The sequence below is a fragment of the Ramlibacter paludis genome, from assembly GCF_022012305.1.
GTDB classification, from domain to species: domain Bacteria; phylum Pseudomonadota; class Gammaproteobacteria; order Burkholderiales; family Burkholderiaceae_C; genus Ramlibacter; species Ramlibacter paludis.
Genome location: NZ_JAKLTM010000005.1, coordinates 443,525 through 496,853 on the forward strand (window position 1 = coordinate 443,525; position 53,329 = coordinate 496,853).

Below are 53,329 nucleotides of genomic sequence, written 5' to 3' on the forward strand. Positions count from 1 at the left end.
GACCACCTTGGCCTGGTAGCCCGGCACCACCTTGCCGATCGCGCCGCGTTTCACGTCCGCACCGGCCGAGGAAATGAAGATGTGGAACATCTCCGTGGCGCCGATGCCATCGAGCATCTCGATGCCGGTGGCCTGCTTCCACAGCTGCCGCGTCGCATCGGGCAGGCCCTCGCCCGCGCTGACGGCGATGCGCAGCTTGCCGATGCCCAGCTCGCGCGCGAAGGCCGCGGCCTGGCGGTAGAAGGTGGGCGCGGTGTAGCAGATGGTCGCGCCGATCGCGTTGATGGTGCGCACCAGCGTCTCCGGCGTGTACGGCGCTTCGGGGAAGTACACCGAAGCCCCGGCGGCCATCGGGAACACCAGCAGGCCGCCCAGGCCGAAGGTGAAGGCGAGCGGCGGGCTGCCGACCACGATGTCGTCCGGCGTGGCCTTCAGCACGCTGCGCGGCCAGGCGGCGCAGGCGGCCAGCACGTCGCGGTGCGTGTGCACGGCGGCCTTGGGCTTGCCGGTGGTGCCGGAGGTGAAGGCCAGCAGCGCGATGTCGTCCGCTGCGGTGGGGCAGGCCGCGAAGTCGCCCTGCTTCTGCGCGGCGCGCACGGCCAGCGAGCCGGGCAGGTCGGGCGCGTTGAAAGGAACGATGGTCTTCAGCACCGGACGGTCGCGCTGCGCCAGCTCCAGTTCTTCCATCAGCTTCGCGTCGCACAGCGCCAGGGCCGGCTGCGACTTGTCGATGATGTCGCCCAGCTCGCGCGCGCGCAGCAGCGGCATGGTGGCCACGGCGATGCCGCCGGCCTTGACCACGGCCAGCCAGGCCAGCGCCATGCCGATCGAGTTGCCGCCGCGCAGCAGCACGCGGTTGCCCGGCACCATGCCGAGGTCTTCGACCAGCACCCGGCAGATGCGGTCGACGCGATGACGAACGTCGGCGTAAGTGAGGACGATCTTGGCGGAACGCAGCAGCGGGCGCTCACCCCAGCCCTTGGCCGCGGCGCGATCCAGCAGTTCTTCCACAAGGTTGGCCTGGTCCGGCAGCTGCAGCTCGGGCAGGTCGAAGCGCATGGCCGGCAGGGCCGAGGGCGCCGGCAGGCGCTCGTGCACGAAGCGGTCGGTCTGGGCGGACTTCATTCGGCGGTCTCCGGGCGCGCATTGGCATGGTCCTTCACCTTGCCCAGCAGCTTGTGCAGGGTGGCCATGTCCTTCTCGCTCAGGGCGGAGAAGGCTTCCACGATCCAGCTTTCGTGCTGGCGCGCCATGTCGTTGAACAGCTTGCGGCCCTTGGGGGTGAGGCGCACGCGGTAGGCGCGGCGGTCGCCTTCCACGTCGATGCGCTCCACCAGGCCTTCGGTCACGAGCTGGTCGGTGATGCCGGTGACGTTGCCCCCGGTCACCATCATCCGGCGCGACAGCTCGTTCATCTTCAGGCCATTGGGCGCGCGTTCCAGCTGCGCCATCAGGTCGAAGCGCGGCAAGGTCGTGTCGAAACGCTCGCGGAGGCGCCCGCGCACCTGTTTTTCGACGATCTGGGTGCAGGTCAGCAGCCGCAGCCACAGGCGCAAGGCCTCCGGGTGTTCGCTGTGGGCCCGGGCTTCCATGTCCATGCCGTGCTCTCTTTTGATTGCGTCTAAATAGTTTAGGCTTGAACTAATCGCCGCGCAACGGGGTTGCTGCGAAGGGACAGTCGGCGCCGTCCTACAGCACAGCGGTTGACGGCGTGCGCACTATTTCGCAAGATTTGCGTATGGAACCGCTAGTCCAGAAGTTAGAGGCGCAACTTTCCTCGCTGCCGGTTTCGGTGGGCCTGGCCCTGCCAGGGGGCCGCCGCGTCGGTCCACCCGACGCAAAGGTCAAGCTGGAATTCCGCGACTGGTCGAGCCTGGGCCGGCTGGCCGGGGGCCAGATCGGCAAGATCGCCGAGGACTACGTGGAGCAGCGCATCCGCATCGAAGGCCACATGCGCGACGTGATGGCGGCTGCGGCGCGCCTGTTGCCGGGCAGCCCGGTCGACAGCGACACCAGCTGGTGGACCCAGATCCTGCGGCGCGCGAAGTCCCTGGCGAACCACACCCCGGAGCGGGATGCGGAGCAGATCCGCTTCCATTACGACGTATCCGACGACTTCTACGCCCTGTGGCTCGATCCGCGCCGCGTCTATTCCTGCGCCTACTACCGCGAGGCCGACTACTCGCTGGCGCAGGCGCAGCAGGCCAAGCTGGACCACATCTGCCGCAAGCTGATGCTGCGCCCGGGCGAGCGCTTCCTCGACATCGGCGCCGGCTGGGGCGGCCTGCTGCTGTGGGCGGCCGAGAACTACGGCGTCGACGCCACCGGCATCACGCTGTCGAAGAACCAGCACGCGCACGTCAACAAGCTGATCGAGCAGAAGGGCCTGCAGGGGCGGGTGCGCATGCAGCTGCTGGACTACCGCGACCTGCCGGAGGGCGAAACCTTCGACAAGATCGCCTCGGTGGGCATGTTCGAGCACGTGGGCCAGGTCAACATGGCGGCCTACTTCGGCAAGATTTACCGGCTGCTCGAGCCGGGCGGCCTGGTCATGAACCACGGCATCACGGCGGGCCGGCTGGTGCCGGGCCAGCTCGGCGGCGGCATGGGCGACTTCATCGGCAAGTACATCTTCCCGGGCGGCGAGCTGCTGCATCCGAGCCTGGTGCTGCGCGAAATGGCGCTGGGCGGGCTGGAAATGGTCGATACCGAGAACCTGCGGCCGCACTATGCGCGTACCCTGTGGGCCTGGTCCGATGCGCTGGAAGCGCGGCTGGACGAGGCGCGCGCCATCCTGGAGCGCACCCACGGCGAGACCGGCGGCGGCATGGTGCTGCGCGCCTATCGCATGTACCTCTCGGGCTGCGCGATGAGCTTCGAGCAGGGCTGGGTGTCGCTGCACCAGATCCTGGCGACGCGCCCGGACGGCAACCTCAACAGCGGCAGCATGCGCGGGGCGCAATCGGCCTATCCTTTCAACCGCGACTACATCTACCGTTAGCGATAAGCGAGGCGCATGCTCTACAAGTTCAAATCCAAGGCCACCGGCGACCTGATCATGCTGGAGCCGAACGGCCGGCGCGTGCTGGAGATCATCGGCAAGGACGCCGGTCCCAAAGGCATCATCCTCCCCGACGAGATGCCCGGCGCGATCAGCGCGCTGGAAGCGGCGATCGCGAAGGAAGAGAAGGAACAGGAAGCCCTGGCCGCCGAGGCCAAGGCCAAGGGCGAGGTGGCGCGCGGCCTGGCCGACAACGTGTCGCTGCGCCAGCGCGCCGTGCCCTTCGTCGACATGCTCAAGCGCGCGAGCAGCGCGGGCAAAGAGGTCGTCTGGGGCGTCTAGCCCCTAGTCCACTTTCGCGCCGGACGCCTTCACCACCGGCGCCCACTTGCGGCTTTCCGCATCGATGAACTTGGCGAATTCCGCCGGCGTGTTGCCGCTCGGGATCGCGCCTTGCGCCAGCAGCCGCTCCTTCATCGCGGGAGTCGCCAATGCCTTGGCGGTCTCCTGCTGGACGCGGTTGACGATGTCCATCGGCGTGCCCGCGGGCGCCAGCAGGCCGAACCACGAGCTGGCTTCGAAGCCGTTCAGGCGGCCCGCTTCCGCGACGGTCGGCACGCCGGGCAGCGCCTGCGAAGTCTGCGAGCTGGTCACGGCCAGCGCCTTCAGCTTGCCCGACTTGATGTGCGGCATGGCGGAGGGCAGGTTGTCGAACATCACGTCCATGTCGCCCGACATCAGGCTCAGCAGCGCCGGGTTGGAGCCCTGGAAGGGAAAGTGCGTCATGTAGACGCCGGCCATCACCTTGAACAGCTCGCCCGCAAGGTGGATCGAGGTGCCGTTGCCGCTCGAAGCCATGTTCAGCTTGCCGGGGTTGGCCTTGGCGTAGCGGATGAAGTCCGCCACGTTGCGGATGTTGCGGGCCGCCGCCTTCTCGGTGTTGACCACCATCACGTTCGGCACGCCGGCCACCAGCGTGATCGGCTGGAAGTCCTTGGCCGCGTCGTAAGGCATCTTCGAGTACAGCGACTTGTTGATGGCCTGCGTGCCCACCGTTCCCATCAGCAGCGTGTAGCCGTCGGGCGCCGACTTGGCCACGATGTCGGCGCCGATGTTGCCGCCGGCCCCGGCCTTGTTCTCCACCACGAAGGACTGGCCGAAGGCCTGCGTCAGCTCCTGCGCCACGGCCCGCGCCAGGATGTCGGTGGTGCCGCCGGCGGCGAAGGGCACGACGATGCGCACCGGCTTGGTCGGCCAGCGGGCCTGGGCCGTCGCGGCGAAAGGCAGCACGGCCAGGCCGGCGACGAGGGCGCGGCGGTTCAGGGAAGGCTTCATTTTCGTTGTCTCCTTGTCTCAGGAAAAAAGCCGCCCGGTGGGCGGCTTCTTCATGCTTGCGCGGCGGTGCGGATCACTCCACGTAGACGTTGGCCGCCTTGATCAGCGGGCTCCACTTGTTGATCTCGGAAGCCACGAACTTCTTGTGCTCGGCCGGCTCGACGCGCTTGTCGGCCATGACCACGGCGCCCAGGCCTTCTTCACGCTTGATGAACTCGGGGTCCTTCAGCGCGGCCTTCAGGGCGTCGTTCAGGGTCTTCAGCACCGCGGGCGGCGTGCCCTTGGGCGCGTACAGGCCGTGGAAGATGCTGACGTTGAAGTCCTTCACGCCCATTTCCTGCAGCGTGGGCAGGTCCTTCAGCGCGGGGGTGCTCAGGCGCTTGGGCGAGGTGACGGCGAAGGCCTTGACCTTCTTGCCTTCGATCACCGACGTGGTGTTGGTGGTCTGGTCGCACATCAGGTCGATCTGGCCGCCCATCAGGTCGGTCATGGCGGGGCCGGTGCCCTTGTACGGCACGGCGGTCATGTCGACGCCCACGGCGTGCTGGAACAGCATGCCGCAAAGGTGCGAGGCGGAGCCGACGCCGGCGTTGCCCAGGTTGATCTTGCCCTTGTTGGCCTGGATCCAGGTGACCAGTTCCTTGTAGTTGTTGGCCGGCAGCGTGGGCTTGCCGATCAGCGTCATGGGCACGTCGTTGATCATGCCCAGGTACTCGAAGTCGCTCTCGACCTTGAAGGGGATGTTGCGCACCAGCGTGGGCATGGTGGCCATGCCGATGTGGTGGACCAGCAGCGTGTAGCCGTCCGGGTTTGCCTTGGCGACCTTGTTGGCGCCGATGGAGCCGCCGGCACCGGCGGCGTTGTCGACGATCACGGTCGCGCCGCCCAGGGGCTTGCGCAGCGCTTCGGCCAGGTCGCGCGCTACCTTGTCGGTGGGGCCGCCGGCGGCGAAGGGGACGATGATGGTGATGGGCTTGCCGCCCGGGAAGCTCTGGGCGCCGGCCGAGAAGGCGGCGGCGACGGCGGCCACGGCCACGAGCGACTTGAACACGTTCTTCATTGGGATTCCTTGGGATGACACGGGCAGGATCATAGGCAATCGCGGAAGACCGGGGGCCCCGGCTTCTACTTAGCGGGATAACGCGCAGGGGGCAGCCATGGTTGGCGGGCCAGCTCGACGTTTACCGGTCCTTGACGTTGCTACTTGTAGCTGCGCGCGTCCTCGATCACCTTGCCGTCGTTGGGCAGGCTGCCCGGCTGCACGAGCTGCACGTCGCCGCGCAGCTTGGTCACGTCGCGCACGGCATCGGCGATGCGGGCATCCAGTCCCGGCGGCGCGTCCGCGGCTTCGGCCTTGAAGGTCATGACGTCGTTGGCCATCTCGCCGCTGACGACGATGCGGGCCTTGACGATCTCGGGGAAGCGCCGCGCGATGTCGGCCACCTGCCCCGGGTGCACGAACATGCCGCGGATCTTGGTGGTCTGGTCGGCGCGGCCGAGCCAGCCGCGGATGCGGGTGTTGGTGCGGCCGGTGCGATCCTGGCCGGGCAGGATCGCCGACAGGTCGCCGGTGCCGAAGCGGATCAGCGGATAGCCGGTGTTGAGCGTGGTCACCACCACCTCGCCGACCTCGCCTTCGGCCACCAGGTCGCCGGTGCCGGGCCGCACGATTTCCACCAGCACGCCCTCGTCGACCACCAGGCCTTCGCGCGCGGTCGTCTCGTAGGCGATCAGGCCCAGGTCCGCCGTCGCGTAGCTCTGGTAGACGTCCAGGCCGCGTTCGCCGAACCAGTCGCGCAGGCTGGGCGGCAGCGCCTCGCCGCCGACCAGGCCTTTCTTCAGGCTGGCGATGTCGCTGCCGGCTTCGGCGGCCTTCTCCACCAGGATGCGCAGGAAGCTGGGCGTGCCCAGGTAGGCCACCGGGCGCAGTTCGGCGATCGCCTGCAGCTGCTGCTCGGTCTGGCCGGTGCCGGCCGGAAACACGGTGCAGCCGACGGCATGCGCACCGGATTCCATGATGAAGGCGCCGGGCGTCATGTGGTAGCTGAAGCTGTTGTGCACCAGCTCGCCGCTGCGGAAGCCGGCGGCATACAAGGCGCGGCCGACGCGCCAGTAGTCGCGCGTGCTGCCGTCGGGCTCGTAGATCGGTCCCGGCGACGCGAAGACGTGCGGCATCGCAGGCCCGCGCACCAGCGCGGAGAAGCCGCCGAAGGCATCGCTGGCGCGCTGCGCGCGCTGGCGCTCCAGCAGTTCGTGCTTGCGCGTGACGGGCAGCTGCGCCAGTGCGGCGCGCGAGGTGATCCGGCCGGCGTCGACGCCGGCGAGGATTTCGCCGTAGGCCCGCGTGCTGGCCTGCGCATGCGCCACCTGCGCGGGCAGCGCGGCCAGCAGCTGCGCCTCGCGCTGGGCGGGCGCGCGCGTCTCGAGGTGGTCGTAGTGGTCGTCGTTCATGCCAGCCAGCGCTTGCGGCGCTTGTAGCTCTTGACGGCGCGGAAGCTCTTGCGCTCGCCGCCGCCGACGCCGAGGTAGAACTCCTTGACGTCTTCGTTGTTGGCGAGCTCGGCGGCCGGGCCGTCCATCACGATGCGGCCGCTTTCCATGATGTAGCCATAGTCGCTGAACTTCAGCGCCATGTTGGTGTTCTGTTCCGCCAGCAGGAAGGTGACGCGCTCCTTGGCGTTCAGGTCCTTCACGATGGCGAACACTTCCTCGACGATCTGCGGCGCGAGGCCCATCGAGGGCTCGTCGAGCAGCACGATGCTCGGATTGGCCATGAGCGCGCGGCCGATGGCGCACATCTGCTGTTCGCCGCCCGAGGTGTAGGCCGCCTGGGAAGTGCGGCGCTGCTTCAGGCGCGGGAAATAGGCGTAGACCTTCTCCAGGTTGGCCGCCACCTCCGTCTTGCTGCCGCGGGTGTAGGACCCGGTCAGCAGGTTCTCCTCGATGGTGAGGTGGGCGAAGCAGTGCCGGCCCTCCATCACCTGCACCACGCCGCGCTTGACCAGTTCGGCCGGCGTGAGGTTCTCGATGCGGTCACCGCGCAGCTCGATCGAGCCCTTGGTGACCGCGCCGCGTTCGCCTTGCAGCAGGTTGGAGATGGCCCGCAGCGTGGTCGTCTTGCCCGCCCCATTGCCCCCGAGCAGCGCCACGATGCCGCCTTCGGGCACCTGCAGCGACACGCCCTTGAGCACCAGGATCACGTGGTTGTAGATGACCTCGATGCCGTTGACGTTGAGGACGATGTTGCCGGCTTCCATGGTGCTTGCCTTAAGACTGGCAGTCGGCAGCGTCGCGCCGCGTCATCTTCTTGTCCGCGAGATACTTCTCCGCGCCGGCCTTGACCATCGGCTTGATGATCTGCTCGTCGGCCTGGTACCAGTCGCTGGAGAAGTTCCACTTGCTGCCGTCCCAGGTGTGGATGCGCGCCCAGGTGGAGCCCATGTGGTCGCTGCAGCTGGTGGAGATGGGGCGCAGCACGCCGCCGAAGCCCATCGCATCCAGCTTCTTCTGGTCCAGCGCCAGGTTCTCCAGGCCCCAGCGGACCTGTTCGCCCGTCATGACCTTGCCCTTGCCGAAGCGCTCCTGCGCGCGCCGCACCGCTTCCACGCCCAGCATCTGGATGATGACGCCGCGGGTGTAGAGCACCGAGCCCACTTCGTCCTTCGGTCCCGTGCCCTGGCCCTTGGCGTGCACGTACTTCAGGATGTCCTGCATCACCTTGGGCTGCTGGCCCGAGGTGTTGAGCGCCAGCGCGTGGTAGCCCTTGGCGCCTTCGCCCACGTCCTTCACGTCCGGCTCGGCGCCGGCCCACCACACGCCGTACATCTTGTCGCGCGGATAGCCCGTGGCCTGCGCTTCCTTCAGCGCGGTGGAGTTCATCACGCCCCAGCCCCACAGCATCACGTAGTCGGGACGCATCTGGCGCACCTGCAACCAGGCGGCCTTCTGCTCCACGCCGGGCGCCGTCACGGGGATCAGCTCCAGGTTGAAGCCGTGCATCTTGGCGCGCTCCTGCAGCAACGGGATCGGCTCCTTGCCGAAGGGCGAGTCGTGGTAGACCAGGGCGATCTTCTTGCCCTTGAGCTTGTCGAAGCCGCCTTCCTTCTTGGCGATGTGCTGCACCAGGATGTCGGCGCCGGTCCAGTAGCTGCCCATGATCGGGAAGTTCCACTTGAAGGCCGTGCCGTCCTGCGCCACCGACAGGCCGTAGCCCAGGGTGATCAGCGGGATCTTGTCGGTGGGCACCTTCTCGGTGAGCGCGAAGGTGATGCCGGTGGCCTGCGGGTCGAACAGCGCGACGCCCGGGCGGCTCTTCAGGCGCTCGTAGCACTCCACGCCGCGGTCGGTGGCGTAGCCGGTCTCGCATTCCTCGAACGTGAGCTTCACGCCGTTGATGCCGCCGTCGCGCGCGTTGATCATCTTCAGGTAGTCCTGCTTGCCGTTCGCCCAGGGCGTGCCGTTGGGCGCGTAGGGGCCTGTGCGGTAGGAGAGCAGCGGGAAGAACTGCTCCTTGGCCTGGGCAAAGGCGCCCGCGGCGGCTGCGCCCAGCAGCGCAGCGAGGAATACGGAACGAAGTCGCATGGTTTGTCTCCTTCTTGGTTGAAATTCAGTGCGGGAACGGCCAGAGGCGCAGCTTCTGCTTGCCGGTCGCCCACAGGCGCGCCAGCCCGTGCGGCTCGACGATCAGGAACCAGACGATCAGCGCGCCGAAGATCATGGCTTCGGCATGCGACAGGCCGGCGGTGGAGATGTTGATGCCCACCACGCCCAGCAGGGACGGCAGCACCTGGTTGAGGAAGATCGGCAGCACCACGATGAAGGCCGCGCCGAAGAAGGCGCCCGAGATCGAGCCCAGGCCGCCGATGATCACCATGAACAGCAGGCGGAACGAGAGCTCCACCGAGAAGGCCGCCGGTTCCCAGGCGCCGAGGTAGACGAAGGCCCACAGGGCGCCGGCGACGCCGACGATGAAGGAGCTGACCGCGAAGGCCGTGAGCTTGGCGTACATGGGGCGGATGCCGATCACCGCCGCGGCGACGTCCATGTCGCGGATGGCCATCCACTCGCGGCCGATCGCGCTGCGCACCAGGTTCTTGGCCAGCAGCGCCATGACCACAAGGATGGCGAGGCAGAACCAGTACTTGGAGGTGGCGCTCTCGATCGGCATCCCGAACACCTGCAGCGTGTTGACGGACACCGAGCCCGAAGGCGAGTCGTTCACGAACCACTTGATGCGCAGGAACATCCAGTCGGAGAAGAACTGCGCCGCCAGCGTGGCCACCGCGAGGTAGAGGCCCTTCACGCGCAGGGAGGGCAGGCCGAACAGGATGCCGAAGACCGTCGCGCACAGTCCGCCGAGGATCAGCGCCGGGATCAGCGGCATGCCGGGAATGCGGACGAAGAAGTTGTACGCGCCATAGGCGCCGACCGCCATGAACGCGCCCGAGCCCAGCGAGATCTGGCCGCAGTAGCCGACCAGGATGTTCACGCCCAGCGCCGCCAGCGCCATGATCAGGAAGGGGATCAGGATGGCGCGGAACATGTAGTCGCTGGCGAGCATCGGCACCAGGATGAAGGCGGCGAGGACCAGCGCGGTGATCGCCCAGCGGTCCTGCAGGATCGGGAAGATCTGCAGGTCGCTGCGGTAGGTGGTCTTGAACTGGCCGTTTTCGCGGTAGAGCATGGTTCAGACCCGATCGATGATTTTTTCGCCAAAGAGGCCTTGCGGCCTGATCAGGAGGAAGCCGAGAGCCAGGACATACGCGAACCAGATCTCGATGCCCCCACCCACCATCGGCCCGATGTAGACCTCCGACAGCTTCTCGCCCACGCCGATGATCAGGCCGCCGATGATGGCGCCGGGCACCGAGGTGAGGCCGCCGAGGATCACGACCGGCAACGCGCGCAGTGCCACGGTTGCCAGCGAGAACTGCACGCCCAGCTTGCTGCCCCAGATCATTCCGGCCACCAGCGCCACGATGCCGGCGACGCACCACACGATGACCCAGATGCGGTTGAGGGGAATGCCGACCGACTGCGCCGCCTGGTGGTCGTCGGCCACGGCCCGCAGCGCGCGCCCGGTCGACGTCTTCTGGAAGAACAGGCTCAGCACCGCGACCAGGGCGGCGGAGATCAGGGCCGCGATCAGGTCTTCCTTGTTGATCAGGATGCCGCCCTGGAAGGTGGACTCCAGCGCGATCACCGGGTCCTTCGGCATGCCGACGTCGATCTTGTAGATGCTGTTGCCGAACAGCGTCTGGCCCAGGCCTTCGAGGAAGTAGGTGATGCCCAGCGTGGCCATCAGCAGCGTCGCGCCTTCCTGGTTCACCAGGTGGCGCAGCACCAGGAACTCGATCACCCAGGCCACCACGAACATGATCACGCCGGCGACCAGGAAGGCCGCGACGTTGGCGAATACAGGGCTGGCGATGCCGGTCCACTGCGGGATCCACTCGGCGAAGCGCGCCATGGCCAGCGCCGCGAACAGCACCATCGCGCCCTGCGCGAAGTTGAAGACGCCGGAGGCCTTGAAGATCAGCACGAAGCCGAGCGCCACCAGCGAATAGAGCATGCCGGCCATCAGGCCGCCCAGGAGGGTTTCGAGGAAGAATCCCATGTCAGTGGCTCGTTCCGAGGTAAGCCCGGATCACCTCCGGGTTGGCGCGCACTTCGTCCGGCGCGCCGTCGCCGATCTTCTTGCCGTAGTCCAGCACCACCACGCGGTCGCTGATGTCCATCACCACGCCCATGTCGTGCTCGATCAGGACCACCGTGGTGCCGAACTCGTCGTTCACGTCCAGGATGAAGCGGCACATGTCCTGCTTCTCCTCCAGGTTCATGCCGGCCATCGGTTCGTCGAGCAGCAGCACCTGCGGCTCCATCGCCAGCGCGCGGCCGAGGTCGACGCGCTTCTGCAGGCCGTAGGGCAGCTGGCCGACGGGCGTCTTGCGGAAAGCCTGGATCTCCAGGAAGTCGATGATCCGCTCCACGTACTCGCGGTGCCGGATCTCCTCGCGCTCGGCCGGTCCGATGCGCAGCGCCTGCAGCAGCAGGTTGCTGCGGATGCGCAGGTTGCGCCCGGTCATGATGTTGTCCAGCACGCTCATGCCCTTGAACAGGGCCAGGTTCTGGAAGGTGCGGGCAAAGCCCATCTCCGCCACCTGCCGGCTCTTCATGTGGTGGAAGGTCTTGCCGCGGAAGGTGATGCTGCCCTGCTGCGGCTGGTAGACGCCGTTGATGCAATTGAGCATCGAGCTCTTGCCGGCGCCGTTGGGGCCGATGATGGCGCGGATCTCGTGCTCGCGCACGTCGAACGAGATGTCGGTCAGCGCCTTCACGCCGCCGAAGGCGAGCGAGATGTTCTTCACGTCGAGGATCACCTCGCCGAACCGGCGTCCGGTGGCGGAAGGGGTGGCCACGCCGGGGTCGTCCACGATCTTCATGCTGCAGCTTTCAGGGCCGGGAAGGTGCGGGCGTCCATGATCTTCAGCGTCGCGCTCACGCTGCCGCTGCGGCCGTCCTCGAACTTCACCTGGGTTTCGATGTACTGCTCGTTCCTGCCGCCGTACAGGGCGTCGACCAGCACGCCGTACTTGTCGGCGATGAAGCCGCGGCGGACCTTGTTGGTGCGCGTGAGCTCGCCGTCGTCGGCATCCAGTTCCTTGTGCAGCACCAGGAAGCGGTGCACCTGGCTGCCGGCAAGGCGCTCGTCGCCGGCGAGGTCGGCATTGACCTTCTCGAGGCAGTCCTGGATGAGCGCGTAGACCTCGGGCTTCTGCGCCAGGTCGGTGTAGCCCGCATAAGGCAGGTTGCGCCGCTCGGCCCAGTTGCCGACCGCGTCGAAGTCGATGTTGACCATGGCGCAGACCATGTCGCGCTGGTCGCCCATGGCCACCGCTTCCTTGATGTACGGGAAGAACTTCAGCTTGTTCTCGATGTACTTGGGCGCGAACATGCTGCCGTCGGCCAGCCGGCCCACGTCCTTGGCGCGGTCGATGATCTTCAGGTGGCCGTGCGCGTCGAGGAAGCCGGCGTCGCCCGTGTGGTACCAGCCGTCGGCCGTCTTCACTTCCGCGGTCGCCTCCGGGTTCTTGTAGTACTCCTTGAGCAGGCCGGGCGAGCGCACCAGGATCTCGCCGTTGCCCGCCACCTGGATCTCGACGTCGCGGCAGGGAATGCCCACCGTGTCGGCGCGCACCTGGTTGTCCGGCTGCATGCAGACGAACACGGCCGTTTCGGTGGAGCCGTACAGCTGCTTCAGGTTGACGCCGATGGCGCGGTAGAAGGCGAACAGGTCGGGGCCGATCGCCTCGCCCGCGGTGTAGGCCACGCGCACGCGCGAGAAGCCGAGGTTGTTGCGCAGCGGTCCGTAGACCAGCAGGTTGCCCAGCGCGTAGAGCGCGCGGTCCAAGGCACCGATCCGCTGGCCGTCCCGCAGGGCCGGTCCGACGCGCCGCGCGAGATCCATGAAGCGCCCGAACAACGCGCGCTTGAGGGCTCCGGCGTCTTCCATGCGGATCATCACGCTGGTGAGCAGGCCCTCGAAGATCCGCGGCGGGGCGAAGTAGTAGGTCGGCCCGATCTCCTTCAGGTCGATCATCACGGTGCTGGACGACTCCGGGCAGTTCACGACGAAGCCGCAGGCCAGCCACTGCGCGTAGCTGAAGATGTTCTGTCCCACCCAGGCCGGGGGCATGTAGGCCAGCACTTCCTCGGCTTCGGTGAGCTTGTCGAACTCTGCGCCCGCACGCGCCCGATCGAGCAGGGTGCGGTGCGTGTGGACGACGCCCTTCGGCTGCCCGGTGGTGCCCGAGGTGAAGAACATCGCGGCGACGTCGTCGGGCTGGGCGCGGTCGACCTCGGCCTGGAAGAAGCCGGGGTTCGCGGCCGCGAACTTCGCGCCGGCCGCCAGCAGCGCGTCGAGCGCCGACAGGCCCGGCTCGCTGTAGTTGCGCAAGCCGCGCGGGTCGTCGTAGTAGATCGCCGCCAGCTGCGGGCATTGCGGCCGGATCTCCAGCAGCTTGTCGACCTGCTCCTGGTCCTCGGCGAAGGCGAAGCGCACTTCGGCGTTGTTGATCGGGAAGACGCATTCGGCCGCGACGGCGTCCTGGTACAGAGGCACGGGAATGGCGCCCAGCGCCTGCGCGGCCAACATCGTGGCGTACAGGCGCGGACGGTTGGCGCCGACCACCACCATGTGCTCGCCGCGCTTCAGGCCCGCCTCGTGCAGGCCGCAGGCGAGCTGCTCCACCATCTGCGCGAGCTCGGCCCAGGTGAGCGCCTGCCAGATGCCGTACTCCTTCTCGCGCATGGCGGCCGCGGCGGGCCGTCGGGCCGCGTGCTGCAGCAACAGGCGGGGAAAGGTCGTCTCCATGGCGCGGTTCCTTGAGGCGTGAGCTCGCAATGTAGGCAGGGGTTTGACGCCAAGCTGTCTTTGCGCCGACATTCCAAGGGATAATCCTGATAGGGCGAGCCCGCATGCCGCCCGCCACCTCGCCATGGCCACGGAAACCACACTGCACCAGCGCCGCCGCGATCCCACGCCCTCCGAACTGGCGGGGGTGCCCTGGCTGGCGGCGCTGCAGCCCGAGGAACGCGCGATGGCGGTATCGCACATCAAGGTGGGCGACGCGCTGCCGGGCGACTACGTCTGCCGCGTGGGCCGCCCGGTGACCTACTGGTTCGGCGTGATCGAAGGCCTGCTCAAGATGAGCAGCGACAACGCACAGGGCCAGACCATCACCTTCAGCGGCCTGCCGCCCGGCGGCTGGTTCGGCGAGGGCACGGTGCTCAAGCGCGAGGCCTACCGCTACAACATCCAGGCGCTGCGGCGCAGCGTGGTGGCCGGCCTGCCGGTCGACAGCTTCCACTGGCTGCTCGATCACTCGATCGGCTTCAACCGCTTCGTGATGAACCAGTTGAACGAGCGCCTCGCGCAATTCATCGCCGCCCGCGAGATCGACCGCATGGCCAATCCCGACGTGCGGGTGGCCCGCAACCTGGCGGCGCTGTTCAACCCCGTGCTGTTCCCCGGCGTCGGCGAGATGCTGCGCATCACGCAGCAGGAACTGGCCTACCTGGTCGGCTTGTCGCGCCAGCGGGTCAACGAGGCGCTGGCGGCCTTGCAGGAGCAAGGCATCATCCGGGTGGAATACGGCGGCCTGCGCATCCTCGACCTGCAGGCGCTGCGAACCAGTGTGATCTCCTCCCGCGCCAATGCCTGAACAGAACGAAAACGCTCCGTCCCCCACGTCCCGCCTGAACAAGCGCATGGCCGAACTCGGCCTGTGCTCCCGCCGCGAGGCCGACGACTGGATCGCCAAGGGCTGGGTCAAGGTCGACGGCGCGGTCGCGCCGATGGGTCTGCAGGTGGGCCCCAACGCGCGCATCGAGGTCGACCCCAAGGCGCGCGGCCAGCAGCGCGAGCAGGTCACCATCCTGCTGCACAAGCCCATGGGCTACGTGAGCGGGCAGGCCGAGGACGGCTACGAGCCGGCCGTCGTGCTGGTGCAGGCGCGCAACCGCTGGCGCGAGGACCGCGCGCCGCATCGCTTCGCGCCCACGCAGCTGCGCGGCCTGGCGCCGGCGGGCCGTCTCGACATCGATTCCACCGGCCTGCTGGTGCTGACGCAGGACGGCCGCGTGGCGCGCCAGTTGATCGGCGAGGACTCCGGCGTCGAGAAGGAATACCTGGTCCGCGTCTCCTACGGGGACGCCACCGCGAACGTGCAGCAGGCGTTTCCGCCCGGGCAGCTCGCGCGCCTGCGCCATGGCTTGAGCCTGGACGGCCAGCCGCTCAAGCCCGCCAAGGTCGATTGGCAGAATCCCGAGCAGCTGCGCTTCGTGCTGACCGAAGGCAAGAAGCGCCAGATCCGCCGCATGTGCGAAGCGGTGGGTTTGCGGGTGGTGGGGCTCAAGCGCGTGCGCATCGGCCGCATCGCGCTGGGCAACCTGCCGGCGGGGCAATGGCGCTACCTGGCGCCGCACGAACGGTTCTGATCCACGAAGGAGATGCGATGAAGTTGCGCGTGATGCTGGCTGCGGCCCTGTTTGGTGTGACGGGCGCGCAGGCCCAGGGGGTCGTGAATGCGATCTGCAGCACGGACCAGGCCTGGTGCGAACTCGCGGCGCAGGACTTCACGCGCGCCACCGGCATCAAGGTGCTGCAGACGCGCAAGCCCACGGGCGAGGCGCTGGCGCAGATCCGCGCCGAGGCCGCCAACCCGAAGACCGACCTGTGGTGGGGCGGCACCGGCGACCCCTACTACCAGGCCGCCGAAGCGGGCCTGCTCGATCCCTATCGCCCCGCGTACCTGAACGACCTGCACGGCTGGGCCGTGCGGCAGTACGCGATGACGCAGAACTACGTCGGCGGCTTCTACACCAGCGCCATCGGCTTCGGCTGGAACGAGGAAGTGCTGAAGAAGAAGAACCTGCCGGCGCCGAAGTGCTGGAAGGACCTGCTGGACCCGCGCTACAAGGGTGAGATCGAGACCTCGCATCCCGGCTCCAGCGGCACCGGCTACACCATCGTCGCCGGCCTCGTGCAGCTGATGGGCGAGGACGCCGCCTTCGACTACCTGAAGAAGCTGCACCGCAACGTCACGCAGTACACCCGCAGCGGCACCGCGCAGGCGCGCAGCGTGGCCAAGGGCGAGGTGGGCATCGGCATCAGCTTCATCTTCGGCTTCGACAACGAGCGCCTCACCAACAAGTTCCCGGTCTATGCCGCAGCGCCTTGCGAGGGCACCAGCTACGAGATCGGCGGCATCGCCCTCATCAAGGGTTCGCGCAACCGCGCCGAAGCGCAGCGTTACTACGACTGGCTGATGTCGCCGCAGGGGCAGCAGGTGGGCGCGCGCGCCAACAGCCTGCAGGTGCCGGCCAACAAGACCTTCAAGCCCGACCCGCGCATCCCCGCGCTCGACAACGTGCGCCTGATCAAGTACGACTTCGAGAAGTTCGGCAAGGCGACGGAGCGCAAGCGGCTGGTGGATCGGTGGGTGAAGGAGGTCGAGGCGCTGCCGCGCTGACCGGCCCGGTTAGTACGTCACGGTGAGGGTGCGCGTCACGGTGGCGGTGCACGATGCACCCGAGCAAGTTCCCGACTGGCCGGCCGCGATGCCGGCATTGATGGCGTACGCCTGCGCCAAGCCCGAGCCCGTCCCGCTGGCCGCGCTCAGGCCCAGCGTGTAATTCAGTCCCAGCATCGTGCCGCTGGTGCCGCTCAACGCCAGCCCGTAGGTGGTCGTGTTGGTGCAGCGCAATTGCAGATTGCTGGTGGCCGTTGCCGCGGTGGTAGTGAACGACGTGTAGTTCAACGTCATGTTGGTGGGCGGCGAGGTGAAGCTGCAGGCGGCTGTGATGGTCGTGCTGAACGTGATCGTGCCGCTTCCCCAGATGGCGCCGGTGTTGTCTGCGACGCCGATGGTGACGGTGTCCGTGTAGGTGCCCGGCGGGGCCGCGTTCTGCCCTGCATCGATGCGGAAACAGTAGCTGGTGCCGGAAGTCAGGGGATTCGGGATCGTCGTGGTGTCGTTCCCGCCGGTGCCGCTGTTGGCGAGGCTGACCGCGGTGGCGAGCGTTGCGCCCCATGCTTGCGAGCAACCGCTGTAGTTCCGGTACAGGCTGTAGGTCAGGTAGTTGCCCGACGCACCGAGGCGCAACTGGCGGGTGGTGCCTGAATAGTTGCCGCCATTGTCGACACCGACATAGAAGGTAGCGGGAAACTTGTTCTGCCCGCCCTTTGGCCGGGTGCAGCTGACCGAAAAGACGCCGGCCGTGTCGTTCGTGGTGAGCAAGAAGGGGTTGTAGCCGGAGCCGCTTGCCAGGTTGTTCGCGGTGATCGAGCACGACTGCGCCCACCCGGAAGACCCGGCGGCGGCCAGTAGCAAGGCGAAGCAGAACCGGAGAATCGATCGTGACATGGTCTACCTCTTGATGCCGCTGCAGCGCACGGGCCCGACGCGGGCGATGTCGTCCGGCGTGCCCGGCGGCAGGGTGACGGTGAAGCTGCAGGTGGCGCCCTGCCAGCGCAGCTTGAGTTCATTGCGGTCCTGCAGCCCGGTCACGAAGGCTTCCCCCCTGCGGGCCACGAAGAATTCTTCCTTGTCGCCGGCCACTTCGACCTGCGCGCCGGCGGGCGCCGGCTGGCCGTCGTCGAATTCGATCTTCACCAGCGCGCCGCGCCCGCTGCGAACCGGAAAGACGATCTTGACCGCACTGCGCGCAGCCGGAACGGCCTGCTGTTCGATGCTGTCGATTTCCGCGGCGATCGGGAGCTCGGTAGGATCGAGCCGAATGTCGTTCACCTGGTACGGCAGCAGGCGCCACACGAGGGCTCGCCCGCGCGCGTCGGTGCGCGCGACCACGCTGCCGTACGCGCTGATGCCGACGTCCGGGTAGCCGGGGACCTCCACGACGGCAAAGCTGTCCGAGACCCGCCGGGTGGCGAACAACTCGCCGTCGGCAAACACCAATCCCCCTTGAATGCCCAGCCGCACGGTCTGGCGCGTCCGCGACTGGCTGATGTCCACGCTAGACAAGGACCGCGTGCTTTGGAGATAAAGGCCACCTTCCACGAACGGCTCCTGCTCGCGGTAACCGGCGAGCGCGCGCCAGCTGGTGCCCGTGTCTCCGGTGAGGCCCTTGCTGGCACTGACGTAGCCCTCGGTCAATCCGTCCTTGTGGTTGACGTTGCTCGAAGTCACGATGCCATCGCTCAGGGGGAGCAGCAGGCTGACGCCGAAGGACGTGCCGCCGCCGGTCGCTTGCGGATCGCGCACGCGCACGAAGTTCGCGGTCAGCACGGCGCCGCCTCCGAGCTGGATGGAGTAATTGGCGTTGTAGGTGGTGATGGAGCGGCCGAGGGCGGTCTCGACTTGCGCCAGGCCGGCACCGAGCGCGCCCCAGCGCCGCGTCTGGAGGTTGTAGCTGGCGGCTATCTGCCGCCGGTACGGAATGCTCAGGATCTCGTCCTGGCCCACCTGGCGGTAGCCCGGGCTGTTGCCTTGCACGTTGAGCGTGAAGCTATGCACGGGACCGGTCCGCGCGAGCGAGGACTGCCACGTGAACCCGCTGCCTGCGTTGATGTTGTCGCTGGCGGCCACGGCGGCCTGGCCAAGCAGTTGCAGCGGGAGCGCGGCCACGAGCCCGGCGCCGACTCCACGCGTGCGGGTGCCGGCTTCCGCATGGGTTTCCACCGTCAGCGTCTTGCTCAGGCCGAGCCGGTACAGGCCCGCGCCGAAGCCCTGGCTGTAGTCGGCGCTTTTCAAGCCGAGGTTCTTGCGGACGACACCCAGCTCCGCGCTCCAGTCCGAGAGGCCTTCTTCCAGCAGGCTGCTGTGGCTGAAGAAGTCCTGCACGATCACCGTTTCGCGTCCGAGTACATCGCGCACGACCAGGCGGGCCTGGCCGCTGCCGGTGAGCAGAGGAAAGTTGTCGATCGCGAAAGGTCCTGCCGGCACCTTGGAGGTCTGGCGCAGCGAGTCGTTGATGTAGAGGTCCACCGAGCTCGGGGCGGTCGACACCCCCGCAAGCACCGGCAGGGGCTGCGTGATGAACCCCGGCCGCAGACCGAAGTTGCGGGCCAGCTGGATGCCGCCGTAGTACACCGCCTGCCCCCACATGCCCGGACGCGTCGCGGTGTCCCCGATGCGCAGCGTGAGATCGCGGCCCGGGAAGTCCCGCGAGTACGTGGTCTCGAGGCGCCGCACCATGCGGGGAGTGCCGGCTTCAGCGGAACCGGTGAGGTTGCGGCCCACCATCGAATTGGTCAGCACGCCCCAGTTGCCGGACGTTCCCAGCTCCACTACGGCGCCCAGGTCCTCCGATGCCTTCGTGCCGCGCGTCGCCGAGCGCGTGTAGCTCAGGTCATAGTTGGTGAATGCCGAAGGGATCGATGCGGTCAGCGCCGGACGATCGGACTTTTCCTGCACCAGCCGGGTCGCCGCAAACGCCAGCGGGGCGAAGTTGATGCGGGCCGTTTGCTCGACGGAGTTCAGCTGCACGGTAAACCCGGGGATGGCCGCCAATGGGTACCAGGCCTGTCCGCGATACTGCAGCGCGGCCGCGGGTCGATTGCTGATGCGCCATTCGTCCAGCGCCTCCGCGGTCGCATGCAACACGCCATTGCGATCGAGCAGCACCCAGTTGCCGGCCGGCCCGCCATTGAGTTGCACGTCCACCGGCCGCAACTGGATGACCACCGGTTCATCGAGCGACCCCTGCTGCGCCGGCGCGCCCACCGCCACACCGGCCAGCAGCGCTGCTGCGGCAAGTCGGCGGAAACGGGAGGACGACGTCGATTTCATGCAAAGGACGGACACGGGGCAGCCTCGGCGCCCCTTCCTGCGAACTGGGGAACGGATCAGGGAACGGTGACGTTGAAGACCTGGGTCTTCCCATCGTCGAAGCCGACCTCGATCTGGGCGGAGCCGGCGGCAAGCGCTTGCTGCCGTTGCAGGGAAATGGTCTTGCGCGCGCCCGGCAGGATGTAGACCCCGCCTTCCATCTTGCCGACGATCTGGTTCGATTGCCGCAACTCCATGGCCCGCACCTGCGCATAGGCCTTGCCCGTGTTGGCGCAGGAGACCTGGAACTCCGCGCCGGTCGACGGCTGGCACGTGATTTCGCGGGCGGCCGCCGGCGGCGTGATGAAGACTGGCAGCGACAGGGCCAGGGCGATCGGGATCTGCAGCGTCTGGTCTTTCGGCGGGGTCGCTTCCGGCACCTCGCGAATCAGCAGGCGGTAGGTCAGTTGCTGGGAGGCGTCGGCCGGTGCGAGCCGCGCGAGCCGCACAACCTGGTGGCCCTTGGGCGCGAGCTTCAGGATGGGCGGCGAAAGAATCAGGTCTTCCGACGGAAGCTGTTCGTCGGTGCCGTCCGGCTTCTGCCGCCACGTGCTCACCTCCGCCTGCAACACCATGGGGGAATCCCCCTCGTTGGTGACGGTGATGGCGACCGCACGGTCGCGTGGCGTCATGTAGATACGGACCGGCACCACGGAGAAGACGCCGGCGTGCGCCGTCGACGCCAGCACCGCGGAAACGATCGCCCCCAGCACGAAGGCTTTGCTGCTCCTGCGGGTCCGGAAGGCCGTGGGAAGAAGAGGGAGGGCGTTCATTCGCGCAGCTTAGCAGTGGATGGCCAGGCTAGAAACTGACAAGCATCTCGAGCGGCCCGTCGCTTCCATTCACGTTGTAGATACGCAAAGCCGTGATGGTCCCGCCGCCGACGTAGGCATCGCCAGGGGTGAGGAGGCTGCCGCCGAAGTTCGCCGCCATGGGGAGACGGTAGCGGTAGGCGCTGCCGTGCGTGCCGGTGAACTGCTTTCCGGCCGCCGGCTCGATGTCGACGAACTGTCCCGTGCTGCACACCACCCGGACTTCCGCCTGGGTGTGCTCGCTCAGCGAAAGGCTGATGCAACGCTGGTCCTGCGGGCCGTTGAGGGTGATCGATACCCGCAAGGGCGCGCTTTCGCCCAGCGCCAGGGCGTTGCCTGCCACCATGAAGCCAAGCGACACCCATAGCGCATCCAGCAGCCGGTGCCGGCTGGCGGCCATAGGGAATGTCCGATCAGTAGGTGATGGTCAGCGTGTGGGCGCCGCTGGCGCTGGTGGCCGTGCAGGCGGTGCCGACGGCGGAGCCGGTGTTGGCGCCGCTCGTGGCCGCGACCTGCGTGCCGGCGGTGCCGGAGTTGTCGACGGCGCAATTGCCGCCTTGACCGCCGGCCACGGTGCCGCGCACCGCCCAGCTCTGGGTGCCGCCGTTACCGGTGCCGCCGGTGGCGGCGGCTGCGCCAAGACGCGTCTCGAGCGCGTAGGTCAGGCCGGCGAGCGTGCCACCGGAGCCGGCAGTGCCGCCGAAGGACAGCGAATACGGCAGGGTGTTGGTGCAACGCAGCGAGAACGCCATGTCGTTGACACTGTCGGTGGTCTGGAAGGAGACGTAGTGCAGTGCCAGGGCGCTCGGGGCGGTGACGAACTCGCACTTCGGGTAGAGGTTCACGGTCACGTCGAATGCACCGGATGCGGTCAGCGCATGCGACGGCATGGAGATGAGTGCTGCAAGGCCGAGCAGCGCGGGGAGAATCAGCTTTTTCATGGTCGTGGCTCCTTGTAGGGGCAACCCTCTGCCGGGTTAGGTGGAATTCTTACTTGCGGCGAACTTTAGATGAGCGAGTAACGGAATGCAATGAAAAACTCCCTGCCAAATCAATGGGTTAGCCATGAATTGGGCAAAAACAACAAATCGGTCACAGCCGAGCAGATGTAACTAGTTGATTCACAAAGCGGCCGGTATTTCCGCCCCGACGAACGGACTGCTTGCCTTTGGCCTAATGACGGCCTAAGAGACTTTTCTTAAGCTCGGTGGGCCGAAGCCGCCCCCTGGAGATGCCCGAATGCGAGTCCTGCTGGTCGAAGACGACGAAATGATCGGCCCCGCGCTGCGTGAAGCGCTGGGGGCGCAAGGCTGGTCCGTCGACTGGGTCAAGGACGGCCTGCTGGCGCAAAGCGCCCTGGCCGATGGCGACTACGCCTGCGTGCTGCTGGACCTGGGCCTGCCCAAGGTCGATGGCGTCGAGGTGCTGCGCAAGGCGCGCGCCGGCGGCGACCGCACGCCGGTGCTGGTGCTCACCGCACGCGACGGCCTGGACGACCGCGTGGCCGGCCTCGATCTCGGCGCCGACGATTACCTGCTGAAGCCCTACGAGATGCGCGAGCTGCTGGCGCGCATGCGCGCGGTGATTCGGCGTCGCGACGGCGCGGCGCACTCGGTGATCGGCACGCAGGGCGTGCAACTGGACCTGACCACGCGCGAGGTGGTGGTGCAAGGCGAACGCTCGCAACTGTCGGCGCGCGAATTCTCGCTGCTGCACGCGCTGCTGGAGCGGCCGGGCGCGATCCTCTCGCGCGAGCAGCTGGAAAACCGCATCTACGGCTGGGGCGAAGAGGTGAGCAGCAATGCGGTCGACGTCCTGATCCACGGCATGCGGCGCAAGCTGGGCGCCGAGACCATCCGCAACGTGCGCGGGCTCGGCTGGCGCGTGAGCGCCAATGCTTCGGGCGCTGCTTCCCCGGGAGCCGTGCAATGAAGTTCCACGTCTTTCCCAAGGGGCCGATGTGCTCCATCCGGCGCGCGCTGCTGCTGTGGCTGGTGCCGGTGTTCCTGGCGGTGGGCGCGACTGCCGCCGCGGTCTCGTACTACACCTATTGCGAGATGGTCAGCGGCTTCATGGACGACCAGATGCAGCAGATCGGCAGCGCCGTCGCGGCGACCGACTCGGTGCGCACGACCCGCCAGAACGCCGAGCGCGTCTTCCATTGGGGCGGCTACGTGGTGCAGACCTTCGGCCCCGACGGCCGCCTGCTCGCCAATTCCTATCCGGAGCTCTCCCTGCCGCTGCAATCGGGCTCGGGCTTCCGCGATCTCGAACACGAAGGCCGTTCGTGGCGGGCCTATGTGCTGCCGGCCGACCATCCGGGTGGCCGCTCGGTGCAGGTGCTGCAAAGCGGCGCCTTCCGCACCACGCTGGCGGCGGAGCGGGCCGGCACCGCGGTGGCGCCCGTGCTGGTGCTGCTGCCGCTGTCGCTCATCATCCTGTGGGGCGTGGCGCGCGCCATGTCGTCTGCGCTGCAGGACATCGGCCGGCAGGCGGCCGAACTGGACGAGCACAACATCGCCGAACTGCCGCTGGCGCGCGTGCCCTCCGAAGTCGTGCCGCTGGTGAATTCCTTCAACAGCCTGCTGCGACGCCTGGGCGAAGCGTTCGCGACGCAGCGGCGCTTCGTGCAGGACGCCGCGCATGAACTGCGCACGCCGATCACGGCCATCGGCCTGCAGCTGGAAAACCTGCGTACCGACATGACCTGCGAAGCGGCACAAGGCCGCTACGTGCAGCTCGAACTGGGCGTGAAGCGCGCGCAGCGCCTGGTCGACCAGCTGCTGCGGCTGTCGCGCCAGGAAGCCGCCGGCGCGGACGGCCCGGCCATGGTGGACCTGCAGGCACAGCTGCGCGAGAGCATCAATACGCTGATCACGCTGGCGGACCAGCGCCACATCGACCTGGGCCTGGTCGATGCGGGATCGCCCGCAGGCTCGCCCCCGACGCTGCGTTGCGCCCCCGGCGACCTGCGCAGCGTGCTGGACAACCTGATCGAGAACGCCTTGCGCTACACGCCCGAAGGCGGCGTGGTGGACGTGCGCCTGGTGCAGGACCAGGGCCGCGTGGCCCTCGAAGTGGTGGACACGGGCCCCGGCATTCCGCAGGAGATGCTGCCGCGCGTCTTCGACCGCTTCTTCCGCGTTCCCGGCAACGGCGTCAACGGCAGCGGCCTCGGCCTGGCGATCGCGCAGGCGGCGGCGCAGCGCTGCGGCCTGTCGCTCACCCTGCGCAACCGGCAGGACCGCAGCGGCCTGATCGCGCGGGTCGAAAGCGCGGCTTAGGCCGCGAGGCCGGGGACGGCCGGCAACTGCAGCGCGCGCGCCAGCTTCGCCCATTCATTGGCTGCCAGGTGCGGCCGCACCGTATCCAGGATCGCCTGGAACGCAGGCGCTGGCGCCTTGGCCCGGATGTCGGCCAGCAGCCCGACGCGTTCGGCCGGATTCATGAAAGGCACCAGCCAGCGCGCGGTGACCATCATCTCCTGCGGCGGGATCGAGGCGACCAGCGCGTCGTGGATGGCGACCAGTTCGGCATCGGTGTAGCGCGCCCACAGCACGGCGTTGTGCGCGGTCTCTTCCACGTGCATGTGCTGGAAGTTGTCGGCGACGAAGAGCGCCAGCTCGCGGTAGAGGCGGCTGGCCGCCGCCGGGCGGGCTTCGTCGGCGCAGCCCCGCAGCACCGCCACGGCGTCGGCCAGCTGCGCGATGTGCTTCACGTGCTCGTCGTGCTCGTGGCCGATCTGGGCGCTGGCGCCCGGCGCGCGCGCCTCGATCGCCGCGTGCACGAATTCGTTCTCGTGCTGCAGGTGGCCGGCGCAGAACTGCAGCAGTTCCAGCACGCGCTCGGTGACCTGGGCGCGCTCGAGGCCGTCGTCGGCGTCCATGCGGCCGACGGCCAGCAGCGTGTCGGCCATCAGCGCGCGCAGCGCCTTGTGGATGCCCGAGTACATGTCGAAGCGGGGCGCCGCGGCGGCGGCGACGGAGGCGAGTTCCTTGGAATCGAGGTTCATGGTCTTCTTTCGTTTTGGGAGGAAAGAAGTCTAGGAACGCCGCCTCCTTCGCGTTCTGAAGAAACGCTTAAGAAAACCTTCCAGGAACCTTAAGCAGCGACCGCTTCGCGCGGCGCGTGAACTGCTTCACGCGAGGAGCTGGCGCCGGCGCGCACCAGGTCCGCCGCCTTCTCGGCAATCATGATCACCGGCGCATTGGTGTTGCCGCCGACGATGCTGGGCATGATCGAAGCGTCGACTACGCGCAGTCCTTGGATGCCGTGCACGCGCAGCTGGTCGTCCACCACGTCCAGCGAGCCGCTGCCCATGCGGCAGGTGCCGACCGGGTGGTAGATGGTGTCGGCGTGGTTGCGGATGAATTCCGCGATCGCCTCGTCGCTGGTCGCCTGCGCGGACGCCGCGAGTTCGCGCCCGCGGTGGCCGGCCAGCGCCGGCTGCGCCAGGATCTCCCGCATCACGCGGAAGCCGCGCACCAGGCGGCGCAGGTCGTCGGGGTCGCCCAGGAAGTTGGGGTCGATGCGCGGCGCGGCCAGCGGATCCGCGCTGGCCAGCGTCAGGCTGCCGCGGCTCCTGGGGCGCAGCAGGCAGACGTGGCAGGAATAGCCGTGCCCGAACACCGTCTTGCGGCCGTGGTCCACCAGCTTGCCGATCACGAAGTGGAGCTGCAGGTCGGGCAAGGGCTCGGACGGGTCGCTCTTGATGAAGCCGCCGGCCTCGGCGAAGTTGGTGGTGAGCAGGCCGCTGCGTTGCTTGCGCCACTCGAAGATCGCCCGGATGGCGTTGACGATGCCGCGCGGCGACAGGCCGAACAGGTCCTGCAGGTGCGGGGCGTCCACCACCTGCACCACGTCGACGTGGTCGTGCAGGTTGCGGCCCACGCCGGGCAGGTCGTGCAGCACGGGAATGCCGTGTTCGCGCAGGTGCTCGGCCGGCCCGACGCCCGAGAGCATCAGCAGTTGCGGTGACAGCAGCGCGCCGGCGCTGAGCAGCACTTCGCGCTTCGCCCGCACCACCCTGGTTTCGGCGCCTTGCCGGTACTCGACGCCGACGGCGCGCTTGCCCTCGAACAGGATGCGCGTCGCGTGCGCGCCGGTCATGACCTGCAGGTTAGTCCTAGCGCGGTTCGGCGCGAGATAGGCCTTGGCGGCGCTGTAGCGCTCGCCGTTCTTGTGGGTCACCTGGTAGAGCCCCACGCCTTCCTGCTCGGCGCCGTTGAAGTCGCGGTTCTCGCGGTAGCCCGCCTGCTTGCCGGCTTCCACGAAGATCGGGCCGAAGCGGTGCGGGCTGCGCAGGTCCATCACGTTGAGCGGGCCGCCGGTTCCGTGCCAGGCGTCGCCGCCGCGTTCGTTGTGCTCGGCCTTGCGGAAGTAAGGCAGCACCTCGTTCCAGCTCCAGCCGGCGTTGCCTTCCGCGGCCCAGGCGTCGTAGTCGGCGTGGTGGCCGCGCGCGTAGATCATCGCGTTGACGGAGCTCGAGCCGCCCAGCACCTTGCCGCGCGGCTGGTAGCCACGGCGTCCGTTCAGCCCCGCTTGCGGCACGGTCTGGAAGGCCCAGTTGGCCTGGCCGTTCTTGGCCAGCAGGGCCAGGCCCGCGGGACAGTGGATGAGGACGCTGGTATCGGGCGGCCCGGCCTCGAGCAGCGTCACCCGCACGTCCGGGTCCTCCGACAGCCGCGCTGCCAGCACGCAGCCGGCGGAGCCGCCGCCCACGATGACGTAATCCACGTTGTTGTCGTCCATGCCCGTCTCCTCGTCTGCTGGCGCCAGCATAGGCACAAAGCTTCCGCGCTTTCGGAGTCCTTGCTCTAATGCGGCATGGACACCAACGCAGCGCCCGCGGAGGGCACCATCACCACGGAGCGGCGCGGGGCGCTGCTCCTGGTCGGCATCAACCGGCCGGCCAAGCGCAACGGCTTCACGCCGCGCATGTTCCGCGAACTGGGCGAAGCCTACACCTTGCTGGATGACGACCCGCAGCTGCGCGTCGGCGTGCTGCTGCCTTCGGCGCCCACTTCACCGCCGGCCTCGACCTGCCGTCCATTGCGCCCTTCATGAAGCGCGGCGAGCGCCTGGTGCCCGAGGGCATGGTGGAACCCCTCAACCTGGGCAGCCCGGGCTACCGCCGGCGCAGCAAGCCGGTGATCGCGGCGGTGCAAGGCATTACCTACACCCTCGGCATCGAGCTGATGCTGGCCGCGGACATCGTCGTCGCGGCGGACGACTGCCGCTTCTCGCAGCTCGAAGTGAAGCGCGGAATCATGGCCACCGGTGGCGCCACCCTGCGGATGGCCGAACGCGCCGGCCTCGGCAACGCCTTGCTGCACCTGCTGACGGGCGACGAGTTCGGCAGCGCCGAGGCGTTGCGGCTGAACTTCGTGCAGAAGCTGGTGCCGGCTGGGACCCAGCTGGAGGAGGCCGTGCGGATCGCCGAGGCCGTCGCCGCGCAGGCGCCGCTGGCCGTGATGGCCACGCGGCTCAACGCGCTGAAGGCGGTGGAGCAAGGACCGCTCGAAGCGATGCGCGAATTCGTCGCCGTCCAGCAGAAGCTCGCCGCGAGCGAGGACTTCCAGGAGGGCGTGCAGTCCTTCGTCGAGAAGCGGGCCGGCCGTTTCCAGGGCCGGTAGCAAATTCAATTGCACGCAATTGAATTTGGAGCTACAATTCATCCCATGCCGTCGCGATCCCTGTCCCCCGAACAAGCGCTGCAGCTGGACAACCAGCTCTGCTTCGCGCTGTATTCGGCCTCGCTCGCGATGACCAAGCTCTACAAGCCGCTGCTCGAGGAACTGGGCCTCACCTATCCACAGTACCTCGTGATGCTGGTGCTGTGGGAGGGCGACGGCCTGATGGTGTCCGAGCTCGGCCAGCGCCTGTCGCTGGACTCCGGCACCTTGACGCCGCTGCTCAAGCGGCTGGAAACGGCCGGGCTGATCAGCCGCCTGCGCGACGTGCAGGACGAACGCCGCGTCCACATCCACCTCACGGCCGCCGGCCGCAAGCTCAAGGCCCGCGCCGCCAAGGTGCCCGCCTGCGTGCTGCAGGCGAGCCAGTGCTCCATTCCCGAACTGGTCCAGCTGACCCGGCAGGTGCGCGAACTGCGCGACCGCCTGGCGGCCTGACCCGCATCTGCCTCCTCCCACCCACCGCAAGGAAGAAACCATGCCCACCGCCCTCGACAAAGTCCTCTACACCGCCAAGGCCCACACCACCGGCGGCCGTGACGGCAACTCGCGCACCGACGACGGCCGCCTCGAAGTGAAGCTGTCCTCCCCCGGCACGCCCGGCCAGGGCACCAACCCGGAGCAGCTGTTCGCCGCCGGTTATGCCGCCTGCTTCATCGGCGCCATCAAGGCCGTCGCCGGCAAGATGAAGGTCACCGTGCCGCAGGACACCGCGATCGACTCCGAAGTCGACCTCGGCCCGACCTCGCTGGGCTACGGCATCGCCGTGCGCCTGAACATCAGCCTGCCCGGCATGGAGCGCGCCGCGGCGCAGCAGCTGGTGGATGCCGCGCACCAGGTCTGCCCGTACTCGAACGCCACGCGCAACAACATCGACGTCAAGATCAACCTGGTCTGATCGCGCGCGCTGCGGCCATGGGCACCACCACGCTGCTGGTCCGCAAGGACCGGCTTTCCGAAGCGCGGCTCGCGGCCGCCCAAGACGCGCCCCTCGCGCCCGGCCAGGTGCGGGTGCGCGTCGACGCTTTCGCCCTCACCGCCAACAACGTCACCTACGCCGCCTTCGGCGAGGCCATGCACTACTGGCAGTTCTTCCCGGCGCCGGAAGAAGGCTGGGGCATCGTGCCGGTGTGGGGCTTCGGCACGGTGGTGCAGTCCCTGCATCCGGGCGTGGCGGTCGGTGAGCGCCTCTATGGCTACTGGCCGATGGCGTCCAGCGCCATCCTGCAGCCGCAGCGGCTCACCGAGCGAGGCTTCCGCGACGGCGCGCCGCACCGCGCGGAGCTGCATGGCATCTACAACGCCTACCTGCGCACCAACCGCGACCCGTACTACACGCCCGACAGCGAGGAAGCGCAGGCGCTGCTGCGGCCGCTCTTCACCACCTCCTGGCTGATCGACGACTTCCTCGCGGACAACCAGTTCTTCGGCGCCGACACGGTGCTGCTCTCCAGCGCTTCGAGCAAGACGGCCTACGGCACCGCTTTCCAGCTGCAGCAGCGTCCGGGCATCCGCCGCATCGGTTTGACCTCGGCCGCCAACAAGGCCTTCTGCGAAAGCCTGGGCTGCTACGACCGCGTCCTCGCCTACGAGGAGCTGGACCAGCTCGATGCCGGCACGTCCTGCGTCTACGTCGACTTTGCCGGCAATGCCGCCTTCCGCGCGGCCGTGCACCAGCGCTTCGCCAACCTGCGTTACAGCTGCGCCGTCGGCGGCACGCACGTGACGCAGCTGGGGGGCGCAGGGCATTTGCCCGGTCCGCGGCCCACGCTGTTCTTCGCGCCGGCACAGGCGAAGAGGCGCAGCCAGGACTGGGGCGCCGCGGAGCTGGACCAGCGGCTGGTGGACGCCTGGCACGCCTTCCGCACGCACGTGGCGGACCCGGCGCGTCCCTGGTTGCGCGTGGAGCGCCACCCAAACGCCGACGCGGCCTTGCAGACCTACCAGCGGCTGGCTGCCGGCGACACGCAACCGGCCAGCGGCCACATCCTCAGCGTGCGTTAAGGCGGCGCGGCGACAATGCCGCATGTCCGACGCACGCCACCCTTACGAAGTCCTCACCCCCGACGTGGTGCTGGACGCCCTGGCTTCGGTCGGCCTCTACGGGGACGGGCGCCTCATGGCGCTGAGCTCCTACGAAAACCGCGTGTACCAGGTGCACCTGGAGGATCCGTTCGAAGGCGCGCCCATCGTGGTCGCCAAGTTCTACCGGCCGGGACGCTGGAGCGAGGCGCAGATCGCCGAGGAACACGCCTTCGCGGCCGAACTCGCGCAGGCCGAAGTGCCGGTGGTCGCGCCGCTGGCGCCGCAAGGCAGCACGCTGCACCACCATGCCGGTTTCATCTTCAGCGTGAGCCCGCGCCGCGGCGGCCGCGGGCCCGAACTGGACGACGGCGAGGTGCTCGAGTGGATAGGCCGCTATCTCGCGCGGCTGCACACCGTGGGTGCAAGGCGGCCGTTCGAACACCGGCCTGCGCTCGATGTGGCGAGCTTCGGCGAGGAGCCGCGCGACTGGCTGCTGGCCCACGACGGCATTCCGCTGGACGTGCAAGGCGAGTGGCAGCGCCTGTGCGAGACGGCGCTGGCGCGCATCCGCACCGCGTTTGCCGAGGCGCGGGTGGCCGGCGTGCGCGACATCCGCCTGCACGGCGACTGCCATCCCGGCAACATCCTGTGGACGCCTGATGCCGGCCCGCACTTCGTCGACCTTGACGACGCCCGCAGCGGCCCGGCGGTGCAGGACCTGTGGATGCTGGTCTCGGGAGAGCGCGCGCAGCGGCAACGCCAGCTGGGCGCGTTGGTGGACGGCTACGAACAGATGCGCGAGTTCGATCGCGCGGAACTGGCTCTCATCGAGCCCTTGCGCACGCTGCGCCTGATCCATTACAGCGCCTGGCTGGCGCGGCGCTGGGACGATCCGGCCTTCCCGCACGCCTTTCCGTGGTTCGGCAGCTCCGACTACTGGCGCGGCCAGGTGCAGATGCTCGAAGAGCAGCTCGAAGCGATGGACGAGCCGCCCGTCGTCGCCTGATCAACGCACCGGGTTCTCGATGAACCCGATGCCGTCGATCTCCACCCGCACCACGTCGCCCGCCTTCAGGTACTTGGGCGGCTTGAAGCCGATGCCCACGCCCACCGGCGTGCCGGTGGCGATGATGTCGCCCGGATAGAGCGTGATGCCGGCGGACAACGTCTCGATCAGCTTCGGGATGCCGAAGATGAAGTCCTTGGTGCTGGCGTTCTGGCGCTCCTCGCCGTTGACGAAGCACTTCACCTGCGTGGCCTGACCGTCGACCTCGTCGGCGCTCACCAGCCAGGGGCCCATGGGGCAGAAGGTGTCGAAGGACTTGCCCAGCAGCCATTGCTGGTGGCGGCCCTGCCAGTCGCGGGCGGTCACGTCGTTGATGATCGTGTAGCCCCAGACGTGCTGCATCGCGTCGGCGGCGCTGATGCCCTTGCCGCCCTTGCCGATGATGATGGTGAGCTCCGCCTCGTAGTCGATGGCGGTCGACACCTCCGGCATGCGGATGGCGTCGGTGGGGCCGACGACGCACTCGGGCACCTTGGAGAAGATGATCGGGTCGGCCGGGATGTCGCCGCCGGACTTGGCGCTGGAGTCGAAGCCGCTGCCGGCGAACTCGCGGGCATGGGCGTGGTAGTTCTTGCCGACGCAGAAGATGTTGCGGCGCGGGCGCGGGATGGGCGCGGTGAGCTGCACCTGGTCGAGCGCGATGGCGGCGCCGACGGCGGGCAGCGGGCGACCGGCCACCAGGCTTTCGACGACCGGCAGGGCGCCCAGCGCGCACTCGGCTTCGGACAACTGGAACGGCTCGATGCTGCGGCCGTCGGCGGAAACGCGGCCGACGCCGGCCTTGCCCTGGTACTGGTAGGCAGCGAGTTTCATGCGGATACCTTCATGGGGGAAAACTCTCTTTCTCGCCGCTTCCGGCGCAACGTAGCATGCTAACAAACCCCCCCAGAAAAACCCTCAGGAGAGTCCCCATGTTGCGCCGAACGCTGTTCGCCGTGGGCCTGCTGGCGGCAGCCGGCCTGGCTGCTGCGCAGGCTGCTTACCCCAGCAAGCCCATCACGATGATCGTGCCCTTCCCGCCCGGCGGCCTGGCCGACGTGGTGGGCCGGCCGGTGGCCGAGGCCATGGGCCGCGAGCTCGGCCAGAGCGTCATCATCGAGAACAAGCCGGGAGCCGGCGGCGGCATCGGCATGGCCGCCGCCTCCAAGGCCGCGCCGGACGGTTACACGATCCTGATGTCGCTGTCCTCGTTCACGGTGATCCCGGAGGCGGACGTGGTGATCGGCCGCTCGCCGATGTATTCGCTCAATTCGCTCAAGCCCATCGCCCGCTTCACGGCCGACCCGACCGTGCTGGCGGTGCGCGCCGACGCGCCCTGGAAGACGGTCAAGGACTTCGTGGAGGACGCGAAGAAGCGCCCCGGCGCGATCAACTACGGTTCGTCCGGCAACTACGGCACCATGCATGTGCCGATGGAAATCCTGGCGCAGAACACCGGCATCAAGCTGACGCACGTGCCCTACACCGGCGCCGGCCCGGCCGTGGTCGCGCTGCTGGGCGGGCAGATCGACGCCGTCTCTTCCGGTCCGGCCACCGTGCTGCAGCAGGTCAAGGCCGGCAAGCTGCGCGTGCTGGCCCACTGGGGCAATGCCCGCCTGCAGACGATGCCGGACGTGCCATCGCTCAAGGAGTCGGGCTACGAGGCCGAGTACGCCCAGTGGTCGGGCCTGTTCGTCCCGGCCGGCACCCCGGACGCGGTGGTGCAGAAGCTGCGCGCTGCCGCCCGCGCCGCCGCCAACGACCCCAAGGTCAAGGACGTGATCCTCAACGCCGGCAGCCCCATCCTCTACCAGGACACGCCGGACTTCGAGAAGTACGTTCAGGCCGATGCGCGCCGCATGGCCGACGTGGTCAAGAAGATCGGCAAGGTCGAGTAAGCCGCCCGCCAAGGAGAGTCCCATGCAACGCACTTCGTTCCTGCGCTGGCTGGCCGCCGGCGCCTGCGCCGCGGCCCTGCTGCCGCTGCCCGCCGCCGCCCAGGGTTACCCCACGCGGCCGGTCAAGATCGTGGTGCCGTTCGCCGTGGGCGGCCCGGCCGACGTGTTCGCGCGGGTGCTCGCGCAGCGCCTGCCGGATTTGCTGGGTCAGGCCTTCGTGGTCGAGAACCGCCCCGGGGCCGGCGCCGTGATCGGCACCGACCTGGTGGCCAAGGCGCCGGCGGACGGCTACACGCTGCTGCTGATGTCGAACGCGCACACGGTCAACGAGACGCTGGTGCCGAACAAGCCGTACCACCTGACCAAGGACTTCGTGGGCGTGGCGCCCATCAACTCGTCCGACCTCGTGCTGGTGGCGCATCCGTCCGTGAAGGCGTCCAACGTGCGTGAGCTGCTGGTGCTGGCCAAGGCGCGCCCCGGCAAGCTGAACTACGCTTCCTCCGGAACCGGCACGCCGTACCACATGGCCGGCGAACTGTTCAAGAGCATGTCGGGTGCCTTCCTCGTGCACATCCCGTACAAGGGCAGCTCGGGCGCGCGCACCGACGTCATCGGCGGGCAGGTCGACCTGATGTTCGACGCCGTCACGACCATGACGGAACAGGTGCGTGCCGGCAAGGTGAAGGCGCTGGCCACCACCGGCAAGCAGCGCTCCGCCGTGATGCCCGACGTGCCCACGGTCGACGAGTCCGGCGTGCCGGGCTACGAGGCGACGATCTGGCTGGGGCTGATGGCGCCCAAGGGCACGCCGGCGGCCGTCGTGCAGCGCCTGAACGAGGCGGTGACCAAGATCGTGAGCGACAAGGAACTGCAGCAGGCCTGGGCCAAGCAGGGTGCGGCGCCGCTGGTGATGAACCCGCAGGCCTTCGACAAGTACGTGCAGGATGACATCGCCAAGTGGGCGAAGGTGATCCAGACCGCCCACATCAAGGCCGACTGATGCGCACGCTCTATTTCCTCAGCGGCGGTGCGGCGCAAGGCCTGGTGCGCGAACTGCAGCCCGCTTTCGAGGCCGCGCACGGTTGCCGGCTCGAAGGCACTTTCGGCGCCGTGGGTGCGATGAAGGACAAGCTGCTGGGCGGTGCGCCCTGCGACCTGCTGATCCTCACGCATGCGCTGATCGCCGAACTCGCCAGCCAGGGCCACGCCGAAGGCGCCAGCGCCCGGCCGCTCGGCCTGGTGAAGACCGGCGTGGCCGTGAAGCAGGGCGCGGCGGCGCCCGACGTCGGCTCGCCCGACGCTTTGCGGAAGGTACTGGAGCAGGCGGGTGCGGTGTACTTTCCCGACCCCGCCAAGGCGACGGCCGGGATTCACTTCATGAAGGTGCTGACGGGATTGGGCGTCGCCGATGGCCTGGCCCCGCGCCTGCGCACCTTCCCCAACGGCGCCACGGCGATGGCCGCGCTGGCGCAGGCGCCGGAAGCCAACGCGGTCGGTTGCACGCAGGTGACCGAGATCCTGATCACCAAGGGCGTGCAGCTGGTCGGCCTGCTGCCCCCGCCTTACGAGCTGGCGACCACTTACACGGCCGCCGTCGCGACGCGCGCAGCGGAGCCGGCGCTGGCGGCGGAACTGATCGCGGCGCTCACCGCGGCGGAAGCCGCGGCGAAGCGCAAGGAGTGCGGGTTCGAATGAGCGACCGCACCCTCCCGCATCAGGCCAGCAGCGCGTTCACCCGTTTCACGTAAGCCGCCGGATCCTCCGGCAGCCCGCCTTCGGCCAGCAGCGCCTGGTCGAACAGGATGTGTGCCAGGTCGTGGAAGTTGGGCGAGCCGTCCAGCTTCTGCACCAGCGGGTGCGAGGCATTCACCTCCAGCACCGGCTTGCTGTCCGGCGCCTTCTGTCCGGCCTGCTTGAGCAGGCGTTGCAGCTGCAGGCTCACGCCGCCTTCGGTGACGACCAGGCAGGCCGGCGAGTCGACCAGGCGCGTCGTGACGCGCACGTCCGACGCCTTGTCCTTCAATGCTTCCTTCAGCTTCGCCAGCACCGGCTTGAAGGTCTCCGCCGCTTCCTCGGCCGCCTTCTTCTCCGCCTCGTCCTGCAGCGCACCCAGGTCGACCTGGCCCTTGGCCACCGACTGCAGCGGCGTGCCGTCGAACTCCGGCAGGTGGCCCAGCGCCCATTCGTCGACGCGGTCGGTCATGAACAGCACCTCGAGGCCCTTCTTGCGGAAGATCTCCAGCTGCGGGCTGTTGGCGGCGGCGGCCTGCGTGTCGGCGGTGACGTAGTAGATGGCCTCCTGGCCTTCCTTCATGCGCGCCTTGTAGTCGGCGAGCGAGACCGTCGGCGTGTCACTCGTGGTGGAAGCAAAGCGCATCAGCTTGGCGATGCGCTCGCGGTTGCCGAAGTCCTCGCCCAGGCCTTCCTTCAGCACGGCGCCGAACTCGCTCCAGAAGGTGGCGTACTTGCCCTTGTCCTCTTCCGAGGCGCTTTCGTCGGTGGCGGCCTTGGCCAGGTCCTCCAGCATCGACAGCACGCGGCGGGTGTTGCCTTCGCGGATCGCCTTCACGTCGCGGCTTTCCTGCAGCAGTTCGCGGCTCACGTTCAGCGGCAGGTCGGCCGAGTCGATCACGCCCTTGACGAAGCGCAGGTAGGACGGCAGCAGCGCCTCGGCCTCGTCCATGATGAAGACGCGCTTCACGTACAGCTTCATGCCCGCGGCCTTCTCGCGGTTCCACAGGTCGAAGGGCGCGCGCGCGGGGATGTACAGCAGCTGCGTGTATTCGGTGCTGCCTTCCACGCGGTTGTGCGTCCAGGCGAGCGGGTCCTCGAAGTCGTGGCTGATCGCCTTGTAGAACTCCTTGTACTGCTCCGGCGTGATGTCCTTCTTGGGCCGGCTCCACAGCGCGGTGGCCTGGTTGACGGTCTCCCACTCTTCCGTCAGCACGTGCTCGCCGCCCTTGCCTTCCTCGCCTTCCTTCCACTCCTCCTTGCGCATGCGGATCGGCAGCGAGATGTGGTTGGAGTACTTGTTGACGATGGACTTGAGCTTCCAGCTGGAGAGGTAGTCCAGCGCGTCGTCGCGCAGGTGCAGGGTGACGCTGGTGCCGCGCTCGGCCCGCGTGATCTGCTCCACCTCGAAGTCGCCGGCGCCGCCGCTCACCCAGCGCACGCCTTCGTCCGCCGGCAGGCCGGCGCGGCGCGATTCCACCGTGATGCGGTCGGCGACGATGAAGCCGGAGTAGAAGCCCACGCCGAACTGGCCGATCAGCTGGGCGTCGGCCTTCTGGTCGCCCGAGAGGCGATGCATGAACTCGCGCGTGCCGCTCTTGGCGATGGTGCCCAGGTTGTCGATGGCTTCCTGCTGCGACAGGCCGATGCCCGTGTCGGCGATGGTCAGCGTACGCGCGTCCTTGTCGAAGCTCACGCGCACCTCCAGCTCGGGCTGGCCTTCGTAGAGTTCGGGCTTGTCGAGCGCCTCGAAGCGCAGCTTGTCGCACGCGTCCGATGCGTTGGACACCAGCTCGCGCAGGAAGATCTCCTTGTTGGAGTACAGCGAGTGGGTGACGAGGTGCAGCAGCTGCGCCACCTCGGCCTGGAAGGAGAGGGTCTGTTTCTGGCTCATGGTTCTAGGGGGAAATGGGGCGTCCCGCAGTTAGGAGCGTTGCGGGAATATTTCAAGGCGATGGATGCTAGCGCACCTCGACGTGAACTTTTCGATGTTTCCTGCCCCGGCGGGGCCAGCTCATCCGTCTACCCCCTCTCACCAGTGGTTACAGTCCCTTCATGCGCATCGAGCTGCCTTCCCCGTCCTGGGCCGACGTCCACCGCGCCCAGGATGACGCCCACACGCTGACGCTGCCCCAGCAGCGCCCGCTGTCGCTGCTGCCTGGCCAACTGCTGGCCGAAGGCGCACGGGCCGAAACCCTGCGCACCCGCATCGCCCCGGTCGATGCGCGCGAGCTGACCCTCACCCTCTGATTCGCCCGCCCGAAACGGCGGACGCAAAAAAAGGGCCCCGCAGGGCCCTGAAGGAACCCCTTGCGGGCTCCTGGGAGGTTCATGAAACGAATTCGTGGCTTACAGGCCGATCTCGCCCGAGGAGATCTTGCCCAGGCGCAGCGCTTGCGCGGCTTCGGCACGCACGGTGGCCGTCTGCAGCGAGGACTTGACGGGTTCGGCAACGCGCGAACCGGCCGGCTCGGTGCTGCGCGTGGCTGGGACGCGGGCCGCTTCGGCCTGCACTTCGGCGCGGGTGCGGGCGCCTTCGATCTGGATGGCGTACTGGGAAGCGTCGGCCTCGTCGGCGCTGGCGATGCCCGAGAAAGCGGCGGCGGAAGCGGCGACGATGGCGAGCAGGTGCTTGGAATAGGAAGTCATGATGCGTTGTCCTTTCAGTGAGTGGCCGGTTGACGTCTTCGCCAACCGTGATGTCACTGTAGGAGGGGCTCTTTAGATGGCCCTTAGCGCTGACTTAGCTGGCCGTTAGCCTCAGAAGTCTTCCGCGAATTCGTGCGGCGGCACCAGGTTGGCCAGCGCGCGGAACGCGCCGAACGCCAGCAGCAACTGCGCCACCACCAGCACCGGCTGCGGATGGAGCAGCGCGACCAACTCCGGCACGCGCGCCCACGCCGCGCCCAACTCGCCGGCCAGCAGGCCGGCGCCGCGCGCGAGCAGGCCCGTCGCCACGGCCACGCCCAGCGCATAGCAGGCGATGCCCGCGGCCAGCAGCCATTGGCCGCGCCGTGGATGGAGCAGCCGCCGCTTGAGGCTGCCGGTGTAGACGAAGAGGCCGGCGACCAGGGCGGCCAGCACCAGCTCCGGCAACCAGGGCTGCGAGCCGGCGCCGGCGGAGAGTGCGCGCATCCAGGACAGGTGCTCCAGCGCGGACAGGAAGGACAGCAACAGCAGCGAGAGGGCGATGTAGAGGGCGTGGATCATGGCTTCCTCCGCTTGGCCGGCAGGGGCGCCGGCAGCTCGTCCTGCGGCGCCGCGTCGAGCCGCAACAGCACGCCGACCAGCGCCGCCAGCACGCCCAGCCGCGACGCGAACTCGAGGCCTGCGACGATGCGATGCGGTGTGATGGCGCGCGGCAGGTCGGCGGCCGCTGCGGCCTCGCGCGCATAGCCGGTCACGAGCTCCAGCGACCAGCTCACGTGCAGCAGCAGGAAGACCAGCGAGCAGGTGGCCAGCAAGGCGACCCAGGCGCTCCAGCGCGGAATGCGATGCGCCAGCTGCGCATCGCGAAACAGCAGCAGCGCCGGCAGCACCGCCGCCAGCGCGCACACGCTGGCGAGGTCCACCACCTGCAGGTGCAAGGCCAGCGGATCGACACCGCCTGCCTGCAGCAAGGACTTCAAGGGAAACAACAGGGACAGCAGCACGGCCAGTCCCAGCAAGACAGACGCATTACGCAGCATGTGCGCACCCCCCCACTCATCGTTTGCCGCGTTATAGCGGCGCGCCACGGGCGAGGGGTGGCCGTCCGCCGCGTGGTCGATTCGCGGGGACGAGCGTCAGGCAGGCGCGACCGGACGTACGGCCGCGTGAGGAAATGTCACACGGCCTGGAGCGCCAGGCGATGCTGGCGCAATGCTTCCACCGTGGTGCACAGCAGGCCGTGGCGCTCGGCGAAGGCGGCGATCTGCGCGCCCTTGGCCATGCTGCCGTCGGGATTCATCAGCTCGCACAGCACGCCCGCGGGCGAACAACCCGCCAGCTCCGCGAGATCGGCCGCCGCCTCGGTGTGGCCTTGCCGCTCGATCACGCCGCCCGCGCGCGCGATCAGCGGGAACACGTGGCCCGGGCTCACGATCTCGCTGTGCTCCAGCGTGGAGCGCAGCGCGCACTGGATGGTCTGCACGCGGTCGGCCGCGGACACGCCGGTGCTGATGCCGTGCGCCGCCTCGATCGACTGCGTGAAGGCCGTCGCATAGCGCGAGCGGTTCACCTCCACCATCGGCCGCAGCTTGAGCGCGCTGGCCCGGTCGGGCCGGATGCACAGGCAGACGATGCCGCTGCCCTCGCGAATCAGCATGGCCATGGTGTCGGCACGAACGAGGTCGGCGGCGACGATCAGGTCGGCCTCGTCCTCGCGGCCGGCGTCGTCGAGCACCAGCACGGGCCGGCCGGCACGCACCTGCGCGATGACGTCGGGGATGGGACTCAGCGTGACGGCCGCGTCCTGGGTGGGAAGGGAAAGGGAAGTCATTTGAAACGCTCCTGTTGGTTGGACAAAAACGCTTCAAGGCGGCAAGAACGCCCACGCCTGCCGGTGAAGGCGAGCGCAGGCACATCGCGGCCACGCGAGTGGACGCGAATCTTCTTTCATCCGGACTGTGACCGTCGGCTCCAGCATTGGACTGGATCTGCTGACCCCGCTGCCTTGCGGCTGCGGGCGCTCGCGGGCTCGCGGCTTGCGCCGCCTACCGCCGGTGGGGAATTTCACCCCGCCCTGAAGACCTGGGCATCTTAGGAGAAGAGGCAAGACCTTGCTGGCCGCGAAGTCGCCTGCGTGCCAGCACGCTTCGTGTGCGTTTGTTCGCGCGACTGGCGCCAAGAGTTCGCTCGGCACCTGCGCGCATGCGGCGCAAACTTTCCCGAAACGCCTCCAGGGAGTTCCAGTGACCAGCGGTCTTGCCTTGAAGTTGACGTCCGACCTGTTCTGGACGGGCCTGCTCGTTTCCTTGCCGGTGCTCGGCCTGACACTCCTGGTGGGCCTGGCCATCAGCGTCCTGCAGGTTCTCACGCAGGTGCAGGAAATGTCATTGACGGTGGTGCCCAAGCTGGTGGCCGCCGGCGTGGCCATCGTCGTCTTCGGTCCCTGGATGCTCGGCAGGCTGTGCCAGTTCGCCGTTCAACTTTGGTCGCAGATTCCGGGTCTCGTCTGAGAGCGCGGGCATGAGCGAACTGTTCTCCGCTTCCGCCATGCCCTGGATCACGAACGTGCTGCTCGTGTCCACGCGCTTGTCGGCCTTGCTGCTGATGACGCCCGTGCTGCACGCCGTGCCGCTGCCGCCCACGGTGCGGCTGCTGATGGTGCTGGCGCTCTCCGCGGCCCTGGCCATGCCGCTGGCCGGCAGCGCGGCGACCGTGCACGACGTTCCGCAATTGTTCGAGGCGTTCCTGCGCGAGCTGGCGATCGGCGCGACGCTGGGGCTGGGCGTCCTGATGGCTTTCTCGGGCTTTGCCTTGGCCGGACGCGTGATCGACGTGCAGTTGGGCTTCGGCATCGGGCAGGTGTTCGACCCGCTCACGCGAACGCAGGTGCCCGTGATCACGTCCGCACTCGGCCTTGCAGGCGTGGTGATCTTCTTCCTGGTGAACGGCCACCATGCGCTGCTGCGCGGTGTGGCCTACAGCCTGGGCCGGTTTCCGGCCGGTCAATCCTGGTCGTTGCAGGACGCGGCGGGGCCTGTGCTGCAGCAGGTGGCCGGCCTGTTCACGCTGGGCTTCGCGCTGGCCGCGCCCATCGTGCTGTGCCTGTTGCTCGTGGAGTTCGCGCTCGGCGTGCTGGCGCGCAACCTGCCGCAGGCCAACATCCTGCTGTTGGGGATGCCGGTGAAGGTGGTGGCGGGGCTCCTGGTGCTGTCGTTCTGGGCGGGTGGAATGGGCGAGATCACCTCGCGCGTCTACGGAAACCTGTATGCCACCTGGAATCGGCTGTTCGAATTGCCGCCGGCACCTGCGGGAGGGAGCCGCTGATGGCCGACCAGGACGTTGACCGCAGCGAAGCGGCCACCCCGTTCAAGCTGAAAAAGGCGCGTGAGCGCGGGCAGACCGGTCGCAGCACGGACGCCGTGAGCGCCGCAGTGTTTACCGCTGCGGTGATCTTCCTGGCCTGGCAAGGCATGGCGTCGGCAACCGCGTTGCTGGCAATGGCCCGGAGTGCGCTGCTGCAGGTCCAGAACCACGACCTGGCGCAGGCCGCGCTCTGGGTGTTGCTGACGCAGCTGGCCAGCGGCGCGGCAGCCGTCGTCCTGCCTTTCATGGGCCTTCTCATGGCAACGGCCATGGCGGCCACCTGGCTGCAATCCGGCTTCGTGCTGTCTTCCGAGCCTCTGAAGTTCGATCCGCAGAGGATCAGTCCGGCCGCCGGCCTGCAGCGCCTGCTTTCTGCGCGCACCCTGTTCGAGGGACTGCGCGCGTGCGTCAAGCTGGTGGTCCTGACGCTGGCTGCTTGGCTCGCGCTCAAGGCTCTGATGCCGCAATTCCTGGCAGTCGCCAGCCTCTCGCCCGTCGCCTTCCTGCGCCTGCTCGCGGACGACCTTGCCGCCCTCGGTTGGAAGATCGCGCTGGCGCTGATACTGATTGCCGTCCTGGACATCGCCTTCACCCGGCGCGAGTTCGGCCGCAAGATGCGCATGAGCCGGCGCGAGCTGAAGGACGAATTCAAGGAGCGCGAGGGCGATCCGCGGATCCGCGCGCGGCTGCGGGAACTGCGCAACGAAATGCGCAAGCGCAGCCGCGCATTGAGCAACACCCGCACGGCCGACGTCGTCGTGACCAATCCGACGCACTATGCCGTGGCGCTGCGCTACGTCCATGGCGAGATGCCCGCGCCGCAACTGGTCGCCAAGGGCGCCGGCCAGCTCGCAGCGGCCATGCGCGAGATTGCGTGGCGCCACCGCGTTCCCATCGTGCAGAACCCGCCCTTGGCGCGCCGCTTGTTCCGCGAGATGGCGATCGACGAGCACGTCCCCAGCGACTTCCACGCGGAGGTGGCACGCATCATCGTGTGGGTGTTCGCGCTGCGCGAGCGGCGGGGAGCGGCGGCATGAACGCCGTGGGACGCCTCCTGGTCCGGCAGTCCGATGCCGTCCTCGTGCTCGCGGTGCTCGGCGTGCTGCTGGTGCTGTTCGTCCCGGTGGCCCGCCCGCTGCTGGACTTCCTGATCCTCGCGAATTTCGCCTTCGCGCTGTTGATCCTGCTGCTGACCTTCTTTGTCGCGCGGCCGGCCGAGTTTTCCACTCTCCCCTCGCTCCTCCTGGTCGCGACCTTGTTCCGGCTGGCGCTCAACGTCGCCGCCACGCGGCTGATCCTGGCGGACGCCGACGCGGGGCGCGTGATCGCCGCCATCGGCGCTTTCGTCGTTGATGGAAACGTCGTCGTCGGGCTCGTGGTGTTCCTCATTTTGGTCGTGGTGCAGTTCGTGGTGGTGACCAATGGCGCACAACGCGTGTCCGAGGTGGCCGCGCGCTTCACGCTGGACAGCATGCCCGGCCAGCAAATGAGCATCGATGCCGACCTGAACATGGGATTCATCAACCAGGCCGAGGCGCAGCTGCGACGCCGTACCCTGGAACGCGAAGCCGCCTTCCACGGGTCGATGGATGGCGCGTCGAAATTCGTCAAGGGCGATGCCATCGCCGGGATCACGATTTTGGCCATCAACATCGTGGGTGGCCTGGTGATCGGGATCGTGCAGCACCACATGCCGTGGGGACAAGCGCTGCAAACCTACACGCTGCTCACGGTGGGCGACGGCATCGTCACGCAAGTGCCTGCGCTGATCATTGCCCTGGGGACCGGGATCATCGTGACCCGGTCGGCCTCCGACGGCAACTTGAGCCGCGAAGCGCTGCGCCAGATCACGGCCTTTCCGAAGACCCTGCTGATCGTGGCGGCCGCGATGGGCGCGCTGCTGCTGCTGCCTGGGATTCCGGCGTGGCCCGCGGCCACGCTGCTGATGCTGGCGCTCGCCATTGCCTGGCTCGCCCGACGCTTCGGGCCGGAGCCGACCGCAGTGCTCGCGCCAAGCACCGGCGACCAAGCCAAGGAAGACGCGCCGGACATCACGCCGGTGGAGCCAGTCGAAGTGCTGGTGGGCCAGCGCTGGGAAGGCCAGGTCCAGGAAGCCAGCCTGTTCATGGAGCGCATCGGCGCCCTGCGCAAGCAGCATGCGCAGGAGTTCGGCGTCATGCTTCCGCGCATCCGCTTCCGTCGTGGGCCGCGTCTCGCAGCGGATGCCTACGAAATCCATATCGACGGCGCCCTGGTGGCGAAGGGAGAGGTGTCCGGAGATCGCTTGCTGGCGATCCATCCGGCCGGCGACGTGCGGTCCGTAGCGGGGACGCCCACCCGCGACCCGACTTACGGGCTGCCTGCACTGTGGGTCGACCTGGACCAGCGCGAGGCCGCAGCGGCGGCGCGTTACACGCTCGTAGATGCGCCCACCGTTTTCCTCACGCACCTGGCCGAGGTGCTGCGGCGCGAATGCGCGAGCCTGCTGACGCGCGCCGAGACCGACCGGCTTCTTTCCAGGGTGCGGCAGTCGCAACCCGCGCTCGTCGAGGAGGTCATTCCCGCGCTGCTGTCCGTGGGAGACCTGCAGAAAGTGCTGCAGAACCTGTTGCGCGAGAAGGTTTCGATCCGCCACATCGACGCGATTCTCGAAACGCTGGCCGATGCCGGGCGCAGCAGCAAGGATGCCGCGAGCTTGACGGAGGCAGTCCGCCAGCGGCTGGGGCACGCGATCTGCCAGGGCCTTGCGCGTGAAGGCGGGTCGCTCCAGGTTCTCACGCTCGACCCGGCGATCGAGGGGCACCTCTTGCAGAACCTGCGCGCCGCGCAACAGGACGGGCGGGCGCCGTCCTTTGCCCTGGAGCCCAAGCTGCTGGAACGCTTCATCCCGCACCTGGCGCAGCAGGCCGAACGCATGATGAAGAGCGACTTGCTGCCGGTGCTGCTCTGCGCGCCCGAATTGCGGCGGCACTTGCGTGCGCTTTCCGAGCGCGGCCTGCCGCACCTGCGCGTGCTTTCGATGGCGGAGATCCCGCACACGCTGGAATTGAAGTCCTACGGGACCATCACCCTTTGAGGCCCGCACATGCATCCCGTCCTTGCCCTCACCTTGCAGGCCATGCAGTCCGACATGAGTCGAATGGATCGCGTAGCGATGAATCTCGCCAATTCGCAGACGCCGGGCTACAAGCGCGAGGTCGCCGCCGGCGGATTCGCGCAACTGCTCGAAGCGCAGGGTGCTGCATTGGTCCACATCGACCAGCGGCAAGGGACGATGAAACCCACCGGGCAGGGGCTGGACGTGGCGTTGTCAGGTCCGGGCTGGTTCGAAGTGGCAACGGATCAAGGCATTGCGTACACGCGCATGGGGAGCTTCCGACGCGACTCGCAAGGACGCCTGGTGACGGAGCAAGGCCATCCGGTCGCCGGGACTGCCGGCGAGATTCGCCTGCCCGAAGGCCCGGTGAGCATCGATGCAGCGGGACGGATTTTCGAGGCGGTGGGCGGAGAGGGCGGTTTCGCGAAGTCCCGCGCTGAACCGGTGGCGCAGCTCAAGGTCGTGGTGTTCGAGGAGAAAGCGCCGGCACAGCGCCTGGGCAACGGGCTCGTGGTCTTCCCGGGTGCGACGGCCGCGGCGGACGGCCGTACGGAGATCCGGCAGGGCCACCTCGAAAACGCCAACGCCAGCTCCATGCAGGAAATGGTGCAGCTGATGCAGACCGTGCGGCATTTCGAATCGATGCAGAAGGTCGCCCTTGGCTATGACGAGATGCTGGGCAACGCCATCCGCAAACTGGGTGAAGGCCAATGACGGCAACAAGGAGCACATGACCATGTTCGATGCACTCGCGATCGGCGCCACCGGAATGCATGCGCAGCAGATGAACGTCGACGTCATCGCCAACAACCTCGCGAACGTGCAAACCGCGGGCTACAAGAAAAGTCGTGTCGTCTTCGCGGACCTGGTGACGTCGGCTCAGGTCCTGCAGGCGCGCGCGGGGGAGGGTGGACCGCTCGTGGCCCTGCAGCCGGCCGGAGCCGGCGTGGCCTTGCCGATGCCTTCACGCCTGTTCGACGCGGGCGACCTGAAGAAGACCGATTCCGCCTGGGACCTGGCGATCCAGGGGGATGGCTTCCTGGAGCTGGCCTTGCCCGATGGAACGCGCGCCTACAGCCGCGGCGGCACCTTGAAGGTGAACGCCGATGGGCAGCTCGCCACGCAGGCGGGCATTCCCTTGAAGCCGGGGATCCTGGTTCCGGACAACACCGAGGCGCTGCTGGTCTCCGCAACGGGGCGGGTGCAGGCGCGGGTCAGCGGCCAGGCTGCGCTCGTGGAAGCGGGCCAATTGGAACTCGTTCGCTTTGCCAATCCCGGCGGGCTGCTGGCGCAGGGCGGCGGGCTGTACCGGTCCACGGACGCTTCCGGAGAAGCCATCGCTGGCCGCGCCGGCGAGGACGGCGTGGGCACCCTGGCCCAGGGCTACCTGGAAGGCTCCAACGTGAAGCTGGTCGAGGAGATGGTCAACCTGATGGTGGCGCAGCGGGCCTACGAGGCCAGTGCCAAGGTCGTCCAGGCTTCGGACGAGATGCTCGGCATCGTCAACGGGCTGCGCCGGTGAAAGCCTTCGTGAGCACCTTCCTGCTCGCGGTGGCCTGCCAACTTGCCGCGGCGGACGCCGGTGTCGGTATTGCGCTGCGGGCGCAGGCCCGCATTGCGGGCCCGCACGTCACGCTGGGCGACATCGCCGTGCTGACCTCGAATGAGCTGGAGCCGCTGCGCACGCTGGTCAACCTGCCCCTCGGGCGCGCGCCTGCATCCGGCGAAGTCGTCGTGGTGCAGCGGGAGGCGGTGGCGGCGTGGATCCGCGCGAAGTCCGGCAAGCTGCATGAAAGCTTGCACTGGAGCGGGCCCGCATCGACGCAACTGCTTGCCGCCGCGCGCAAGGTGCGTGGCGAGGAGATCGGTGCCTGCGCCGAGGCGGCCTTGCGCACCTGGCTGGCGGTACACGCAAGCGCGAGCCCGGGCGATCCGCAACTGCAATCGCTTCCGCGTGACGTCGAAGTGCCGGATGGCGAACCCCGCTTGCGTGCGCGTGGCCCGGATGGCGTCACGCCCCATTCGCGCATGCTGGTCTGGGTGGACGTCTGGGTGGACGAGCGCTTCGTCCGTACCGTCGCCGTGCGCTTCCATGTTGCGCTGGTGTCTCCTTCGGTTCCCGGGCCGATCTCCAGTTCGCTGGTCGTGCAGCGCGGCCAGTGGGCATCCCTGCGCTCCGGCTCCGGGGCAGTGTCCCTGGAGGCGCGTGTGGAAGTCCTGCAGGATGGCCGCCTCGGAGACAGCATCCGCGTGCGCCAGCCGGGTGCGGCCGCCGGAGTGATCGCACGCGTGACGGGACCCGGCCAACTGGAGCTGGCGCGATGAAAGCCACCCTCGTTCTCCTTGCCTTGTCGATTTGCACAGCGGCCCCGGCGCAAAGCCTGTTCCGCGAGGAGACCTGGCGTCCGCTGACGGCGGACAACAAGGCCTTCCGTCCCGGCGACGTGCTGACCGTGCAGGTGCTGGAGAACTCCAGCGCGGTCACCAGCGCCGACACCGGAACTCGCCGCAACAACCGCATGCAAGCCGAGCTGGCGCACGGCATCCGCAGCGTGGGGCAGACCTCCTTGACCGTCGGCGGCGATTTCGATGGCGGCGGCCGCACGCAACGCACCAGCCGCTTGCTGACCACGGTGTCGGTCACGGTGAAGGAAGTCCTCCCAAGCGGCCAGTTGCGGATCGCCGGCGCGCAATCCCTGACGGTCAATGAGGAACTGCAGACGGTGACCCTCGAGGGCCTGGTGCGGCCCGCGGACATCAGCGACGGCAATGTCGTGCCTTCGACGCGCATCGCGGAAGCGCGCATCACCTACCTGGGCGAAGGCGACGTGGCCGAGCGCAATCGCCGTCCCTGGTGGCGCAAGATGCTGGACGTGGTGGGGTTCTGAGCATGCACGTGCTGCGTCTCCTGCTCCTGGCGCTGCTGTCGCTTGCCCATGTGGCGTGCCTGTCGCAAGGCACGACGCTGCGCGTCAAGGATCTCGGCAAGCTGCAAGGCTGGCGCGACAACGTGCTGGTCGGCACAGGCATCGTGACCGGCCTGGCTGGCACGGGCGATTCGCCGGGCAATCGTGCTACCCGGCAGGCGCTCTCGAACGTGCTCTCGCAGTTCAACCTGACAGTGCCGCCGGAACAGGTGAACAGCCGCAACGTCGCCGTCGTCATGGTCAGTGCCGCACTTCCGGCGTTCGCGCGCGAAGGCGACACGCTGGACGTCACGGTTGCGTCCAGCGGCGACGCGCGAAGCCTGGTGGGAGGCAACCTCCTGCTCACGCCCTTGCGGGCGCCCGACGGCCGCATCTACGCGCTCGCGCAGGGCGCCCTGTCCGTGGGTGGCCATCGCTACGACGCCAACGGCAACGTGGTGCAGAAGAACCACCCGACCGCCGCAGCTATTCCCAATGGCGCCACCGTCGAGGTGGGCATGCCGCCCTCCGCGCAGGCCCGCTCGCACGTCACTTTCGTGCTGGCGGAGCCTGACTACACCACGGCCAACCGTGTGGCCGCCGCGATCAACAGCCAGGTGGGCGCAGGGCTGGCGCGGGCGCGCGACGCCGCCGGTATCGAGATCGAAGTGCCCGCTGCACTGCAGTCCGAGCCGGTCGGCTTCCTCGCCCGCCTCGAGAACGTCGCCGTGGAACCCGATCGACGTGCGCGCGTGGTCATCAACGAACGCACGGGAACGGTGGTGTCCGGCGGCGACGTGCGCCTGTCGCGCGTGGCGATCTCGCACGGCGACTTGAAGATCACCATCGCCAACCTCAATAGCGTGTCGCAGCCGGCCTGGATCGGACGCACCGGGCCTGGCGTGGCCACCGCAGTGGTCACAAACACCGAGATCGGCGTGGAGGAACTGACGGGCGTCGGTTTCCTTGCGGGCAGCGGCACCGTGGCGGACCTCGTCCAGTCGTTGGCCCGGATGAAGACCAGCACGCGCGACATCATTTCCATCCTGCGGGCTGTGAAGGCAGCGGGCGCCTTGCACGGCGAACTGGTGGTGCAGTGAACCCATGGAGGCCGCATGATTCCTTCGCTCGAATCGCTCACCACCGCCACCCTGGCGAAGGCGCTGGAAGCCGCCTCCTTGCGGCAGCACGCCATCGCGGCGAATGTCGCCAACACCAACACCGCGGGCTTCGCACCGCTGCGCGTGGGCTTCGAAGCGCAGCTGACCGAGGCACGCAATAGCCTGCGCGAGCGCGGCACGGTCGAGCCGCGCGACCTCGAAGCACTTCGGCCCCTGCTCGAAATGGATACCGACGAAGCCGGCGGAGCGTTGCCCTTGCAGCTCGACCAGCAGATGGCGGACATGGCGCGCAACGCCGTGCATTACCAATCCATGGCCCAGGGCCTGTCGCGGCACTTCGGATTGCTGGCGATGGCTGCGGCGGAAGGGAGGAAGTGACATGGACTACGTCCGCATGTTCGCGGTGAGCAGCGCCGGAATGACGGCAGAGCGCACCCGTGTCGAGGTGGCGGCATCCAACCTCGCGCACGCACACACGCCCTATCACCCGGCCGCGGTCGGCTTCCAGCCCATGCGCGTGGTCGCCCAGGCACAGCCGGCGGCATTCGCCGCCCTGCTGACGGCTGCGGGACCCGAGGTGACTCTCGAGCCGGCAAACGTCTTGCCGAGGCTGCTCCAGGACCCCGGCCACCCGCTGGCGAACGAGCAGGGCTTCGTGGCCTATCCGGGCGTCGACCCGGCGACGGAAATGGTCAGCCTGATGTCTGCAACGCGCGCTTACGAAGCCAACGTCGCGGCGATGAATACGGCGCGTGCGCTGGCGCTCAAGACTCTCGACATCGGAAGGGCAGGGTGAGATGGAAGCACTTTCCGCGATCGCGGCGCACGATGAGGTCCCTGGAGTCTTCGCGCCGGCTGCGCCGGCGGGCGCGGGCTCAGCCGACCTCCCATTCGCCCGCCTGGTGAGCGAGGGACTGCATGCGGTGGACGCGCAGCTGAAGACCAGCCAAACCGACCTGCAGCAGCTCGCTCTGGGTGAAGCCCTCAACCTGCATGAAGTCATGATCCGGCTCGAGGAAAGTCGCATCGCATTCCAGCTCATGCTGCAGGTTCGCAACCGCGTCCTGGAGGCCTACCAGGACGTCATGAAGATGCAGGTCTAGGAGCGCCATGATGAATACGTGGTGGCTGGATCTCGAGCGGCGCGCGCGCATCGGCCTGGTGGTGGGCATCGCCGGCATCTTGCTGCTGATGGCGGCTGCCGCATGGTGGCTGTTGCGTCCGGACCAGGCGGTGTTGTTCGCCGACCTGCGGGCACAGGACGCCGCACTGATGGCGTCGGAGCTGGACAAGCTGAAAGTCCCTTACGCGGTGGCCGACAACGGTTCGACCCTGCTGGTCGAGCGCGCTCAGGTGCACGCCACCCGCATGAAGCTGATGGGCAAGGACTTGCCGCTGCATGGCGCCGTGGGGCTGGAGCTGTTCAACAACAGCGACTTCGGCATGACGGAATTCGCGCAGAAGGTGAACTACCAGCGTGCCTTGCAAGGCGAGCTGACGCGCACGATCCTGGCCTTCCCCGAAGTGCAGGATGTGCGCGTGCACCTCGCGCTGCCCGAGCAAGGCCTGTTCAAGCAGCCTGCCACGCGACCGAAGGCGGCGGTCACGCTCACGTTGCGACCCGGCCGCGCGCTGCGCGCCGAGCAGGTGAGTGGCATCCAGCGCCTGGTGGCTGCGGCTGTTCCAGGCCTCGTGGCGCAAGAGGTCACGCTGGTGGACCAGCAGGGCGTGGCTCTGAGCCGCGTCGCGGACGCGGAGGGCGATCCGGGCGCCGGCAGCGGGCGCCTGGACCTGAAGCGCGAAACCGAGAATTACCTGTCGCGCAAGGCCGGTGCGGTGCTCGAGCGCGCTTTCGGTCCCGGCCAGGCCCTGGCGAGCGTCGATGCGACGCTCAACATGGAGCAGGTGCGGGTGACGACCGAGGACGTCATTGCAGCGCCCGATTCACGAGGCGGCACGACTGGTGTGCTGGTGCGCGAGCGCGAGTCCGCACGGGATGGCGGCGCTCCTGAGCTCCTGCGGGGAGCGGAAGCCCGCGGTTCGCGTGGCAACAGTACACAGCGCGATGCCGAGTACCAAGCCGGGCGGCGCGTGGAGCAGGTGGTGAGCCAGCCGGGCTCGATCCGGCGTTTGCAGGTGGTTGCGGTGCTGCGGCCGGCGCTCGATGGCGAGCAGCAGGAGCAGGTGCGCCGCCTCGTCGCTGCCGCCGTGGGCGCGTCGTTCGAGCGCGGTGACACCGTGGTAGTCCAGTCCTTCGTCGGCCAGGGCGCCGCGGCAGCCGCGCCGGAGATGCGGCAAGCCCTTGTGCCGTCTTCGCCTGCCGCTGCGAACGGCGACGGCGCTTCGGCGCTCGCGACCGCTGGCCTGGGGCTCGTCGCTGTTGCGCTTGTTGCCGTGCTCTTCTTGCAGCGACGCGCGGCCCAGCGGAAAGGCGTCGTCGCCTCCCTCGACGAGGGGCAGCGCCGCCTGGCGCTGCGCAAGGTCGAGGCCTGGCTGGAGGAGGCCGAGAACGCACAGGACCGGGAGGCCGCACCTTTCGCCGCGGCGGGACAGAAACCATGAACTTCGATACCACCGGCGGCGCCATGGCCCTGCGGCGGGCCGCGCTGCATCTCCATGCGATGCAGCCTGCGGATCGTGACTGGCTGCTGCGCAACCTCGCGCCGCAGCGGCGCGCTCGGCTCGAAGTGCTGTTGCGCGAATTGCACACGCTGGGGATCCCGTGCGATATGGAGTTGCCGCACCAGGAGGAGACAACAGCGCGTCGGGAGGAGGGACCGAGTGTCACTGTCGCGGCGGAGCGGCTGGCGCTGATGCCGGCAGGCACCGTGGACTGGCTCGCTGCTCGCCTGCATGCGGAGCCGCCGGAAGTCACGGCGCTGCTTCTTTCGGGACGCCAGTGGCCCTGGCGCCAAGCGCTCCTGGAACGGCTGGACGGAGCGCGACGCCAATGCGTGGAGGCCTGGACCCATACCCAGGGAAGCGCTCCGGCCCAGGCCGCGGTCATCGATGCCTTGGCCGGCATGCTGCCGACTCCCGCTCCCGTCAGGGCGCAGAACCGTAGGACCTTCCACTGGTGGCGAAGCAAATGAAGCATTCCCAGGTGGTGTTGCGCCAGCTGGCGATCGATGAGGCGGCGACGCTGCCCGCGCGTGGCCGGGTGGCGGCGCCGGTCGGAGCCGACCTGCTTGCCGTTGCGTTGGAGGAGGCACGCGAAGAGGGTATGCGGCAGGGCCACGAGCGCGGCCTGCAGGCGGGCTACGAAGAGGGCTTGCGCGAAGGAAGGGCTGTGGCGAAGCGCGAAGCCGACGCGCACGCCGCCGTTCTGGAAGAAGAAGCCTCCTCCTTGCGCGAGCAGCGGCGCACCGAGACCCGGGCCGCGTTGCAGGCCTTCCACGACGCGACGAACCACTGGCTGGCATTGGCCGAAGAGGACATGGTTGCCCTGTGCTACGAGACCCTGGCCCGCGTCCTGGGGGAGCGTGCCGCCCTGCGGGACCACATCCGCGCCCAGGCGACCCACCTCCTCGAACACTGGTACGAGGAAGGCGTGCCGGCGCTGCATGTCCATCCGTCCGACGTCGAACTGCTGGAAGGCTTGGCCGCGCGACCCTTCACCTGCGTTGCGGATCCAGCCGTCGGCCGCGGGGGCTGCCTGGTGAAAGGGGCGAGCGGCGCGCTGGATGCGCGGCTGGACAGCATCCTCCAGGAGATCAGGGACGCCTTGCTGGCGGATCGCAATGCCGAGGGCCTGCAATGAGCGCGCTTGCGGCCTATCGCCAGCGGCTGCGGCAAGCACCCTTGTTCCGCCGCGTGGGCTGGGTGCGGCGCCTGCATGGCCTGGCCATCGAGTCGGAAGGGCCGGCGGCGGAACTCGGCGAGCTGTGCCGGATTGGGCCGCGCACTGCTGGCGGGGGCCCAGGCGTGCTCGCCGAGGTGGTGGGAATGCGTGCCGGCCACCTCACCCTGATGGCTTTCGGGGCCTTGCAAGGCGTAGCGAATGGATCCGAGGTCGTGGCGCTCGGACGCCAATCGCAGCTGCCGGTGGGTGACGCGCTGCTCGGGCGCGTGGTCGACGCCTTCGGTGTTCCGCTGGACGGTCAGCCGGCGCTGAGGGTGACCGCACAGCGCCGGTTGTTCCCGGCGTCGCCGAATCCGCTGCAGCGCCCGAGGATCACGCAGGTCCTGGAAAGCGGCATTCGGTGCATCGACGTCCTCCTCACGCTCGGGCGAGGCCAACGCGTCGGCATCTTCGCGGGCAGCGGCGTTGGCAAGAGCACCCTCCTGGGCATGGTGGCGCGGCACGTGCAGGCGGACGTGAACGTCATTGCACTGATCGGGGAGCGGGGCCGGGAGGTTCGCGAGTTCATCGAGAGCCAACTGGGGCCGCAAGGCCTCGCACGCTCGGTGATCGTCGTTGCAACGGCCGACCAGCCGGCGCCCGCTCGCGTGCGCGCCGCCCATGCGGCCGTCGCCATCGCGAACCACTTCGCCGAGTCGGGCCGGCAGGTCGTGCTCACTCTGGACTCGATCACCCGGCTGGCCATGGCGCGTCGCGAGATCGGGCTGGCCGCCGGCGAGCCCGCGACGGCGCGCGGCTACACGCCGTCGGTGTTCGCGGAGCTGCCGCAGCTGTGCGAACGCTGCGGGACCTTGCCGGGCGGAGGGTCGGTTACCGCGCTGCTGACCGTCCTGGTGGAAGGCGACGATCTGAACGAACCCGTTTCGGACAGCCTGCGCGCGATTCTCGATGGCCACATCGTTTTGTCGCGCGAGCTCGCGCAGCAAGGGCAATACCCCGCGATCGATGTCCTCAAGAGCGCTAGCCGCTTGTTCGCCGACCTCGCCGGCAAGGAGGAGCGCGAACTCGCGGCGGCGGCGCTGCGTACGCTTGCCTTGCTCGATCGCAATCGCCAGATGGTGGACATAGGCGCTTACCAGCGTGGCAGCAATCCGGCGCTCGACGAGGCACTGGGCCGTGAGGATGGCCTGAAGGCCTGGCTGGCGCAGGCGAACGGCGGTGTGCCGCGCGCCGAGGCCTTGCGCTCCCTCGCAGCGCTGATGGAGGGGAAGTCCAGGCCATGAAGTTCGACTGGAAACTGCAGCCCTTGCAGCGCAAGCTCGAATGGGACCTGGACCTCGCCCGCGGCCGGGTCGCCGCCGCAAGACTCAGGTTCGAGCAGGCGGGAGACGCGGTGCGCGGCCTGGAAGAAATCCACGCGGCGCAGGCCGCCGCCGCACTCGCAGCAACAAGGCGAGGTGCGGATCCCGCGCTGCACAAGCAAGCCCTGGCCTGGTTGCTCAGCGCGGAAACCCGGTTGCTTCACCGACGCACGGAATGCACCCGGGCGAAGGCCGAGCTCGCGGCCGCGCGCACCGAGTGCCGGCGGTGCAACGAGCGGCTGGAGGCACTCTCTGCGCTGCACGATGAAGCCCAGGTTCGCTTCGCCTACGCGGAGCGGCGGGAAGCCGGCAAGGAAGCGGACTTCGCCTGGCTCGCATCCCGGTCGGCGCAGGAGCCGGCATGAGCACCCCCGTCCCGTTCCATGTCGATACGCCGATGGCGACCGGTCCTGCGTCGGCGCTGCGCCCCGCAGCCGCGAAGTCCTGGCAGCAGCAGATGCAACAAGCGCAGGCCGCTGGCTGGTTCTGCCGCTCGGATCACCTCTCGGGCGAGGCTGCTTCCTTGCCGGCGCAGCGGCCCACCGAGACTGGAACCGCCACAGGCGGCGCGATGGCCAAGCGAGCTAGCGTGCGCCCCGTGTCGCCGGCGCACGCGCGGCCGGTGCCGAGTTCCGCGGGGCCGGGCCGCACGCCGGCGGGGCTCGCGCTGCCGGGAATGCCTCACGCGATGGCGCCCCGGATGGCCCCCGAGTTCGCAGCAACCAGTTCGCAGCGGCCGCCACATCCGCCTCTTGTCTCGGCGCAAGCAGACGGAGAACCTTTCGAAGCCGTCCTTGCCGGGCCCGACTGCGCCGATGAGCGTCGCGCAGTGTCAACGTTCAGAGATCCCGCCGAGCAGGCGTCGGTTCGCGTGCACATGGAGCAGGGCCCCGACGGGCTGCATCTCTGGCTCGGACTCGATGGCGCGGCTGCAGAGACGCACGCCCGCGCAGCGGCGGTCGCGGCTGCATTGCGAGCCGAATACGCACGCTCCGGCTTGCGTCTTGCCGCGGTCACCTGCAACGGCGTGTGCTTGCCTCTTTCCCCCAGAAAGGATTCGTGATGGCCATCAGCCCGGTGAGTGCGTCGGCGCCAGCCGTTTCGCAGGCAAGCAGCCTGGGGTTGCAGGACTTTTTGAAGA

Annotated in this window: 58 protein-coding genes, 1 pseudogene and 1 riboswitch (2 of these 60 cut by a window edge); of the genes and pseudogenes, 35 read left to right on the top strand and 24 right to left on the bottom strand. The window is 68.3% G+C overall.

All coding sequences use genetic code 11. The features are described 5' to 3' along the window. Both LZ009_RS19120 and LZ009_RS19125 read right to left on the bottom strand, forming a co-directional pair. Nucleotides 1–1,125, bottom strand: the 5' portion of a protein-coding gene (locus LZ009_RS19120; RefSeq protein ID WP_275699553.1) for an AMP-binding protein. It extends 489 nt beyond the left edge of the window; the window shows 1,125 of its 1,614 coding nt (coding positions 1–1,125); its start codon is at nt 1,123–1,125; the stop codon falls past the left edge of the window. Further along, entirely contained in the window at nt 1,122–1,598 is a 477-nt protein-coding gene (locus tag LZ009_RS19125; protein ID WP_275699554.1) for a MarR family winged helix-turn-helix transcriptional regulator, read from the bottom strand. Before LZ009_RS19125 ends, LZ009_RS19120 begins: the two co-directional genes overlap by 4 nt. A 140-nt stretch (nt 1,599–1,738) precedes the next feature. Between LZ009_RS19125 and LZ009_RS19130 the strand changes: the two genes are divergently transcribed. After that, entirely contained in the window at nt 1,739–3,001 is a 1,263-nt protein-coding gene (locus LZ009_RS19130; protein WP_275699555.1) for a class I SAM-dependent methyltransferase, read from the top strand. Nucleotides 3,002–3,016: 15 nt separating this feature from the next. After that, a complete protein-coding gene (locus LZ009_RS19135; protein WP_275699556.1) occupies nt 3,017–3,343 on the top strand; it encodes a DUF1840 domain-containing protein in 327 nt (108 codons plus the stop codon). Between the two features lie 3 nt (nt 3,344–3,346). Here LZ009_RS19135 and LZ009_RS19140 read toward each other — a convergent pair whose 3' ends face one another. From LZ009_RS19140 to LZ009_RS19180, 9 genes are all read right to left on the bottom strand, one after another. Then, nucleotides 3,347–4,336, bottom strand: coding sequence for a Bug family tripartite tricarboxylate transporter substrate binding protein (locus LZ009_RS19140; RefSeq protein ID WP_275699557.1), 990 nt, complete (start codon nt 4,334–4,336; stop codon nt 3,347–3,349). A gap of 73 nt (nt 4,337–4,409) precedes the next feature. After that, nucleotides 4,410–5,396, bottom strand: a complete 987-nt coding sequence (locus LZ009_RS19145) for a tripartite tricarboxylate transporter substrate-binding protein (RefSeq protein ID WP_275699558.1) — start codon at nt 5,394–5,396, stop codon at nt 4,410–4,412. Between the two features lie 140 nt (nt 5,397–5,536). After that, a complete protein-coding gene (locus LZ009_RS19150) occupies nt 5,537–6,787 on the bottom strand; it encodes a phenylacetate--CoA ligase family protein (protein ID WP_275699559.1) in 1,251 nt (416 codons plus the stop codon). Then, nucleotides 6,784–7,593, bottom strand: a complete 810-nt coding sequence (locus LZ009_RS19155; protein ID WP_275699560.1) for an ABC transporter ATP-binding protein — start codon at nt 7,591–7,593, stop codon at nt 6,784–6,786. The genes LZ009_RS19150 and LZ009_RS19155 overlap by 4 nt, the downstream gene beginning before the upstream one ends. Nucleotides 7,594–7,603: 10 nt before the next feature. Further along, nucleotides 7,604–8,917, bottom strand: a complete 1,314-nt coding sequence (locus tag LZ009_RS19160) for an ABC transporter substrate-binding protein (RefSeq protein WP_275699561.1) — start codon at nt 8,915–8,917, stop codon at nt 7,604–7,606. Between the two features lie 25 nt (nt 8,918–8,942). Beyond that, nucleotides 8,943–10,019 (bottom strand): branched-chain amino acid ABC transporter permease, encoded by a 1,077-nt coding sequence (locus tag LZ009_RS19165; protein ID WP_275699562.1) that lies wholly within the window; start codon nt 10,017–10,019, stop codon nt 8,943–8,945. A 3-nt stretch (nt 10,020–10,022) separates the two neighbouring features. Next, nucleotides 10,023–10,952: a branched-chain amino acid ABC transporter permease gene (locus LZ009_RS19170; RefSeq protein WP_275699563.1), complete on the bottom strand. Its 930-nt coding sequence runs from the start codon at nt 10,950–10,952 to the stop codon at nt 10,023–10,025. A gap of 1 nt (nt 10,953) precedes the next feature. Next, nucleotides 10,954–11,778, bottom strand: coding sequence for an ABC transporter ATP-binding protein (locus tag LZ009_RS19175; RefSeq protein WP_275699564.1), 825 nt, complete (start codon nt 11,776–11,778; stop codon nt 10,954–10,956). After that, entirely contained in the window at nt 11,775–13,709 is a 1,935-nt protein-coding gene (locus LZ009_RS19180) for an AMP-dependent synthetase/ligase (protein ID WP_275699565.1), read from the bottom strand. The genes LZ009_RS19175 and LZ009_RS19180 overlap by 4 nt, the downstream gene beginning before the upstream one ends. Before the next feature lie 124 nt (nt 13,710–13,833). On the opposite strand from LZ009_RS19180, the gene LZ009_RS19185 reads away from it, so the two are divergent. Genes LZ009_RS19185 through LZ009_RS19195 form a run of 3 tightly spaced genes read left to right on the top strand, consistent with a single transcriptional unit; the run spans nt 13,834 to nt 16,368 of the window. Next, nucleotides 13,834–14,559: a Crp/Fnr family transcriptional regulator gene (locus LZ009_RS19185; protein ID WP_275699566.1), complete on the top strand. Its 726-nt coding sequence runs from the start codon at nt 13,834–13,836 to the stop codon at nt 14,557–14,559. After that, nucleotides 14,552–15,334 (top strand): pseudouridine synthase, encoded by a 783-nt coding sequence (locus tag LZ009_RS19190; RefSeq protein ID WP_275699567.1) that lies wholly within the window; start codon nt 14,552–14,554, stop codon nt 15,332–15,334. The genes LZ009_RS19185 and LZ009_RS19190 overlap by 8 nt, the downstream gene beginning before the upstream one ends. A 17-nt stretch (nt 15,335–15,351) precedes the next feature. Then, a complete protein-coding gene (locus tag LZ009_RS19195) occupies nt 15,352–16,368 on the top strand; it encodes an ABC transporter substrate-binding protein (RefSeq protein WP_275699568.1) in 1,017 nt (338 codons plus the stop codon). A 9-nt stretch (nt 16,369–16,377) separates the two neighbouring features. On the opposite strand, the gene LZ009_RS19200 is transcribed toward LZ009_RS19195, so the two are convergent. The 5 genes from LZ009_RS19200 to LZ009_RS19220 form a co-directional block, all read right to left on the bottom strand. Continuing rightward, entirely contained in the window at nt 16,378–17,262 is an 885-nt protein-coding gene (locus LZ009_RS19200; protein WP_275699569.1) for a spore coat protein U domain-containing protein, read from the bottom strand. 3 nt (nt 17,263–17,265) lie between these two features. After that, nucleotides 17,266–19,647 (bottom strand): fimbria/pilus outer membrane usher protein, encoded by a 2,382-nt coding sequence (locus LZ009_RS19205; RefSeq protein ID WP_275699570.1) that lies wholly within the window; start codon nt 19,645–19,647, stop codon nt 17,266–17,268. 56 nt (nt 19,648–19,703) lie between these two features. Next, nucleotides 19,704–20,399 (bottom strand): fimbrial biogenesis chaperone, encoded by a 696-nt coding sequence (locus LZ009_RS19210; protein ID WP_275699571.1) that lies wholly within the window; start codon nt 20,397–20,399, stop codon nt 19,704–19,706. A gap of 88 nt (nt 20,400–20,487) precedes the next feature. Next, on the bottom strand, nt 20,488–20,898 hold the full coding sequence (locus tag LZ009_RS19215) for a hypothetical protein (RefSeq protein WP_275699572.1): 411 nt from the start codon (nt 20,896–20,898) through the stop codon (nt 20,488–20,490). 13 nt (nt 20,899–20,911) lie between these two features. Further along, on the bottom strand, nt 20,912–21,439 hold the full coding sequence (locus tag LZ009_RS19220) for a hypothetical protein (protein ID WP_275699573.1): 528 nt from the start codon (nt 21,437–21,439) through the stop codon (nt 20,912–20,914). A 298-nt stretch (nt 21,440–21,737) separates the two neighbouring features. Here LZ009_RS19220 and LZ009_RS19225 point away from each other — a divergent pair, with 298 nt between their 5' ends. Both LZ009_RS19225 and LZ009_RS19230 read left to right on the top strand, forming a co-directional pair. Next, entirely contained in the window at nt 21,738–22,430 is a 693-nt protein-coding gene (locus LZ009_RS19225) for a response regulator transcription factor (protein ID WP_275699574.1), read from the top strand. Further along, nucleotides 22,427–23,782 carry a sensor histidine kinase gene (locus LZ009_RS19230; RefSeq protein ID WP_275699575.1) on the top strand — a complete coding sequence of 452 codons (1,356 nt, stop codon included), beginning with the start codon at nt 22,427–22,429 and terminating at the stop codon, nt 23,780–23,782. Before LZ009_RS19225 ends, LZ009_RS19230 begins: the two co-directional genes overlap by 4 nt. Here the strand turns inward: LZ009_RS19230 and LZ009_RS19235 are convergent. Then, a complete protein-coding gene (locus tag LZ009_RS19235) occupies nt 23,779–24,510 on the bottom strand; it encodes a hemerythrin domain-containing protein (protein ID WP_275699576.1) in 732 nt (243 codons plus the stop codon). The genes LZ009_RS19230 and LZ009_RS19235 overlap by 4 nt on opposite strands. Before the next feature lie 89 nt (nt 24,511–24,599). Further along, nucleotides 24,600–26,249 (bottom strand): GMC family oxidoreductase, encoded by a 1,650-nt coding sequence (locus LZ009_RS19240; RefSeq protein WP_275699577.1) that lies wholly within the window; start codon nt 26,247–26,249, stop codon nt 24,600–24,602. Between the two features lie 75 nt (nt 26,250–26,324). On the opposite strand from LZ009_RS19240, the pseudogene LZ009_RS19245 reads away from it, so the two are divergent. The 5 genes and pseudogenes from LZ009_RS19245 to LZ009_RS19265 all read left to right on the top strand — a co-directional run bounded on the left by LZ009_RS19245 (nt 26,325) and on the right by LZ009_RS19265 (nt 30,221). Next, a pseudogene (locus LZ009_RS19245) lies at nt 26,325–27,133 on the top strand (crotonase/enoyl-CoA hydratase family protein). Nucleotides 27,134–27,178: 45 nt separating this feature from the next. Next, on the top strand, nt 27,179–27,628 hold the full coding sequence (locus LZ009_RS19250; RefSeq protein ID WP_275699578.1) for a MarR family winged helix-turn-helix transcriptional regulator: 450 nt from the start codon (nt 27,179–27,181) through the stop codon (nt 27,626–27,628). A gap of 40 nt (nt 27,629–27,668) precedes the next feature. After that, complete coding sequence (locus LZ009_RS19255) at nt 27,669–28,088, top strand: organic hydroperoxide resistance protein (RefSeq protein ID WP_275699579.1); 420 nt, start codon at nt 27,669–27,671, stop codon at nt 28,086–28,088. 17 nt (nt 28,089–28,105) lie between these two features. Beyond that, a complete protein-coding gene (locus LZ009_RS19260; RefSeq protein ID WP_275699580.1) occupies nt 28,106–29,194 on the top strand; it encodes a DUF2855 family protein in 1,089 nt (362 codons plus the stop codon). Nucleotides 29,195–29,216: 22 nt separating this feature from the next. Next, the gene (locus LZ009_RS19265) at nt 29,217–30,221 is read left to right on the top strand and encodes a serine/threonine protein kinase (RefSeq protein WP_275699581.1); all 1,005 of its coding nucleotides are present in this window, start codon (nt 29,217–29,219) and stop codon (nt 30,219–30,221) included. Here the strand turns inward: LZ009_RS19265 and LZ009_RS19270 are convergent, their stop codons facing one another. Then, nucleotides 30,222–31,094 carry a fumarylacetoacetate hydrolase family protein gene (locus LZ009_RS19270; protein WP_275699582.1) on the bottom strand — a complete coding sequence of 291 codons (873 nt, stop codon included), beginning with the start codon at nt 31,092–31,094 and terminating at the stop codon, nt 30,222–30,224. Nucleotides 31,095–31,192: 98 nt separating this feature from the next. Here LZ009_RS19270 and LZ009_RS19275 point away from each other — a divergent pair, with 98 nt between their 5' ends. The 3 genes from LZ009_RS19275 to LZ009_RS19285 are packed head-to-tail and all read left to right on the top strand — an operon-like array spanning nt 31,193 to nt 33,853. Then, nucleotides 31,193–32,158 carry a tripartite tricarboxylate transporter substrate binding protein gene (locus LZ009_RS19275; RefSeq protein WP_275699583.1) on the top strand — a complete coding sequence of 322 codons (966 nt, stop codon included), beginning with the start codon at nt 31,193–31,195 and terminating at the stop codon, nt 32,156–32,158. 22 nt (nt 32,159–32,180) lie between these two features. Next, nucleotides 32,181–33,158 (top strand): tripartite tricarboxylate transporter substrate binding protein, encoded by a 978-nt coding sequence (locus LZ009_RS19280; RefSeq protein WP_275699584.1) that lies wholly within the window; start codon nt 32,181–32,183, stop codon nt 33,156–33,158. Next, complete coding sequence (locus LZ009_RS19285) at nt 33,158–33,853, top strand: substrate-binding domain-containing protein (RefSeq protein WP_275699585.1); 696 nt, start codon at nt 33,158–33,160, stop codon at nt 33,851–33,853. The genes LZ009_RS19280 and LZ009_RS19285 overlap by 1 nt, the downstream gene beginning before the upstream one ends. Nucleotides 33,854–33,872: 19 nt before the next feature. Here LZ009_RS19285 and htpG read toward each other — a convergent pair whose 3' ends face one another. After that, complete coding sequence (htpG, locus tag LZ009_RS19290) at nt 33,873–35,783, bottom strand: molecular chaperone HtpG (RefSeq protein WP_275699586.1); 1,911 nt, start codon at nt 35,781–35,783, stop codon at nt 33,873–33,875. A gap of 161 nt (nt 35,784–35,944) precedes the next feature. Between htpG and LZ009_RS19295 the strand changes: the two genes are divergently transcribed. Further along, nucleotides 35,945–36,139, top strand: coding sequence for a hypothetical protein (locus tag LZ009_RS19295; protein ID WP_275699587.1), 195 nt, complete (start codon nt 35,945–35,947; stop codon nt 36,137–36,139). 99 nt (nt 36,140–36,238) lie between these two features. On the opposite strand, the gene LZ009_RS19300 is transcribed toward LZ009_RS19295, so the two are convergent. The 4 genes from LZ009_RS19300 to ribB all read right to left on the bottom strand — a co-directional run bounded on the left by LZ009_RS19300 (nt 36,239) and on the right by ribB (nt 38,369). Continuing rightward, a complete protein-coding gene (locus LZ009_RS19300; protein ID WP_275699588.1) occupies nt 36,239–36,538 on the bottom strand; it encodes a DUF4148 domain-containing protein in 300 nt (99 codons plus the stop codon). A gap of 111 nt (nt 36,539–36,649) precedes the next feature. Further along, nucleotides 36,650–37,099: a hypothetical protein gene (locus tag LZ009_RS19305; protein WP_275699589.1), complete on the bottom strand. Its 450-nt coding sequence runs from the start codon at nt 37,097–37,099 to the stop codon at nt 36,650–36,652. Further along, the gene (locus tag LZ009_RS19310; protein WP_275699590.1) at nt 37,096–37,557 is read right to left on the bottom strand and encodes a hypothetical protein; all 462 of its coding nucleotides are present in this window, start codon (nt 37,555–37,557) and stop codon (nt 37,096–37,098) included. Before LZ009_RS19310 ends, LZ009_RS19305 begins: the two co-directional genes overlap by 4 nt. A gap of 158 nt (nt 37,558–37,715) precedes the next feature. Continuing rightward, the gene (gene ribB / locus LZ009_RS19315) at nt 37,716–38,369 is read right to left on the bottom strand and encodes a 3,4-dihydroxy-2-butanone-4-phosphate synthase (RefSeq protein ID WP_275699591.1); all 654 of its coding nucleotides are present in this window, start codon (nt 38,367–38,369) and stop codon (nt 37,716–37,718) included. 104 nt (nt 38,370–38,473) lie between these two features. Continuing rightward, nucleotides 38,474–38,624: riboswitch (FMN riboswitch) on the bottom strand. Nucleotides 38,625–38,799: 175 nt separating this feature from the next. Here ribB and LZ009_RS19320 point away from each other — a divergent pair. The 19 genes in view from LZ009_RS19320 to LZ009_RS19410 are tightly spaced (at most 22 nt apart) and all read left to right on the top strand, a layout consistent with a single transcriptional unit that may run on beyond the window. Continuing rightward, nucleotides 38,800–39,048, top strand: a complete 249-nt coding sequence (locus tag LZ009_RS19320; protein ID WP_275699592.1) for a flagellar biosynthetic protein FliQ — start codon at nt 38,800–38,802, stop codon at nt 39,046–39,048. 10 nt (nt 39,049–39,058) lie between these two features. Next, complete coding sequence (locus tag LZ009_RS19325) at nt 39,059–39,862, top strand: flagellar biosynthetic protein FliR (RefSeq protein ID WP_275699593.1); 804 nt, start codon at nt 39,059–39,061, stop codon at nt 39,860–39,862. Beyond that, a complete protein-coding gene (locus LZ009_RS19330) occupies nt 39,862–40,938 on the top strand; it encodes an EscU/YscU/HrcU family type III secretion system export apparatus switch protein (protein ID WP_275699594.1) in 1,077 nt (358 codons plus the stop codon). Before LZ009_RS19325 ends, LZ009_RS19330 begins: the two co-directional genes overlap by 1 nt. Further along, nucleotides 40,935–42,977, top strand: a complete 2,043-nt coding sequence (locus tag LZ009_RS19335; RefSeq protein ID WP_275699595.1) for a flagellar biosynthesis protein FlhA — start codon at nt 40,935–40,937, stop codon at nt 42,975–42,977. Before LZ009_RS19330 ends, LZ009_RS19335 begins: the two co-directional genes overlap by 4 nt. 9 nt (nt 42,978–42,986) lie before the next feature. Beyond that, nucleotides 42,987–43,712, top strand: a complete 726-nt coding sequence (locus LZ009_RS19340; protein WP_275699596.1) for a flagellar hook-basal body protein — start codon at nt 42,987–42,989, stop codon at nt 43,710–43,712. Between the two features lie 22 nt (nt 43,713–43,734). Continuing rightward, the gene (flgG, locus tag LZ009_RS19345) at nt 43,735–44,520 is read left to right on the top strand and encodes a flagellar basal-body rod protein FlgG (protein WP_275699597.1); all 786 of its coding nucleotides are present in this window, start codon (nt 43,735–43,737) and stop codon (nt 44,518–44,520) included. An 8-nt stretch (nt 44,521–44,528) separates the two neighbouring features. Further along, complete coding sequence (locus tag LZ009_RS24325) at nt 44,529–45,323, top strand: flagella basal body P-ring formation protein FlgA (protein ID WP_275699598.1); 795 nt, start codon at nt 44,529–44,531, stop codon at nt 45,321–45,323. Continuing rightward, entirely contained in the window at nt 45,320–45,886 is a 567-nt protein-coding gene (locus tag LZ009_RS19355) for a flagellar basal body L-ring protein FlgH (RefSeq protein ID WP_275699599.1), read from the top strand. The genes LZ009_RS24325 and LZ009_RS19355 overlap by 4 nt, the downstream gene beginning before the upstream one ends. 2 nt (nt 45,887–45,888) lie before the next feature. Then, nucleotides 45,889–47,004: a flagellar basal body P-ring protein FlgI gene (locus LZ009_RS19360; RefSeq protein WP_275699600.1), complete on the top strand. Its 1,116-nt coding sequence runs from the start codon at nt 45,889–45,891 to the stop codon at nt 47,002–47,004. A 15-nt stretch (nt 47,005–47,019) separates the two neighbouring features. Next, nucleotides 47,020–47,403 (top strand): flagellar basal body rod protein FlgB, encoded by a 384-nt coding sequence (locus tag LZ009_RS19365; protein WP_275699601.1) that lies wholly within the window; start codon nt 47,020–47,022, stop codon nt 47,401–47,403. Nucleotide 47,404: 1 nt separating this feature from the next. Beyond that, nucleotides 47,405–47,821: a flagellar basal body rod protein FlgC gene (gene flgC / locus LZ009_RS19370; RefSeq protein ID WP_275699602.1), complete on the top strand. Its 417-nt coding sequence runs from the start codon at nt 47,405–47,407 to the stop codon at nt 47,819–47,821. Between the two features lies 1 nt (nt 47,822). Beyond that, nucleotides 47,823–48,128: a flagellar hook-basal body complex protein FliE gene (fliE, locus tag LZ009_RS19375; RefSeq protein ID WP_275699603.1), complete on the top strand. Its 306-nt coding sequence runs from the start codon at nt 47,823–47,825 to the stop codon at nt 48,126–48,128. Between the two features lie 10 nt (nt 48,129–48,138). Further along, nucleotides 48,139–49,587, top strand: a complete 1,449-nt coding sequence (fliF, locus tag LZ009_RS19380) for a flagellar basal-body MS-ring/collar protein FliF (RefSeq protein ID WP_275699604.1) — start codon at nt 48,139–48,141, stop codon at nt 49,585–49,587. After that, the gene (locus tag LZ009_RS19385; RefSeq protein WP_275699605.1) at nt 49,584–50,117 is read left to right on the top strand and encodes a hypothetical protein; all 534 of its coding nucleotides are present in this window, start codon (nt 49,584–49,586) and stop codon (nt 50,115–50,117) included. Before fliF ends, LZ009_RS19385 begins: the two co-directional genes overlap by 4 nt. Further along, nucleotides 50,114–50,785, top strand: coding sequence for a FliH/SctL family protein (locus LZ009_RS19390; protein ID WP_275699606.1), 672 nt, complete (start codon nt 50,114–50,116; stop codon nt 50,783–50,785). The genes LZ009_RS19385 and LZ009_RS19390 overlap by 4 nt, the downstream gene beginning before the upstream one ends. Beyond that, nucleotides 50,782–52,110, top strand: coding sequence for a FliI/YscN family ATPase (locus tag LZ009_RS19395; protein WP_275699607.1), 1,329 nt, complete (start codon nt 50,782–50,784; stop codon nt 52,108–52,110). Before LZ009_RS19390 ends, LZ009_RS19395 begins: the two co-directional genes overlap by 4 nt. Further along, nucleotides 52,107–52,553, top strand: a complete 447-nt coding sequence (locus tag LZ009_RS19400; RefSeq protein ID WP_275699608.1) for a hypothetical protein — start codon at nt 52,107–52,109, stop codon at nt 52,551–52,553. Before LZ009_RS19395 ends, LZ009_RS19400 begins: the two co-directional genes overlap by 4 nt. Continuing rightward, nucleotides 52,550–53,251 carry a hypothetical protein gene (locus LZ009_RS19405; protein ID WP_275699609.1) on the top strand — a complete coding sequence of 234 codons (702 nt, stop codon included), beginning with the start codon at nt 52,550–52,552 and terminating at the stop codon, nt 53,249–53,251. The genes LZ009_RS19400 and LZ009_RS19405 overlap by 4 nt, the downstream gene beginning before the upstream one ends. Beyond that, nucleotides 53,251–53,329 carry the beginning of a flagellar hook assembly protein FlgD gene (locus tag LZ009_RS19410; protein ID WP_275699610.1) on the top strand. The gene runs 323 nt beyond the window's last position, so the window shows 79 of its 402 coding nt (coding positions 1–79); the start codon lies at nt 53,251–53,253; its stop codon lies beyond the right edge, outside the window. Before LZ009_RS19405 ends, LZ009_RS19410 begins: the two co-directional genes overlap by 1 nt.

What these genes read in the sequence shown, in the direction of transcription:
- LZ009_RS19250 (WP_275699578.1), top strand. Translation starts at nt 27,179, where the DNA reads ATGCCGTCGCGATCCCTGTCCCCCGAACAAGCGCTGCAGCTGGACAAC.
- LZ009_RS19220 (WP_275699573.1), bottom strand. Translation starts at nt 21,439, where the DNA reads ATGAAAAAGCTGATTCTCCCCGCGCTGCTCGGCCTTGCAGCACTCATC.
- LZ009_RS19130 (WP_275699555.1), top strand. Translation starts at nt 1,739, where the DNA reads ATGGAACCGCTAGTCCAGAAGTTAGAGGCGCAACTTTCCTCGCTGCCG.
- LZ009_RS19150 (WP_275699559.1), bottom strand. Translation starts at nt 6,787, where the DNA reads ATGAACGACGACCACTACGACCACCTCGAGACGCGCGCGCCCGCCCAG.
- LZ009_RS19385 (WP_275699605.1), top strand. Translation starts at nt 49,584, where the DNA reads ATGAACTTCGATACCACCGGCGGCGCCATGGCCCTGCGGCGGGCCGCG.
- LZ009_RS19170 (WP_275699563.1), bottom strand. Translation starts at nt 10,952, where the DNA reads ATGGGATTCTTCCTCGAAACCCTCCTGGGCGGCCTGATGGCCGGCATG.
- LZ009_RS19390 (WP_275699606.1), top strand. Translation starts at nt 50,114, where the DNA reads ATGAAGCATTCCCAGGTGGTGTTGCGCCAGCTGGCGATCGATGAGGCG.
- LZ009_RS19365 (WP_275699601.1), top strand. Translation starts at nt 47,020, where the DNA reads ATGATTCCTTCGCTCGAATCGCTCACCACCGCCACCCTGGCGAAGGCG.
- LZ009_RS19305 (WP_275699589.1), bottom strand. Translation starts at nt 37,099, where the DNA reads ATGATCCACGCCCTCTACATCGCCCTCTCGCTGCTGTTGCTGTCCTTC.
- LZ009_RS19235 (WP_275699576.1), bottom strand. Translation starts at nt 24,510, where the DNA reads ATGAACCTCGATTCCAAGGAACTCGCCTCCGTCGCCGCCGCCGCGGCG.
- flgG (WP_275699597.1), top strand. Translation starts at nt 43,735, where the DNA reads ATGTTCGATGCACTCGCGATCGGCGCCACCGGAATGCATGCGCAGCAG.
- fliE (WP_275699603.1), top strand. Translation starts at nt 47,823, where the DNA reads ATGGAAGCACTTTCCGCGATCGCGGCGCACGATGAGGTCCCTGGAGTC.
- LZ009_RS19125 (WP_275699554.1), bottom strand. Translation starts at nt 1,598, where the DNA reads ATGGACATGGAAGCCCGGGCCCACAGCGAACACCCGGAGGCCTTGCGC.
- LZ009_RS19300 (WP_275699588.1), bottom strand. Translation starts at nt 36,538, where the DNA reads ATGACTTCCTATTCCAAGCACCTGCTCGCCATCGTCGCCGCTTCCGCC.
- LZ009_RS19400 (WP_275699608.1), top strand. Translation starts at nt 52,107, where the DNA reads ATGAAGTTCGACTGGAAACTGCAGCCCTTGCAGCGCAAGCTCGAATGG.
- LZ009_RS19160 (WP_275699561.1), bottom strand. Translation starts at nt 8,917, where the DNA reads ATGCGACTTCGTTCCGTATTCCTCGCTGCGCTGCTGGGCGCAGCCGCC.
- LZ009_RS19330 (WP_275699594.1), top strand. Translation starts at nt 39,862, where the DNA reads ATGGCCGACCAGGACGTTGACCGCAGCGAAGCGGCCACCCCGTTCAAG.
- LZ009_RS19225 (WP_275699574.1), top strand. Translation starts at nt 21,738, where the DNA reads ATGCGAGTCCTGCTGGTCGAAGACGACGAAATGATCGGCCCCGCGCTG.
- htpG (WP_275699586.1), bottom strand. Translation starts at nt 35,783, where the DNA reads ATGAGCCAGAAACAGACCCTCTCCTTCCAGGCCGAGGTGGCGCAGCTG.
- LZ009_RS19275 (WP_275699583.1), top strand. Translation starts at nt 31,193, where the DNA reads ATGTTGCGCCGAACGCTGTTCGCCGTGGGCCTGCTGGCGGCAGCCGGC.
- LZ009_RS19200 (WP_275699569.1), bottom strand. Translation starts at nt 17,262, where the DNA reads ATGTCACGATCGATTCTCCGGTTCTGCTTCGCCTTGCTACTGGCCGCC.
- LZ009_RS19195 (WP_275699568.1), top strand. Translation starts at nt 15,352, where the DNA reads ATGAAGTTGCGCGTGATGCTGGCTGCGGCCCTGTTTGGTGTGACGGGC.
- LZ009_RS19240 (WP_275699577.1), bottom strand. Translation starts at nt 26,249, where the DNA reads ATGGACGACAACAACGTGGATTACGTCATCGTGGGCGGCGGCTCCGCC.
- LZ009_RS19295 (WP_275699587.1), top strand. Translation starts at nt 35,945, where the DNA reads ATGCGCATCGAGCTGCCTTCCCCGTCCTGGGCCGACGTCCACCGCGCC.
- LZ009_RS19395 (WP_275699607.1), top strand. Translation starts at nt 50,782, where the DNA reads ATGAGCGCGCTTGCGGCCTATCGCCAGCGGCTGCGGCAAGCACCCTTG.
- LZ009_RS19155 (WP_275699560.1), bottom strand. Translation starts at nt 7,593, where the DNA reads ATGGAAGCCGGCAACATCGTCCTCAACGTCAACGGCATCGAGGTCATC.
- LZ009_RS19360 (WP_275699600.1), top strand. Translation starts at nt 45,889, where the DNA reads ATGCACGTGCTGCGTCTCCTGCTCCTGGCGCTGCTGTCGCTTGCCCAT.
- LZ009_RS19230 (WP_275699575.1), top strand. Translation starts at nt 22,427, where the DNA reads ATGAAGTTCCACGTCTTTCCCAAGGGGCCGATGTGCTCCATCCGGCGC.
- LZ009_RS19135 (WP_275699556.1), top strand. Translation starts at nt 3,017, where the DNA reads ATGCTCTACAAGTTCAAATCCAAGGCCACCGGCGACCTGATCATGCTG.
- LZ009_RS19190 (WP_275699567.1), top strand. Translation starts at nt 14,552, where the DNA reads ATGCCTGAACAGAACGAAAACGCTCCGTCCCCCACGTCCCGCCTGAAC.
- LZ009_RS19325 (WP_275699593.1), top strand. Translation starts at nt 39,059, where the DNA reads ATGAGCGAACTGTTCTCCGCTTCCGCCATGCCCTGGATCACGAACGTG.
- LZ009_RS19355 (WP_275699599.1), top strand. Translation starts at nt 45,320, where the DNA reads ATGAAAGCCACCCTCGTTCTCCTTGCCTTGTCGATTTGCACAGCGGCC.
- LZ009_RS19265 (WP_275699581.1), top strand. Translation starts at nt 29,217, where the DNA reads ATGTCCGACGCACGCCACCCTTACGAAGTCCTCACCCCCGACGTGGTG.
- LZ009_RS19340 (WP_275699596.1), top strand. Translation starts at nt 42,987, where the DNA reads ATGCATCCCGTCCTTGCCCTCACCTTGCAGGCCATGCAGTCCGACATG.
- LZ009_RS19140 (WP_275699557.1), bottom strand. Translation starts at nt 4,336, where the DNA reads ATGAAGCCTTCCCTGAACCGCCGCGCCCTCGTCGCCGGCCTGGCCGTG.
- LZ009_RS19165 (WP_275699562.1), bottom strand. Translation starts at nt 10,019, where the DNA reads ATGCTCTACCGCGAAAACGGCCAGTTCAAGACCACCTACCGCAGCGAC.
- LZ009_RS19205 (WP_275699570.1), bottom strand. Translation starts at nt 19,647, where the DNA reads ATGAAATCGACGTCGTCCTCCCGTTTCCGCCGACTTGCCGCAGCAGCG.
- fliF (WP_275699604.1), top strand. Translation starts at nt 48,139, where the DNA reads ATGAATACGTGGTGGCTGGATCTCGAGCGGCGCGCGCGCATCGGCCTG.
- LZ009_RS19255 (WP_275699579.1), top strand. Translation starts at nt 27,669, where the DNA reads ATGCCCACCGCCCTCGACAAAGTCCTCTACACCGCCAAGGCCCACACC.
- LZ009_RS19175 (WP_275699564.1), bottom strand. Translation starts at nt 11,778, where the DNA reads ATGAAGATCGTGGACGACCCCGGCGTGGCCACCCCTTCCGCCACCGGA.
- LZ009_RS19280 (WP_275699584.1), top strand. Translation starts at nt 32,181, where the DNA reads ATGCAACGCACTTCGTTCCTGCGCTGGCTGGCCGCCGGCGCCTGCGCC.
- LZ009_RS19180 (WP_275699565.1), bottom strand. Translation starts at nt 13,709, where the DNA reads ATGGAGACGACCTTTCCCCGCCTGTTGCTGCAGCACGCGGCCCGACGG.
- ribB (WP_275699591.1), bottom strand. Translation starts at nt 38,369, where the DNA reads ATGACTTCCCTTTCCCTTCCCACCCAGGACGCGGCCGTCACGCTGAGT.
- LZ009_RS19185 (WP_275699566.1), top strand. Translation starts at nt 13,834, where the DNA reads ATGGCCACGGAAACCACACTGCACCAGCGCCGCCGCGATCCCACGCCC.
- LZ009_RS19260 (WP_275699580.1), top strand. Translation starts at nt 28,106, where the DNA reads ATGGGCACCACCACGCTGCTGGTCCGCAAGGACCGGCTTTCCGAAGCG.
- LZ009_RS19145 (WP_275699558.1), bottom strand. Translation starts at nt 5,396, where the DNA reads ATGAAGAACGTGTTCAAGTCGCTCGTGGCCGTGGCCGCCGTCGCCGCC.
- LZ009_RS19215 (WP_275699572.1), bottom strand. Translation starts at nt 20,898, where the DNA reads ATGGCCGCCAGCCGGCACCGGCTGCTGGATGCGCTATGGGTGTCGCTT.
- LZ009_RS19285 (WP_275699585.1), top strand. Translation starts at nt 33,158, where the DNA reads ATGCGCACGCTCTATTTCCTCAGCGGCGGTGCGGCGCAAGGCCTGGTG.
- LZ009_RS19335 (WP_275699595.1), top strand. Translation starts at nt 40,935, where the DNA reads ATGAACGCCGTGGGACGCCTCCTGGTCCGGCAGTCCGATGCCGTCCTC.
- LZ009_RS19270 (WP_275699582.1), bottom strand. Translation starts at nt 31,094, where the DNA reads ATGAAACTCGCTGCCTACCAGTACCAGGGCAAGGCCGGCGTCGGCCGC.
- flgC (WP_275699602.1), top strand. Translation starts at nt 47,405, where the DNA reads ATGGACTACGTCCGCATGTTCGCGGTGAGCAGCGCCGGAATGACGGCA.
- LZ009_RS19405 (WP_275699609.1), top strand. Translation starts at nt 52,550, where the DNA reads ATGAGCACCCCCGTCCCGTTCCATGTCGATACGCCGATGGCGACCGGT.